The following is a 57,671-nucleotide window of genomic DNA, read 5'->3' as shown; positions in this document are numbered from 1 at the left end:
GTGGGAAGAAGGTGAAGTTTTGAAAAAAGAATTTTATCGAGGGGATAGTTTTTGGAGCGACGATAGTGAATATAAGCGTATAGATTATCCGATAAATGATGAAATCATAAAGCAGGCTGAAGCTATTTTAGATGTTAAGTTACCTAGTTCATTATTGGATTTATTGAAAATCAGAAATGGTGGAGGACTTAACTATCCATACTTTATGTTACCTGATGGAGATACTGACAGTATTCCTTACGGGCAAAGAGCAAGTGTTAGTGATATTAATCCTATACACTTTGAAAAGGAAGATATAAGCATCTTGTCTTCTAAAGAACTATTAAAAGAAGTTAGCCTCACTGGTGAATTTTTGGTGTTATGGACAGATTTTCACTATTGGGTCGTGTTGGATTATCGCAATAGATTGCAAAATCCTGCTGTTATGTATATCGCAGAAAACTTCTCAGCTTCCACATACGACACTACAGAATGGGAGTATATTAAAATAGCAGACACCTTCGATGATTTTTTAAAACAGCTATTTCGTATACCACCATCAGATCCAAAACAATTAAAAAATGGTTATAGCCTTGATACTGATTAAGCTAAATCAGTATCAAGGCTGTATATTTGATCATAAAAAAGGTTCCTATCTCTAAATGGATGGAACCTTTTTAAATACAATGAATTATTAAGGTGTATTCTTATAATAAAATGAATCCAGCTATTAATAAAACAGCACCAAGCATAATTCGGAATCCTGAAGATGACACTGGATCGGTTGCTATATCCGATGCTACTGCTAAAAAAACTAAAGCTTTTTTAGTTTTTTCTTTTGTATTTTTATCCCTTATAATTATAAAAATTCCGGAAACTAACAGATACAAACCAATTATTAAAGATAGTATAGGTATAAAAATCATTTTATTTTCACCTTCTTCTAAAGTGCTATAGCATGGTTTTTTTCTATGCTTTTTTGTTACGGTCTAAACTTCTGGACTGTAGCATTAGTACTTTGCACCACTAACTTATTCAACTATATTAAATCCACCTTTTTCGCCAGCCTCTTTGGTTCACCTTCATCATTATAGAATATACAACCAAAATTTCAATTAAAATCCAAAAATATTCTTATTTAATATTTAAATATTCCTGCTAGAAAACGTGTGCACTTTTGCATAATGCTTTGATTTATTTAGAGGCATCATATTAATCTAGCAATTTTATTTGCTTTACTAAACACTTCATATTGATTATCCTCTTTTTCTTAGTTATAATGTAATTGTTACATTTGTAATAATAATGTAATATATTTGTAACTTATATACATTTTTGCGATGTTAGATAGAATGGTAGCTAATTTTAAAAAATGAAAAGCTATTTATGGATAAGCCCTTAGCGATTGTGGAAGCAGCCGCGAGGGGAAAACTTTAGATAAAAAGGTGAGGACGATGTTGAAAAAAATATTTATTTTAGTTGTTCTAGGATATATATTCTTGAGTAGCAAGTATTTTCTTCAAAATTATGTGTATGCGGGCACGTATGAGCAGGATATAAAGGTTAACGATGACTTAGTGTCGAGTCTTCTTTTAGAAGAAGCTGTTTTTTGACGGCTTTTAAGGCGCTAAATTTTATATAAAGAGGTAATGGGTAGAGTTGTAATTTCTTAATGTTTTCAGTCTCTTCCCTTATCTTCAAAGGTAAAAAGCAGGCGGTAGTTAACATAATTGCAGGACTTCGGGTCCTAATAGATTTTTACATTGCCTAGACAACAACGAAGTAGAGAAGAACGATGTAGTTGAGAAGAGAAGGCTGAGGGAGTAAGAATAAAATGAAAAACTATTTAAATGTGGAAGAAGGAAAAAATAGCTGGAAGCGTTATGTAAGTACAACAATCCTTGCTTCTGTGTTTATGCTGTTAGGATCCATTATTTATATTATTGCTGAAATGATAATGGTTGCAGCTGATGAAAGTGGAAAATCATATGTTGATTTTGATAGCGGATTAGCTGTAGGAATCAATGCTAATCTTGATTTTCTGTTGTCTCATATTATGTACATATGCTGGATTTTTGGTTTATGGATCGGGATTCGTTTTATTCACAAACGAAAAATGAAATCATTAATCACTGCTAACAAACGTGTGAATTGGAAGAAAGTAATATGGTCTTTTGTAGCTTTTAGTCTGTTACTAATCGTTTCACAATTAATTGATGTCGTGTTTAACCACTCGGATTATTCATGGAATCATGTAAGTTTAAAAGAGTATGCCCTGTTAGTACTGATTACGCTTTTGTTAGTACCTATTCAAACAACAACGGAGGAGCTGTTTTTTAGAGGACTTCTTCTTCAATGGGTGGGTAAGAAAGTGAAGCGTCCAATTTTACTTGCTATTATTGTTGGGCTAATGTTTTCAATAGGTCATTTTGCTAATCCTGAAATGAATAAATCCATTATATTGGTGGGACTAGATTATATTGTAGCTGGTTTTGCTCTTACATATATCGCGATTAAAACAAAAAGCTTAGAAATTACCATTGGCGCACACGCAGCCAACAACATGTTTCTCGCTCTGTTCCTTACAACGAATGATTCTGTTTTCGGGTCTATACCGAGTTTGTTTAAGGTAGCTAACACTGAGCCAGGAGCTAACCTTATTTGGTCGATTGTTATGTTTAGTGTTTTCTATATCTTATGTAGAGGGAAGATAAAAAAGGAAGAAGCAGCTGACAAAGATCAGCTTATTGCTTAAATTGGCAGAACCAATACCTAAACAGGATAGGAGATGTAATAGAGTGAGTGGAAATCACGATGAAAATAAACCATTGACTCGTGCAGAAATGAAGCGAGGCCACTTAGCTACTCAACATCGTATTTTAAATGTGCTTATCGTTCTTGCATCGATTGCTGCAGTGTATCTAGTAATAAAAACCATACTTTAAAAGAGCAGCCTTTATGGCTGCTCTTTTTATTTTGTCCCAACACCTCGCAACTACCAATTGAAAAAAGCTTTTAACGAAATCATTGTAGCGGCGTAGACAAGAGATGAGATTAAAAAGGTAGGCAAATGCGCATGTTTTTCAAAAGGGAGCTCTTTACTGATGACGTTAAATAACATTGCACCTGAACTAAAAGCAATCATCGACTCAATAAGCAGTCCTGATGAGGGGCCAAAGACGCCCAAAATTGACCCAAGAAAAGTTGCTCCGGCCAGCATATAGCGACCTCTAGTTTTGTGTAAGCGCGGATGTTTTTTTCCTAGATGGTAAGACCATCCGATAAAATGAAGGCTGATAGCCAGTCCGTAGAATACTGATTCAACTCGCTTAACATCGGTTGAAAACACGACATAAGAAATGATAAAAGAATAAATCATAAAAAAACTAGCCTGTACCATATAAACGGTCAGTTCCGTTAGGTGTGTGGCTGCTTTTGTCTGAGCAAATGAATACACCGAAAAATAGACGAGTAAGCCGAGAAGACCAAGAAAATATAGTTCAGTATCAAGGGCTAGCGATCCTCCAAACTCTTCTTGTTTCTTATGAAGCGTCGGTAAGATATAAATAAATACATAAGCAATAGCTACACCGCCTGATAATGAGAGCAGCTTTTGCTCCCCGATTGGAGAACGTTCGACAATCGTTAATGCGTATAGTTGAATGAGGATAAAAACAATACCTATGATAATTGATTCAATTGTAACCATGATGGTCTCCTTTTAAGGTTCACTTTTAGGGTTTAATTCCCTTTAATAGAAGAAGAGAAACCATGATTTAGATGGAAACATTGCTGAATTATAGGTAGATGTTCGTAACCGTCAGACTTTTAAGAATGGTGTTAGTTTATAGTATATACATATTTTACTTACTTATTATTAGCTAGAGAAAGGGTATTTATTATAAAGGAAAGCTGTTGAGTTCGTGGGTGAAGGCATATTCATTCTGTATTTTGGTATAGCTAGAACGTTTAAATGGCCGCCCTGAAGGTTTCCTTTAAGAGAACACTTTCCTATTCCTTTTATTTATTATGTTAACTAAGAAACAACATTATGATATAAAATATAGAAAAAATGTTATTATATAGATATTGTTCTGAAAATAAAATGATGTATGGGGGATATCAGCTAATATGTTTTTTGTCATTATAGGATTTATAGCCGTCTTTATCACTTTATGTTCGTTAGAAGCTAAGCTAAGAACGATAGTGAAACAAAATGATAGATTAATTAAATTACTTGAAAAAAAGAACAGATACTAACAAAAAATCACCTAATAGTATATTGGGGTGATTTTTTACCGTGTAGGAGGATTTAAATTGAAAAGGAAGTTTTTGTTTTTAGGACTTATATCTATTTTTTTATTAGTATTGGGTAGCTGTGGTACCAAAGAAGAAAGTGTGCGTTTCGAAGGTGAAGGAGATCATTGGAAAGCTTTATATCTTTTAAATAAAGGAGAGAATACTGAAAATGGGCAAGGCAGTATCATCTATAAAGGAAAAGACAAGGAGAAAGTAGGAAAAGTTTCTTATGTTGTTGAAGGGGAAACAAGCAAATTATCAGGTACGGATGACGAGACAGAAGGGAAAATTAATTTAAATGGAAGCTGCAGCGGGTGTTCGACTCAAAGCAGCAACGCTCCTTATCACGTGACAATAAAATGGAATGGGAAAGAAGATAAATTTGATTTAAAATCAAAGTAGAACGATAAAACGTTGTATGTATATGAAACTAAAAATCCGGCCACGTTAATAACATATTTTCCCTATTTTAATCAAGTTAAAAATCCTTTGCCTACATCAGGGAAGGATTTTTTTAAAAAATTTTGAATTTATTGGTTGTTAATCTGAATAAAGGGGAATTACATCTATTAAGAGCATACAAAGGGGATAAATAGTAGTGACAAATTATAGGTACTATACGGGATCCCTGTTCGTCAGGGAATTAGAACGTTTAAAAGAAGAATATATTCAACTTGATCTCGATGATATGAAAAGAATGGTTGAAGAAGATATTTTACTGTTGGAAAAAGCGGTGAATATGTTGTCTGTGAATACCGTTCCTTAAGTTAAGCAACTTAATCAAGATGCAATAAAGCATTATTTAACGACTACTGTTCATTCAATTTTAAAAAATGCTACCTCTTGTAACTGGGAAGAGGTGGTCTTTTTCAATTTCTAGACTGGATAGGGCATACGAAACAAAAAAAGCGTTTGAAAGAAATTTTATAACATTTCCTAGTTTCTAACAAATGTTGCCCAAACAAAAAAAGGACATTTCTTCTATGCCCTGTTCCCTCATATCAGCCCCGCCTACGCTAAATACTATGACAGCCACTCATGCCATCCAACCTATACTTAGTATAAATGAAAACGTTTACAAAGTAAAGATATTAATGAAATATTCTGTCTATTTTTATATTAAACGTATCTATTTCGAATAATATCAAATATAATAGATGAAATTTTTAATGTCTAGAGATTAGCTCACTCATTAATCTGTTTAAAGCAATGTGTAATATATCATGTTCTGTATACTCTTGTTCAAAGGCTAGACTTCTTTTTTCTTTTTTCCTCAACAACTTTCGAATTTCCTCACATAAGTAAAGTTGAGAATCCAAAAGCTTTATTTCTTTTCTATCTTTTGTTTGTTTAGACATAAAATCAACTCCTTTATGACTCTTTAAGAAACTATTCTATCTTAAAAAGTAAAAATCCTTCTTCTATTACATCGGAATAATGCAATAGGGTTTATCAGAAGGAACAACCTTAGATTAGAGAAAAATTGATCCTGTTTTTTGAGAAACAATGTGTCAACAACGCTATAAAAGGATTCTTTTTCTATTTAAATATTTCTTAAGGTGCAAATCCTTAAAAAAATTTCCTTTAATTATAATTAATGGTAAAATAATCAATATAAAAGTAGGTTAAATCTAAGATAACAGGTGCCAACCTAATAATTATTTCGAACAGAAAGTTTAATGCTTTTACGAGTTATAAGATCTACCGCATTATAAAATGTCATTGAAAGAAGGGCGATAAGTTGAAAAAAACCGTGATGATCACTGTTACAGGAATTTTACTAATGGGAGCGGTAATTTTCTATTTTGTTACATTCTTTGCCTATATCCCATCTGATAAATTTTCCAGTTTCCCTGTCCCTAAAAATGCAAAGTTAGTAAAAGGAAAAGAACGTGTAAACATATATGATTGGTCTAAAGCTTCTGAAGAAAATGGCATCCCGTTAGGATATAAATTAGTGATTAAATCAAAAGGGTGGAAGGAAAGGGACCGAGAAGGGGCCTCGACTTATTATGAAAAAGGAAATCAGAGAATTGATTTAATATCTCAAACCGATGAATTAACCCTCATAAATGGTTAAATGATGAACGGGCAATACGAATGATAGGCAGAACACCTTTAACTTATGAAGAGGTGGTACAAGAAGTAGAAAACAAAAGAATGAACAACGATTTAATTTTAGGAATTGAAAGCGATGAAAAAGAATTAGTTGGGTGGATATTTCTGAAGGATATAGACCATGGACATGGAAGAGCTAGTATAGGAATTCTCCTATCTTCAGAATCTAGAGGTCACGGATATGGTCGAATGGCTATGGAGCAAATGATTGATTTAGGGTTTAAACAGCTCCGTCTAAATAAAATCTATTTAACCACAAGAGGAATAAACGAACAAGCAATTGCACTATATGAAAAGATTGGTTTTATTATCGAAGGGAAATTAAGAAACCATGCCTATGTGGATGGGAAGTACGTAGATACATATTTTATGGGTATATTAGCTTCAGAATGGAACAAGTAAGCTTACCGGCCATGATGAAATTTTTAAAAATAGTGCTTCTTAAGGTATGTATTTGATTTTAGACAACGGGAGGGGTATAAATGAAATCTTATAACTATTTTTGTTCTACTCGAATTGAGGTAGGAATGGGCAAAGCTAGAGAATTACCAGAAATGCTGACATCTTTAAATATTGGTTCATCAATTTTAGTCGTGAGTGACCCTGGTGTGGTTCGTGCAGGATTAGTTTCACCAATTGTAACTGCCTTGGAGGCTTCTGGTTACCGAGTGCTGGTATTTGATTCAATTGAACAAAACCCTCGAGATACGAACTGCTTGGAAGGTGCAAAATTATTTTGTGACTTTGGTGCAGATGCAGTTGTTGCCATTGGTGGCGGAAGTGCAATGGACACAGGAAAAGCTATTGCACTGTGCGGTCCAAACGGCGGAGAACCATCTGACTATGCAGACGGCCGACTCCTGTATTCAAACATTGCACCAGTTATTTGTATTCCAACTACTTCAGGCACAGGGTCAGAGGTTACTCGTTCTGCCGTAATTACGGAAGCATCTACACATCGAAAAATGACCCTCAAACATAGTTCATTAAGACCTGTCTTGGCGATTCTTGATGCTGAACTAACATTAAGTCTTCCTCCTTCTGTTACGGCTGCGACTGGCATTGATGCACTCGTTCATGCGATTGAAGGCTATACGTGTAAAGTAACAAATCCTATTTCACAAGCGCTTGGGGCTCAAGCAATGAGAACGATTGTTTCAGCACTGCCTATCGTTTTCCGCGATGGTAAAAATGAAGCGGCTCGTCAAGATATGCTGGAAGGAAGTCTCTTAGCTGGCCTTTGTTTTGGATCTGCAGATGTTGCCTCGGTACACTGCTTAGCAGAAGCGCTTGGAGGACTTTATGATACCCCGCATGGAGTTGCTAACGCAGTATTTTTACCATACGTATTACGATTTAATTCTATGGAGAATAAGCAGCTGCATGCTACATTAGCAAGGTATATGAGTTTTGCCAAAGATTCAGATTCAGATGAAATAGCTGTTGAAAAATTAATTCAAGGAATTATAGAATTAACAGAATCATTAAATATTCCTAAATTAAAAGAGCTAGAGGGTGTAAAGAAAGAAGACTTTCCGAGCATTGTAAAGTTGGCTATGCAAAACAACTCAACGCCAAGTAACGTCCGCTTAATTACCGAGGCTGATTATATGCAAATTCTTGAACAAGCTTACTTTGACCGTGTAGATAAAAAACGGCATTCTGAAGTAGAGAGCTTGAATTAAAGAATGAAAATTAAAAACCGGCCCCAATTGTCAGACAGTGCCTAACGATTTGGGGCCAGTTTTTAAGTAGTATCTATTTTTAATAAGAAGATACATAATACCAGTTCTTATGTACTTTTTCTATCTGTTTAAAATCTCCGTCAAAATCGCTTTTTGAAGGTTTATGATCGTTTGGGTCATATACAAATCCTGAGAAGTTGTCTAGCATCCCGCGGTACGTAAAGAAAAGAATTGATGTCGACTTTCCTTTTGTTTCTACTTCAATGTCGCCTCCGCCTTTAGACAATTGAGTATACTCTTTTGGCAATTGAATAAGTGATGGACTATCGGGTACGTTAGGTTTAATCACGCCATTTTCTATTTTAGCCGCAGCTTCTTCTCTCTTCTCTTGATGGATTTTAAAGTTCAAATCTAAGTTGACTTGAGTAAAGGGAAAGAAGAACCATAATATAATAGTAATGAGCTGAATAACAAGCGGCTGCCACTTTCTATTTTTAAAAAGATGAATCAATGCCCATACAGTTATGATGATAAAGAAGGCATATACAAATAACCAAACAGGCAACATTAAAAATTCCGTTATCATATCAACCAGATCCCACTGGAATAACGATACCAGAATAACTAACAAACTACTAACTAACGACAAAAGCAACAATCGACTACGTTTCACACATTTTCCTCTTTCTGAAATTATTCTTTTTTATAATATATATGAAAATCCTTCTGTATCATAATGTACGTTTGCGTTAGAAGCAAAAGCAAACCTTAATTAAATTTTCTTTCTGTTAAAAACCTTATTTATAAGTAGCAAAACATGATAAAAAGTATTAGATGCAAAAATACCCAGGGCAAAAAAATAAAATAACAATTGATAATCTAACTGAATTCCTTCAAACAGAAAGTAAAATGCTAAACCAGGAACTATTCCTGCTAACGAGTACATTAATAGCTTAGAAAAGTACATTTTTCTTGTCTGCATGTTATGTGCTAGCATATCAATTAGATAGGAACAAATAATTCCAACAACTATATAAACGGGTAAAGTATACATGAATGTAAATACGAATGTATCTGTAAAGCTGAAGTAATAAATATTAGGTTCTTTTTCACTTTCAGGTGTTAAGCTGATTATCCCATAGACAGCACCAAAAATAGCAGTAGATAAAAGGGATGTAACAACTAGTTTTATAAAGCGACTCAAGGCAGTTCTCCTTTAATTTTATACTTAGTTCAGCTTTTTATCTTTTCTAGTCTTCTTGTTTGCTTAAAATGAATTTTAGTAGAGGTAAATCACTAATGCTAAATAAATCTGTGGGCTAGCTTGACCCACCCCAAGTAGGAGATTCCTAAAATAAAAGCCCAAAGAAATGCTACACGAATATTTCTAGGTATAGAAATCCATAGCTTTAACATGTTCCAAAGTAAGTGATCTTTATTCGATTTTTTCATAGTTCGTAGATCCTTTCTTAACTAAGGCGTTCTTCCTTAAGAAGCTCATCTAATCTCTGACGGAATAATCTTATTTCATTAGTATCATTCAGCAGATACTCTACATCAAAGCTAGCTATAAATTCTTTAACCCGATTGTTATAGATAATTTCTGTTCCATAAGCAGCTCTAAACCATTTTTGCTTACGTAATAGACTAAGTTTCTTTTTAGCAGCCATTGTTTCCTTGGAAGGCAAAAACGGTAGTGTTCCTCCAAATAAATCTTCTATCAACAAAATCACCTCTTATACAGTTAAAGGTAATTATATCATTGATTACCATAAGTGGAGTTCTTTTTTAATTAACTATCATATGAATTCCTTAAAATGTAGTATGTACAGCAACGACATAATAAAATTCTTGTTTTTTCACACATTGTTTACGTATATACTTTACTAGAAGGGGATTCTTTCTATCTAAAATTGTATGACAACCTTTCAATTAATATGCTATAGTTATTTATAGACCTAATCTTTCTTAAACTTTTGCAATGCTTAAAATTCGAAAAAGCCATCTCACTTTTTAATATCAAAAGAATGAGGTGGCTTTTTATTTTATTTTATGATGTAGTTTATTCCTCTTCAGGAATCTTAATTAAAATAGTGATAGCAACTGTTGTCAGAAATATAACCCCTAAAATGATCAATAGATTTGTACTCATATGTCCCATCTGCCCTTCTGCTATAATCCCTATAATTTCATTGTAACAAAGGAAATGAGTTAATAGAATAAAAAAATGAAAGCGTTTTATTTTTTGTTTTTATCCATGAACTCTTTTGAAAAGATATATACTTTAGTTCCATATATTATTAATAGAAGAAACTCATCAAAAAGAAGCCCTTGCTACAATTAGCAAGGGCTTTCAAAATTACGAGAATCACATTTAATAAATATTTTTCCTTGTTCTAAGCAGTAAGCTTTGAATCATTATTATCTTTAGATGCTTGATTGTTGTTTCTTAAAAGAAATGCACCAAATAGAGTAAAGACAGTCACGATAACTCCCATGATTAAGTATGTGTGACGAAAGCCAATGGAATCGTATAGGTTTCCTACAATAGGGGAGAGTATAACCGCTCCTAGTTGCATTGCGAATTGGTATCCAACTAAATATAAGATGGAAGAGAATTTCGTATCAAAATATGTAGCCAGATATTTAAATACAGAAACGATGATAATGGCAAACTCTGGTGCGTTAAGAAGCTTGATAAAGGAAATGCTGTATGGATCGGATACTAGCCCTGAACCTACTACGCGTAAAATCATAATGATTCCCGCTAAAATTAAACCGCCTTTAGGACCTACTTTGCGCACAATGAATGGAGCAACTAATAACATCCCGGATTCTAAAAAGACTTGACCTGCATTCAAGTAACCAAAGATTTGATTTCCTAATTGTTCTGTTGGGAACAGGGAGGCATAATATACAGGAAATTGCTGGTCAAAAACATTATAAATGCAGCCAGTCCCGAGCATAAAAATCATAAAAATCCAGAAGTCTTTTCGTTTAAATAAGCTACCTAAATCTTGAATAGAAAGGGACTTTGCTTTCTTTTCTTCAATAGTAGATACTTCTACTTTTGTAAGGAAAATAACAAGTAATAAGATAACGCCTGATCCCGATGCAATCCAAAAGTTGATATCAGGGTTAATATTAAGCATTCGTCCTCCAATAGCAGCAGCAACGGCAGCTCCTATTGATCCCCAAAGTCTTGCACGACCGAATTCAAACGCATACTTTCTGCCAACTTTTTCGATATATGACTCGATGACTGAGATTCCAGCTAAAAAGGTGATGGCAAGATAAGCTCCGCCTGTCAGAGCTCCTACCCAAAAATTCCAGTTTAAAAGAGGTTGATAGATGAAAATTAGAAACGGTCCAGATAAAATAACTAAAATTGAAATGAAGTATAATAAATTCTTTCGTAACCCCAATTTATCAGAGATATATCCATAAAGAGGTTGAAAAAGCATAGTAAAGACAGCGTTTACAGAAAAAACAATACCTGTTTCTGCTCCGGAAAGGTTAAGGCTTTGTCCCAACCAGATAGCAAAAAAAGTAAAAATAGAGGCAATAGATAAGAAGAATAAGAAAAAGAAACTGCTTAGTTTCCAATAAAGTTTATTGTTTTCCATATTTAAATCCCCTTTGCTGTTTATGTATCTAAATATTATTTAGAAAGCGTTTTCGATTGATTGTATTATATATGGTACCGATTTCATATGTCAACAAGAAAATAATTAACAAAAATACCTTCAAAAAAAGGTTTGTTTAAGTGTAATGTGTTTTTTTAATATGGTATTGGTTTCTTACATATAAAATAAACAATTTGATATGTACTGATTTATTAATCATGAAACATTTTATATAAAAAGGGCTGTTTCAAAGACCTATAGGGATTCTACTGTATTCTTATTGAACAGATGGTATAGAGTTGCAAACGAATTCATTCATTGCATTTTGCCTCTTTTTTAACGTAAAATAAGTATGAAACTGATTTCAGTTAGTGATGGAGTGATAAACACATGCCTACAATATACGACGTAGCCAAATTATCGGGGTTATCAAAAACAACGGTTTCCCGTGTTATAAACAATCATTCGTATGTTTCAGAAGAGAAAAAAAATCGTGTGCTAAAAGCAATGAAAGAGCTTAATTATACGCCAAATCCTTCGGCAAGAAAGTTAAGAGGACAGGTAACGACTACAATTGGTGTTATTGTACCAAAGATTATAAATCCATTTTTCTCTTATTTAGTCGATTCAATTGAACAAGTTGCTTATAAAAAGGGCTATCATGTATTAATCTTTCAAAGTAATGAAGATAAAGAGAAAGAATTAGCATTTTTAAATTTACTGAAAACAAAGCAAGTTGACGGAATTATTATGACGTCCATTGAAAATGACTGGAGTCTCATAGAGCCGTTTACTGAGTATGGTCCTATTTTGTTGTGCAACGAATATGTAAACAACGCAAATGTTCCAATCGTTCGATTAAATCAATATAAGGGTGCGTATATAGGCGTAAAGCATTTACTTGAAAAGGGACACCGGAAAATCGGGTACTGTACAGGTGGATTGTTCGCTGAGGAAGGTAAGGACAAGGACCGTAACCAAGGTTATCAAAAAGCACTTCAAGAGGCAGGAATTCAGCCGGATCCAAAATGGATTTTTGTTAATCAACATAGTATTGAAGACGGAAAACAAGTAGTTAAAAAAATCCTGTCAATGGAGGATCGCCCAACGGCTATATTTACAGGAAGTGATGAAATTGCTGGAGGAATGATGATCGAAGCCAAAGAGTCTGGTCTAAGTATACCTAATGATTTGGCAATTATTGGCTTTGATGACCAACCTCTTGCACAAATGTTAGATCCAAAGCTAACAACTATACGACAACCGATTGATCAAATGGGGATTAAAGCAATGGAAATCCTGATCGATATGCTGAATGATTCTGAATCGACAGTAGAAACGTTTGAACTCCCAATCGAGCTAGTTGTTCGAAGCTCAACGTGATAGGAGATAACAGATGAAGGTGAGAGCTAAATCTATTAGTTCTCACCTTTTTTGAAAAATTTTCAGAAAAGTAATTGAAACCGTTCCCATAATATAATACAATAAATTTACCTTAAAGCAGAAGACAGTTCCTCTACATTCAGCTATTTATCGCATACTAGAACAAAGAGTTTGAGGTAAGTATAGAAGCGTGAGGTATAAAGGGTTATATCAGATTTTTTAATAACATAAATTTTTTTAATCACATATGGTATCGATACCATAAAAACAGAAGAATATATACATCATTTTAATATAAATACACAGGAGCTGATAAGAAATGGTTCAACTAAGCGAAAGAAAGAATCCAGAAAGCGCTGTAACGATGAATAAACAGTGGTGGAAAGAAGCAGTTGTATATCAAATTTATCCGAAAAGTTTTTACGATTCGAATGGTGACGGAATTGGCGACTTAAAAGGAGTTATTCAAAAATTAGATTACTTAAAAGAGTTAGGTATCGACGTTATTTGGCTAAGTCCAGTTTATCAATCTCCAATGGATGATAACGGATATGACATCTCTGATTATCAAGCCATTGCAGAAGAATTTGGCTCTATGGAAGATATGGATCTACTGATTGATGAAGCCAAAAAAAGAAATATAAAGATTATTATGGACCTAGTCGTTAACCATACTTCGGATGAACATGAGTGGTTCCTAGAATCAAAAAGTGATGTAAATCATCCGAAAAGAGATTGGTATATTTGGAAAGATGGAAAAGAAGACGGAAACCCTCCTAATAATTGGGAATCTATTTTTGGCGGTTCATGTTGGGAGTATGATGAACAAACAGAACAGTATTATCTTCATGCATTTTCTAAAAAGCAGCCTGATCTTAATTGGGAAAACCCTGATCTTCGAAATGCCGTCTATAAAATGGTCACATGGTGGTTAGAAAAAGGAATTAGCGGCTTTCGAGTAGATGCCATTACATTTATAAAAAAACGACAGGATTTTGCTAATTCGGATGGTGAAATGAATGTAATTGAAACAAATCAAGAAGGCATTCATGAATTTTTAAGTGAACTAAGTAAAGAAGCTTTTGCTTCACATGATATCTTAACTGTGGCGGAAGCTCCTGGAGTATCACACAAAGAACTGCCTATTTACGCGGGAGAAGAAGGACATTTTAGTATGCTTTTTGAATTCGATCATGTTGATTTAGACGTAGGAAAAAAAGGAAAATGGTATGAACCGCATAAGTGGAATCTGCTTGATTTCAAAAGAGCCATTTCTGATAGTCAAACATTCTATAACAATACGGGGTGGGGAGCACTTTATTTAGAAAACCATGACCAGCCTCGTTCTTTAAACAAATTTATTAAACCCGAAGATATAGGACCTACGTCAGCAAAAATGTTAGCTACGGTCTATTTTTTACTAAAAGGCACACCATTCATCTATCAAGGACAAGAAATCGGAATGACAAATGTAGAGTATCCGTCGATTGAGCATTACAATGACTTAGCTTCAATTGATCAATATCACTCTGCGCTGAAAGAAGGATTCTCAAAAGAAGAAGCATTAGCAGCAATTTGGAGACGCAGCCGTGATAATTCCCGAACACCTATGCAGTGGAATCATTCTCAATATGCAGGGTTTAGCCAAGGCACACCGTGGCTAGAGATAAATGCTAATTACTCTTCTATTAACGTTGAGAATGCTTTAAAAGATGATAATTCTTTATTTTATTTCTATAAAAATTTAATTAAATTAAGAAAAAGCAGTCCATATTCAGAGATTATTGCTTTTGGTAAATACGAAGATTTGTTTGAAGATAGTCTACAAATCATGGCTTACGCAAGGGAGTTTAATAATAAAAAAATAGCGGTAATCGCTAACTTTGGTCATAAAGAAGTAGCTTTAAACTTAGATTTTACTATGAAAGAAGTTATTTTATCGAACTACGATCATTTGGAATTACACCCAAATCAACTAAAATTGCGACCTTACGAATCCATTGTTTGTGAGATTGATTCATCGTTTTAATCTCTTTTTATCACACGTAACTCATTCACGTAGAGAAAGGCAGGGAGAAATCGGTTGAAAACATTAAAAAATCAACATCAAGAAAAAATCTCAAAGGCAATGAAGAGTGTGTTAAACGAGCAGGAGGCTGTTAATCAGAATTATTGGCGATTACAATACCATGTGTCTACACCGGCATATTGGATGAATGACCCAAACGGATTTTGCTTTTACAAAGGTGAGTATCATTTATTCTATCAGCATCATCCATACTCTCCCGAGTGGGGGCCAATGTTTTGGGGGCATATAAAAAGTAGAGATCTCACTCATTGGGAACATCTCCCTATTGCTCTTGCTCCGAGTGAAGAATATGACCAAGATGGATGCTTTTCAGGAAGTGCAGTTGAAAAAGATGGAAAGCTTTATGCCATGTATACAGGGAATGTGTGGACGGGAGCTAACTATGATACGGATTTACGACAAGTTCAGTGTCTTGCTGTAAGCGAAGACGGCGTTCATTTTAATAAAGCAGCTCAAAACCCAGTTATTGATTCAGTGCCTGAAGGGAATATTCACCCTGATCATTTTAGAGATCCAAAAGTATGGAAGAAAGATGACTATTATTATTGTGTTCTTGGGTCACGCACGAAGGATCATGAGGGCCAAGTTCTTTTGTATCGTTCAAGAGATCTAATGGATTGGGAGTTTATAAATATAATGGCCAAAAGCCAAGGGAATCTTGGTTTTATGTGGGAATGTCCAGATTTTTTTAGTCTCGGCGGACAGGACGTGCTTGTCATGTCGCCTCAAGGAGTAAAACCAGAAGGGGATCTCTATCATAACTTACATCAAGCTGGATATGTAAAAGGGAAATTAGACTATCAAACGGGGCTGCTTCAACATGAGGATTTTCAACTTTTAGACTACGGGTTTGACTTTTATGCTCCTCAAACAACAGAAGATGAACACGGCAGACGAATTATGATAGCGTGGATGGCTATGTGGGAAAGCTGCATGCCTGAACAAAAATACAATTGGACAGGAGCAATGACTATTCCGCGTGAGCTTTCTATTAAACAAGGGAACATAATTAGTAAACCAATTCCAGAGCTTAAGCAGCTTCGTCAACATCACGTGCAGTATAAAAATATTATCGTTAGTGGAGAACAAGAACTTGCAGGTATTTCAGGTGATTGTTACGAACTTGAAGTGAAAATTAACGCAAAAGCCGCTTCAAAGTTCGGAGTGAAATTGCGAACAGATAACGAAACTCACCAAGAAACGCTTTTAACCTATGATAGATTAGAAAGTTTGTTTATCTTTAATCGCAATAACTCAGGTGAAGGTGATGGAGGAGTAAGAAAAGCACCTGTTGGATTAAATGATAACCACCTGCATCTTCATCTCTTTGTCGATAAATCGTCCATTGAAGTTTTTATTAATGAAGGCGAGAAAGTGATGACGAGCAGAATCTACCCTGTAGAAAATGCAAAAGGTATTTGTTTCTTTGCTGATCAAGAAATTGAATTGATTACCTTAAGTAAATGGAACTTAAGTAAGGGTGTTTCCCCGCTGATGTTTAAAGGGTAATTAGATTCACTTGAAGAACAGGCTTCCTAGAGAGGTGCTGTTCTTTTTTATAGAGTCAAAACTCCAATTGGTTTTCAGAGTTTATTAAATGTTTATACTCATTAAGAACAGGTAAATCAGTAGTAAAAGACGTTTTCAAGGAGGAATACTATATGCCCTACAATTCATTAAAAGAATTGCCTGATGGAGTAAAAGATAACCTTCCTCATCATGCTCAGGAAATTTATAAAGAAGCATTTAACTCAGCGAGTGACGAATACAAAGAAGAAGCTACGGCGCATAAAGTCGCTTGGAATGCAGTGAAAACAAAGTACAAAAAGGATAGTAATGATAACTGGGTGAAAAAATAGCGAGAAAAGAGCTTAAAAGTAGTTTAGTGGAAGGAAGATCCGAACGATAAACTGTTCGGATCTTTTTGTTATGAGGGTGAATGTAGGTGCTTGTAGCCGTTAATTGGATAGCAAGGCGAAAGACTCCTGCAGACTCACTTGCCGCCTGCGAAAAGCGAAGCCTTGCATGGAAATTAACAGCGGTGGAACAAGCAATTTCTACCTTGTTTATATCATTACTTATTCTTTTTCAGCTACGGTAAAGTATTGAACGCTGCTTTTAACGAGTACTAAGTCATTTGCTAAGTCCAATACTTTACTTTTATCTTCAAATCTATATTGTATGTAGTTCTTTGCACGAATAAGTGATTTAGTTTCAACTATATGACTGATTTCACCATTGATTAAATGAAACGTTACTTCAAACTTTTTCATAAGAAAACACCTCCATAATATCAATTTTTACTATTCCTTCATTTCTAATACCATTTCTTTTGAACGTTTTTACAAAAGATTTCACGCAATCCGTCTCTAACAATGGAATGTTTTAACCCTACCCAATTTTTGATATTGACAGATTGGCAATACTTTGTGAGACTTAATATACATGATGTTCATTAGTTTACATTATGTATAAAATGTATGTTGACGATACAGGATAGTTTAAATAGTCCATCGTATGTCTTAATAAAAGTGATACAAGGAGATCAACTATGACTAAAAAAAAAGTAGATCCTAGGATAAAAAGAACAAATAAATACTTAAGAGACGCTTTAGTCGAACTTCTTAAGGAGAAAGATGTCACGTCCATTACGATTCAAGAAATTACGGAAAAAGCGGAATTAACGCGAGGAACATTTTATTTACATTATCAAGATAAGCAAGACTTTCTTGTTCAGATTATGAATGAAGTTCTAGAAGAGCTAATAGAGCAGGTAAAGCCTAAACAAAATAACGAGGCTTCCTCAGAAGTGGAAGAAAAAGATGAGTCTGTTTCTTTTTTAAAGCTTTTTGAATTCATCTACGAACACGCGGATTATTTTAAAGTCATGCTAAGCGACCGAGGATTGCCTCAATTCAGAAGTCATATGACGGAAATTGTAAAGAAAAGAGTGTACGGAGAGCTAATCTCTTCGATTGGAGAAGAAGAGGATGGACTGGATATTCCTAAAGATATCCTGATTAGCTATATTACATCAGCTCATATAGGTGTCATTTGTTCTTGGTTAGAAAGCGATATGAAATTTAGCCCTGCATTTATGGCTGATAAATTAACCCGTTTAACTCTTCTAGGGCCAATTCGAGTGGCAGGTTTAGAAAATAAAATAAAGCTTCCTTACTGAAGCTTTATTTTTTAGTTTGTTGAAATAAAGATATTTTACAATCATGAAAGGCAGAAAGGAATTGTGGTATGAAAATAGAAAAACACTGGGGGATTTCCTTACTGGCAGTTTTAGCTATTGGTCCTGGTTTAATGTTAAACACGTCATTAAATTCTATACGTGACATTCTCCAACAAACGTTTCACAATCAATCTTATATTTCGATAACACCGGTTTTAATAGGGGTTATAAGCTTTGCATTTTGTATTCCGTTTGGACCTATCCTTCGACACAAGTTAGGGGAGAGAAGGAATTATGTTCTTTCGATGTGTTTGTTTCTTATAGGAGCTATCGTAAGTATTGCTTCTAACAGCTTCTTAGGAATGGGAATTGGTCGTTTTTTACAAGGGACAGGAACGGGTTTAGCACTTATGATGATGATTCCAATGCTGGTTCTTTCTTTTCCGATTCAGAAACGGAACTTGGCATTACTGATTCTTATTGGCGGATTTTATGGCTCTAGCGTTGTGGGTATTTTTCTCGGAATGTTAGTGAAAAGCTACGGACACTGGAGATGGTTATTTTATATAGCGGCCGTACTTTCCTTACTGGGAATAGGTTTTAGCTACAAATTTTTAACAAATGATCATGCCAAGCAACAGCAAAAACATCATGAACCATTTGACATCATCGGTGCAGCGTTAATGTTTATGGTTACTGCATTTATTACGTTTACATTACTTAATCTCCAAAAATCAGGATGGGCATCTACTTATGTATGGATAGGCATAGTAGGAAGCATCATTTTTTTATGTTTTTTATTTATAGCAGAATGGCATATTAAAAATCCTTTAATTCCCTTTCGATTAGTGGCTTCTCGAAAACCAGCTCTCGCTATCTTAATCGCTGTTATAGGAAATATTAGTATGAGTCTCACTCTTTTATCCCTACAAGGATTGCTTAAAAGTGAATCTGGTTTTGATAAAGGAGAGATGTCACTGATCTATATCGGGCTTTTTGCCGGGATAGTAATTGCAGCCATATTAAGTGCCGTATTATATGATAAAGTCGGGCCGGGCGTATTAGGTATTATAGGAGCCGTCATTATTATGGGAGTAAACATACAGTGGATGTATGTGGACGGTCATGCTTCAGCTTTTCTCTTTATTATCAGCTTTGCCGCTTTAATCGCAGGAGTAGGATTCACAGTCGCTGCAGGTCTGATGGGTGCTGCTTTAGGCGGACCACTACCAAGCTTAGTCCCTCGGATGGTCACGGTTCAATTTATACGAGTGACAGTATCTGCGGTCATTCCTGTAATCAGCAGTATTGTTTTTGCAAAGGTGTATAAAGATCACCTGGCGACAGTAAGTGCAGAGAGCCAGGTGGCTAGTAAAGAAAATTTCACGCAATCTCTACATGTAAAATCTGAAATCATTACGTATCATACCTTTTCTACGTTTTCGTGTGTATTGAGCATTGTGGTATTCATTCTCTCGTTTTTGATGTTTTTAACAGGTAAGGGACACAAGCTGGCTCATAAGTCGCATGATAAAGAAAAAAATAAAGAAAAGCCGAGTACCGAAAAGGTTCACAGTAAAAAAGCTACTCCCGTTTTTGAGCGTTCGCCTAAAGAGATTGTTTCGAATGGAGTCATTGGTGAAAGCGAGTATAGAGAAGCTTTGAAAAAGTTTGGCCAGCCTAAACCTTCTCCTGATAAAATGCTGCATATGAGAGATCAAGAATATAGAAAAGCTCTTAGAAGGATGAAGGATATAGGACAATAAGTTAAACTGAAGAAGTTTGAATAAAGAAGAGAAAGAGCAAACTCACGTGCAAGGGAGTTTGCTCTTTTCATTTCTACATGTACGCTCTACAGGCATGTTTTATGTAAATTAATAACTAATACAAAAAATACAGTGCAAATATAGCTGGAAATATGTATAATTATTCATAAAATAGAGTAAAAATACAAAAGGAGAACCTAGATGAATTCCTTCATAAAAGAAAGTATTAAATCCCTTGATACACAATTGAATATAATTCAAACTTGTATTAGTAGAGTAGAAGATGATGACATTTGGAAAAAGCTCCGTCAAGAAACGAATAGTATTGGAAACTTATGTTTACATCTTGCCGGCAGCGAATATGCATTTATCGCCAGCATAATTGGTGGTAAGCCTTTTATTAGACAGCGATCTAAAGAGTTTACTGACAACAGAGTAATGAACGCTGATCAGCTGATAGAGAATTTAATCCTTACACGACAACAAAGTAAAGAAGTTATCGGGAATTTTGATTTTAACGATTTAGAAAAATCCATACAAATGCCCTCTACAACAAGTACCTTAATTCCAGAACCAAGTAAAATACAGTCTTGCTTAAGTGTTATCTTATATGCCGTTGAACATTATGCCTATCATACGGGACAAATCGTTTATATGACGAAGCTGCTTCAAACGGAAAATGAACATATCTTAAAATGGAGACACTGAATTCAATCATTCTGTTCAGAACTATTAGTTATTCATAGGTATATAGATATCATTATTTAGTATATTTTAGATAGAAACAGTGCTTATAGCTGTGTTACAATATTTCTGGATACAAAGTGGAAATTCATTTTTCCTTTGTGCAGGGGAATGGTATAAATATGTGCCTTTCCTCTTTTCATTTTTTAGTTCTATCTTGCTTATTGAAAAAGCATATACATAAATGGGAAACAGTTTACATACGTAATTTAGAAATGAAATGGAGAGAGAGGTATCTGTGGAAAGAAACGAATTTAGAAGACAAAAAGCAATCCGGTCAAAAGAGAAGAGAAGGAAAAAGCTTAATCAGCACAATGTCTTAAACTTATTACTAATCTTTATATCGGTATGTATCGTTTGTCTGCTAATCAACTTATCATTGAGATAGAAAAAATTCACCAAAAAGAGTACGTAAAAGAGAGGAAGACAATTTAATATGAGTAATCAACAAACAGCAGCCGAAAGCTCTAACATCAAAGCGCTGCCGATTATTACGTCGTTTCTTATTGCCGGGTTTATCGGTTTATTTAGTGAAACAGCGCTAAATATGGCGTTAAAAGAGCTAATTTCAGGCTTTGGTATTCACGAAACAACGGCACAATGGCTAACAACAGGGTATCTATTAACGTTAGGAATTCTGGTACCTATTTCAGGTTTTATTCTTCAACGGTTTACGACGAGACAGCTTTTTATAGCATCGCTAATCTGCTCGATTATCGGAACATTTATTGCCACTATCGCACCAACGTTTGGGGTGCTAATGATTGCCCGTGTCGTGCAAGCTGTGGGAACTGCCTTACTTTTACCGCTTATGTTCAACACGATTCTTGTTATTATTCCACCGCATAAGCGTGGAAAGTCAATGGGAATCATCGGCCTTGTTATTATGTTTGCTCCAGCTGTTGGACCAACTGTATCAGGCTTAATCTTAAAAACATTAACGTGGCACTGGATTTTCTGGATTTCACTTCCATTATTAGTGGTTGCCTTGGTGTTTGGAGCTTTCTTTATGCAGAACGTTACCACACCAACAAAGCCAAAAATCGATATGATTTCTGTTGTTCTTTCAACAATAGGTTTTGGAGGAATTGTATTTGGATTTAGCAGCGCTGGAGAAGGCGGGGGCTGGGGAAGTCTACAGGTTATTCTAACTCTTGTGATTGGAACTGTTGCACTAGTTGCCTTCTCTATTCGTCAAACGAAGATGAAAGAGCCAATGTTAGACCTTAAAGCCTTTAAGTATCCAATGTTTACAATTGGTCTTTTATTAATTCTAGTCTGCATGATGGTACTACTGTCTGCCATGATGATTTTACCTCTGTACTTACAAACATCATTAGCTTTATCAACCTTTGCCGCTGGCCTAATGCTTCTTCCAGGAGGAGTTATTAACGGAATTCTTTCACCGGTTATGGGCGGATTATTTGACCGTTTTGGTCCCAAATGGCTAGTTATTCCTGGTCTTTTGATTGTAGTCGGCACCATGTATGGTTTTTCAACCGTAACGCTGGAAACGTCAACAGGGTTTATCATTGGGTTGCACATTGCGCTTATGATCGCCATTTCGATGATTATGATGCCAGCTCAAACAAATGGTTTAAACCAGCTTCCACCGGAGCTGTACCCGCATGGAACAGCGATTATGAACACCTTGCAGCAGGTTTCTGGCGCAATTGGAACAGCTGTTGGAATCTCGATTCTGTCATCAGGTTCAAGGAGCTTCCTTGAGACGGTATCAGATAAAATGGATCCATTAAACCAAGTTCTTGCCTTTACCAACGGTGTTCAACATGCGTTCGTCTTTGCGATTATTGTTTCAATTGTTGGATTGGTTATCTCGTTCTTTATCAAGAGAGTCAATGTTGAACAGAAGGCGCATTAATAAAAAACACAGACCATTGTAGGGACTGACCCCATGGAGTGAGACAAATAAAAAACACCTTTAAGTTAAAAAACGGGTATGTAGTACCTAACAATAACTTGGAGGTGTTTTTTTAGGTTTGGGGAAGGGTTTAAGTTAGAAAGATAAAAACTATGGTAGAAACTCTTTTTTTCGAGCAGTATCTTAGTTGATTTTATCTTTTTCTTTTAGATCGAAAACTTATGATAGAGGCTATTACTAAGAAAATAACAGCAGCAACACTAATCTTTATATAAGAAATCTCTAAAGCCCAAGGACCATATTGATTCGCGTTCAAATGATACATGGACCACCATTGGCCATCTTGCCCGTTAGAAAAAGAGAAGATGATCCATAGAAGGAACAAGAAAAGGAACCACACAAAAAAGACGATAATATTAGCGATTTTCTTATTTATTGGTTAGCCCTCCAACTTATAATTTATAGGTAATGTGCTTCTTTCTTATTATAGTAACAGTAATCAGAAAAACGTAAGAATTTTTATTGAAAGAGGCTGAGTAATCCAATTGATGTCTGCTTTGTGTAATACTAAAATTAAACGTAGAAACTTAAAAACATATTTCTACATAATTAGTAAAAGCATGGAAGGGAGGAGGAATAAATGAGTGATTTTGAGTTCTGTGAACGGACCTATACAATCTCTAACTTCAAACAAAATGGGTATGAAAAACTTGTTCTATCTAAACCACTTGATGAAAATGAAGCTGAAGTCCCAGTTACAAGGCGATGGTTTTGGAGTACGGATATAGGAGAATGGGAAGAAGTTGAAATTACGATAGAGGGAAATAGTGAAAAGCCATATGAGGAATTTGTTGAAATGGCGGATTGTATATTGAAACAATTACATATCTATCTTAAAAGGTCATTCGAGTATTTAAAGCAGTTCATTTCTGCACAAAAATTTAGTGTCTATTATCTGTCCGCTGTAAGTTTTGGGCAGCTTTTAAATTTTGACGGACATATTCTTGCAGGATGTTATTTAGCTTTTGTTTACGGCGATTATCCCAATGTATTTCAATATAAAGTAAAGTTCAATAGAAGCGGATGGCCTATTGGTTTTGAAGGTGGACCGCTATAAAGAGATAAAAGCAGAGAATTAACATATCAGTTTGTGACTATATATTTAGGGCGAATTTTTCAACAGCAGTTAAAGAGGGGAATGTATATTAAATGAGTGAATTCAATGAAAAAAAGACATTTGAAAAAGAGTTCTCAGAAGACGTAATTGACATAGCAGCGGTTACAGGTTCAGTAGGGATTGGTGCTGGAATGTCCAGTGAAGAGACGTTATGGACAGCATCAATTGATTTAATCGCATGGAAAAGTTTAGATGAAAATGAAGCTGTCAAAAAAGAAGAGATACAGCTTAGATGGCTAGTGGACGAGGAAGAAGTGGAAAAAGCAATGAATCTACTGCAAAGTAATACCGTTGTAAAGCTACAAGTACGTACGGGAACGGATTCAATGATGCTCGTTAACATTCTGGAACCAGAGTATGAAGACGGAGAGTTAGAAACGATAGTAAAAGAATCAGTAAAGCCGGTTTATTATCATGATGAGATATTTGGCAAGTTTACACTTGAAAAGGGTATTAAAGTTTTTGAAAGAAACATTGCTTGGGAGAATGAACAGTGCGAGCTGTATTTCGACTGGCATGAAGATGAAAGTATGATGAAATCTGCGCTGAAGACAGCACACACACTTTTTGCGGAGAAGGATAAATGGAGCCGAAAAATTAGAATGTATGCCGCAGCGGAACTGGTCGATTTAGCAAACGATTGGCTACAGGAAGAGGATGAAATAGAGGAAATTACAGAAGAAATGTTTATGGATTTTATGAGTTTAGACACTATATCCGTTTATCCAGAAGGTGATTTTGATTTTTATTTTTCTGATGGAGATATGTTTGCAGGACATAGTATCGTTGTAGAAGGAAATATAAATGGGACTTTTACTAGGGCTCAAATTGCAGGATAAATAGAGTGGTTGAATGATAGTTTAAAAACAATTATGTAGTTTAAGAGAAGGCTTTTATCCTTCTCTTTTTTATTTAATTTTGTGGATGAGTTAAAATAGATTATTAATATTATTGAAATTTACATTTAAATTTTTAATTTATTAGTTAAAATTATTTAATTTTATTGTTTTTAATATTAAATAATTGTTGTATAATCAAATTAACTAAAAGAAGGAGATTTGATTATGGCTTATAAAGTACTTACAAATTGTCCTGTCTGCAGTGAAACGTTAAAAATTACCAAGCTGCAGTGCAGCCATTGTCACACGACGATTGAAAATGAGTTTGAATTATCTAAGCTGGCATCTTTATCGAGTGATCAGCTTCATTTTGTAGAAGTATTTTTAACGTGCAGAGGAAATATCAAAGAAGTTGAGAAAGAACTGGGCGTCTCGTACCCAACCGTCCGAGGCAAGCTGACTGACATCATTTCATCTCTTGGATATGTAGAAAAAAAGAAAAACGAAGTAGACGAGAAAAAAGTTGTGTCTATGTTAGAAAATGGTGAAATTACAGCAGAAGAAGCCATCAAGCTCTTAAAAGAAGAATAGGGGGGATTTTTGTGAAAGAGGAAATTACAAAAGTGTTAACAATGGTTCAAGAAGGAAAAATTGATGCAGAAAAGGGATCAGAACTGATTCAAGTATTAAAAGAAAAAGAAGAAACAGGCAATAAACTTTTGAAGAAACGGAATGCGTATTTAGATAAAACGTTGAAAATTCGAGTTGTTTCAACTGAAAATGATAATGTGAAGGTTAATTTGCCAATAAAGCTTGTCAAGCTGGTGTTAATGGCTGGACACAGCATCGCAGCAAGTATTCCTCAATCAGAAAAATATGTAAAAGATATAGACATAAATCTGATTGTTGAAGCAATTGAAAACGAGTTAGATGGCCAGATTGTTGATATTAAATCGGCGAACGGAGATACCGTTTCAGTCATCATTGAGTAACGGTGCGCTTATGATTCATGTAAAAGTGAAAACCAAAGAAGCTCGGTTTAGTATCCCAATTCCATATGCTCTTTTAAACGTTGCTATTAGCGTTGCTTTTTCGAAATTTATCCAGAAGCATATAGATAAATGGACAAAAGAACATTTTAAAAGAAAAGAGCTGAACTTTACTTTTCCGCTAATAGATAAAAGCGTGCTAAAGCCTATCGTCAAGGAACTAAAGAAACATAAGGGAATGGTGCTAGTAGATGTCAAAGCTGCTGACGGGACGGAGGTAAGAGTTAGATTATGATTTACAGAACTAAATTAAAAATGGCTCCAGACGTCTAAGTTCATCTAAAGTAGACTATCTAAATACGAAAAGGCTGAAAAAAGAGACCAGATAGCGTACTATCTTGCTGTAGGATCTCTTTTTTGTAATTCCTTTTTATGTAAGATCAATTTTTGGCGTTCTTAAAGTGAGAATTCTTTTTGTTATTAAACAACAGGTAGATTTATAAAAAACAGATATTTAATACTATTGTGACAATTATTTATAAGTTGTATAATACAACTTATAAACTTTTAATTCACTATATTTTGTTCGTTAAATAAAGTAGTAGTTTGGCGTACTAAAGGAGATGTATGTAATGGCTGTCAAAAAAGTGATTAACTTAGCCCCAATAACGCCCATGAAAGAATTAAATACAAAAGAGAAGTATTTTAACCCGTTTCCAATCTATGAAATGTTTCGAAAAGAAAATCCCGTACGCTATGATGAGGAAAGAAAGTGCTGGGATATCTTTTTATATGAAGATGTAGACTACGTTCTTAAACACCACGAGCTCTTTTCTTCTCAGCAGCAGCGAATGGTAGAAGGAGAAAACTTATTAAGGATGGATCCTCCGCGTCACAAACAAATGCGCGATCTTGTTAATAAAGCATTTACGCCTAGAGAAATTAATAATCTTGCTCCTCGTATTAAAGACATTACTAACCAGCTGCTGCAACATGTCATGGATAAAGGAGAAATGAAGATGATTCATGACTTTGCCATGCCGCTTCCCGTCATCGTCATTGCTGATTTGCTCGGCGTTCCGGCCGAGGACAGAGAGAAGTTTAAGGAATGGTCAGATATCCTTGTAAAAGGGGTAAGCGAAAATAAGCCTGAAGCGTATGAAGCAGTGAAGCATGAACAACAGAAAGCCCGCGATGAATTAAAGGAATACCTTCATAGAATTGTGCATATAAGACGTCTAGATCCTAAACAAGATATCATATCAGCTTTACTTTCATCAGAAGTTGACGGAGGTAAGCTTACAGATAGCGAAATATTAGAATTTAGTATACTGCTTTTAGCTGCTGGTAACGAAACGACGACAAACTTAATTACAAATGGAGTCCGGCTTCTTACTGAAATACCAAGTCTGCAAAAGCAAGTGACAAATGATCTTTCACTTGTGCCAACTATGGTGGAGGAGGTTCTGCGGTTTTATCCACCCGTACAGGCACCTTCCCGTATTGCTATAAAAGATGTTGAACTTAGAGGTAAGACAATTAGAAAAGGGGACGCGGTGACAGCTTGGGTAGCATCAGCTAACCGAGATGAAGCAAAATTTCCTCATGCGAATGTATTTCAAGCGGATCGTAAGCCAAATCAGCACCTTACTTTTGGGAAGGGAATTCACTTTTGTTTAGGTGCTCCTTTAGCCCGTTTAGAAGCAAAAATTGCGTTTGAAGAACTGCTAAGCAAATGTGCGGATCTTCAAGTGAAAAAAGGTTCAGTAATAGAACGAACTCCCGCACCGCAAATGTACGGTGTGGTAGAATATCCTGTTACCTTTTCAGTAAACCGTTAATTGTAGGGAATCGTTTATGCTAGCAGGAGCTCTAGATTACGTTCTTCTAGCGGAATAGAATGCATGTAGAAGGAGCATTTTCATGTTGAAAATGCTCCTTTTTTTAGTGGAAGCATAGATAAGATCTGGAGTCAGTCATCATATTCAGCCTGAAGACTTATCAGGTTTGAAGCTCTTTTTTATGTTTAAAAAAGGTAAAAGGTTCATATCCACATAAGATAATGAATATTCTTTTTATACGTTGTTAAGCAGCTTATAAAAAAATTATGTTGACAGTAAAAACGTATAGTTTTATAATTATCCTTAATTCAAGATATTTTAATTCGAGATTTTAAGATGATGAAAAAATAGGAGGAATAAAAAATTGTGAGTATTGGTTTGTTGTTAATACGTTTGGTCATTGGATTATCTTTTATGGCTCATGGAACTCAGAAGTTATTTGGATGGTTTGGCGGCCACGGCTTAAAAGGAACGGGCGGATGGTTTGAATCTATCGGAATGAAGCCAGGCGTTAGAATGGCGTTAATGGCTGGTTTATCTGAGCTAGTAGGTGGAGCTTTATTTGCTGCAGGACTTCTTACGCCGCTTGGAGCACTTTTGATTGCCGGAACAATGATTATGGCGATTGTGAAAGTACACGGTCCAAATGGATACTGGGCAACACAAAATGGGTATGAATATAACCTTACGCTTTTAGTTGTAGCGATCAGTGTAGCAATTGCTGGACCAGGTTATTATGCACTAGATACTTTTATTTTCTAAAAGAGAAAATGGGTTGGAATAAGCAAGGTGCTTTTATTTTTTGACTAATATCTCGAATTCGAGATATTTACGATAAATAGTTGTAATTTTAAGAGGGATAACGAAACATATGACGAAAAATGTATCGAAGGAGATGGTAGTAATGAGTAAAAAAACAGCGGGTATTCATCATATCACGGCGATTGTAGGTCATCCTCAGGAAAATGTTGATTTCTATGCGGGCGTGTTAGGGTTACGCTTGGTCAAACAAACGGTAAACTTTGATGATCCAGGAACGTATCACCTTTACTTTGGGAATGAAGGCGGAAAACCTGGAACGATTATCACATTCTTTCCGTGGGCAAATGCACGACAAGGAAAAATAGGCGACGGGCAAGTTGGCGTAACTTCCTATGTGGTTCCAAAAGGTGCGATGGGCTTTTGGGAACAGCGATTAGCTAAGTTTGGAGTTCCAGCTACAAAGATGGAGCGATTTGGAGAGCAGTATTTAGAGTTTGACGATCCTCATGGTTTGCATCTAGAGATTGTGGAAAGAGAAGAGGGTGAAAAGAATACGTGGCAAGCTGGTGAAATTAATTCGGATGTTGCTATTAAAGGATTCGGAGGCGCTACGTTATTATCGGTTCGACCTGATGAAACAGCTCAATTATTAGAAGACGTAATGGGGCTACAAAAAGTAGGGCAAGAAGGAGATTTTATACGTTTTCAATCATCAGCTGACATTGGAAATATCATCGATTTAAAATTAACAACCATTGGACGCGGGCAAATGGGCGTTGGAACGGTTCACCATATTGCATGGCGAGCAAAAGATGATGAAGATCAGTTGGAATGGCAGAAATACGTAGCCGATAGCGGATACGGAGTGACGGCTGTCCGAGATCGAAATTACTTTAATGCGATTTACTTTAAAGAACACGGAGACATTCTATTTGAAATTGCAACAGACCCTCCAGGCTTTGCACATGATGAGTCACTTGAAACAATGGGAGAAAAGCTCATGCTTCCTGAACAGTACGAAACCCATCGAGATCAAATTGAAAGAGCTTTGATTCCTTTTGAAGTGAGAGAATTAGACTGAATTTTACTAAAATAATTCCTTTAGTAATGGTAAAACGCTAGTTTAACCCTAAATTAGGTACAAAGAAGGAATTAATTTATCTATATATAAAACTAATATCTATATTTGAAACACCATGGTAATATGAAATTAATTCCAAGTGAGGAGGTGAATAGATGACAAAAACCATTGGTCTTATTTGTGGAAGTTTACGAAAGAATTCGTATAACCGAATGATTGCTGAGTTATTGACTACATTAGATGACTCAGCTCAATATCGCTGGATCGAAATAAGCAGCCTGCCTTTTTTTAATGAAGACTTAGAAGCTGACGGATCACCAGAATCTGTCGCATCCTTTAGAGCTGCGATTCAAGATGTTGACGGTGTTATCATTGTAAGTCCAGAGTACAATTCCGGAATTACAGGAGTATTAAAAAATGCTTTGGACTGGGCATCAAGACCTCGGACTTCTTCTGTTTTAAACAGAAAACCAGTTGGTCTCATTGGAGCAACTCCAGGAGGCTTCGGTACCGCTTTTGCTCAAAAACAAACGAGAGAAGTACTGGAAGCTATGCAAGTTCATGTTTTACCATTTCAAAAAATGCTGATTTCGCAAGTTCATGAAAAAGTTGATGCTCAACAAAAGGTACTAACTGATGAGTCAACGAAACGCTATCTTCAGCGCTACTTACAGCAGTTCATTCATTGGATTGATCAAGCGCCTGTTCCTGTTCTAGATTAAGAAAGAGAACACACCTCACGAACCTTCACCTCAGAAATAGCTTTTCTTTCTATAGATGTTTTACTCAACAGATCATAAATGAAATCCAAAAAACCGTTCAAATGATAGACCGCTTGTAAGGAACGGAAAAGGTACGTGTCCTTACTTGCCTTAATTTAAGGAGGATGATAAAATGTCTGATCTTTACTCTCGCCTTTCAAAAGATGATGCTGCCGTGCTTTTAGTTGACCACCAAACGGGCCTTATTTCCGGCCTTGTACGTGATTATGGTGTTGATGAATTTAAAAACAACGTATTGGCTCTTGGTGATACGGCTAAATTCTTTGATTTACCGGTTATTTTAACAACTAGCTTTGAAAATGGACCCAACGGCCCGCTAATGGGGGAACTCGTGGATTTGTTTCCTGACGCGCCAAAAATAGCTCGTCCTGGACAAATTAACGCGTGGGACAATGAAGACTTTGTTAAAGCCATTAAAGCGACTGGGAAAAAACAGCTGATTATCGCGGGTGTAGTGACAGACGTCTGCGTCGCTTTTCCTGCGCTTTCTGCCATTAAAGCAGGCTATGAAGTGTTTGTTGTGACAGATGCTTCAGGTACGTTTAATAAGCAAGTAGCCGATGCAGCATTAACGCGTGTGGCTCACGGGGGTGCACAGCTTATGAACTGGTTTAGCGTAGCGTGCGAGCTTCAGCGTGACTGGCGCAACGACGTTGAAGGTTTTGGCAATTTAATTTCTAGTCATCTTCCTGGTTATCAAAACTTAATGGGCAGCTATAGAGGAGCTCAGCGCGATTTCAGCAAGCAGGGCGTTTAACGTAGCGGAGCTTCATTTTGGCATCGGTCGTTCTCTTTACATATAAGACATGAAAGTAGAATGGCATCTATGGAGCATTTATGTGACGGAGAAAATGTAACGACATAAGAGCAATTGTTAGCTAGGCGAGCCGACTGATGAACAGTCGGCTCATCTAGCTTTTACTACGCTACCTGTCATGAAGTATGCATCTCTTGTATATAAAATAAAATACATTCGCTACAGCTTATAAATGATAGGAAGGGATGCGGAGTAGTGGAAGAAAAAAAAGTTACGTGGCTGGAGCTTTTTTATGATTTGTTGTTTGTGGCAGCGGTTGCTACTGCTACGCATGTTTTGCTTCACGTTGAACAAGGGTATATTCATGGGGAGTACTTGTTAAAGTTTGTACTAATTTTTATTCCTATATGGTGGGCGTGGACCGGACAAACGATGTTTATCAACCGGTTTGGACAGGATTTTTTGCATCAGCGCATCTTTATGATTCTTCAAATGCTGTTTGTTCTTATCATGATCTCAAGCCTGTCTGTAGATTTTGATCAATATTACGTCTCTTTTCTGATTGGCTATATTGGACTAAGAGCGTTAACCGCTCTTCAGTATCTTATTGTTCAAAAATTTGAACGAGATGAAAGAAAAAAAGTTGCTGTGTTTTTAGGCACGTGCTTTGGGATTGGGATCTTTATCTCGCTTCTTTCGCTTTTTTTTGATTCATGGATTCGCTACGCCGTGTTGTATACAGGAATTGCAGTGGATATGATTTTACCTATTTTAGGGCATAATAGACTGGCAAAATTACCGACCAATACCGCTCATTTATTAGAGCGTTTTGCTTTGTTAACATTAATCCTGTTTGGAGAATCCGTTGTCAGCATTCTTGCTGTGATACAGCCACAAAAAGGGGACTGGAATACCATTTTATTTTCGGTTATTTCATTTGTCCTGATTATTGCTATGTGGTGGCAGTACTTTGAGAATGTAGAAAAGAAAGTAAACAAGTCTATTCAAAGAGCCGGACAAACGATTATTTACGGACACTTACTTATCCTCATGTCTCTAAGCATGATTGCAGCATCGATTAAGCTCATGTTTTTACATGAAGTTCAGTACACATTCAGCTTATATTTTGTATTCGGATCCGTGCTGCTTTATTTCATGGCAACCACTCTTGTTTTTCACCAATATAGATTTGAACAACATCGTTTGAAAGTGTATCACTTGGGAATGTTTTTAGGAATTTTAGCACTGTTTTTTATTATTAACTTAATACTGATTGTTCCCAGCACTCTCATCATAGGAGAATTAGCGATCTTTTTTATGATCTACGCTAGGTTTACGACCACTTAACCAAATAAAGAATGACTATATAATGGAGGTAGCGAAATGGCAAAAATTACGGTAGGAACAGAAAATGAAGCACCTATTGAACTATACTATGAGGATCACGGGACAGGAAAGCCGGTTGTCTTAATTCACGGCTGGCCACTAAGCGGACGGTCTTGGGAATATCAAGTTCCGGCTCTTATTGAGGCTGGACACAGAGTCATCACGTATGACCGCCGAGGATTCGGCAAGTCTTCTCAGCCATGGAACGGCTACGATTATGATACATTCGCTGCTGATTTACATCAGCTGCTAGAACAGTTGGATTTAAAAAATGTGACACTAGTTGGGTTTTCGATGGGTGGCGGAGAAGTAGCCCGTTATGTAGGAACGTACGGCACAGATAGAGTAGAAAAAGCCGTATTTGCAGGAGCCGTACCACCATTTCTTTACAAGTCAGAGGATCATCCTGAAGGAGCATTAGGTGACGCAGGCATTCAAGAATTTGAAAACGGCGTAAAAAATGATCGTTTAGCTTTTCTTGATGATTTTACAAAAACATTTTTTGGAGCTAAAGACGGAAAGGGCTTAGTCAGCGAACCATTTCGACTGTACAACCGGGATATTGCAGCAGCTGCATCGCCCAAAGGAACATTAGACTGTATAGCTGCTTTCAGCAAAACGGATTTCAGAGACGATTTAGCTAAGTTTACAATACCGACTCTTATTATTCACGGTGATGCAGACGAGATCGTTCCATTTGAATATAGCGGAAAGCGAACGCATGAAGCCATTTCTGATTCGAAATTAGCTTTAATAAAAGGCGGTCCTCACGGCTTAAATGCAACGCATGCACATGAATTTAACGAAGCGCTGCTTTCGTTTTTAAGAGACTGAATGTAAGTGATGGTTTTGTAGGTGACAATAGTTCCAATCATGATGGTAAATAGTAAAAGAAGCTGCCGAAGGGTCGCTTCTTTTTTTGTTTTTACGCCGATAGAAAAGCTTACTATAGTAAGGGAGGTCATTTACATTGCTTTACTATAGATTTAAAAGATAAAAATCAAAAAATAAACGTTTGTCATTCTGTGGTGCGTTATATTAAACTTTTAAATGGAAAATATAACCTTCAGCCCAATGGCTATTCTAAAACGACAACAAAGATTGGATTGAACAGTTATGTAATCGCTAACACTTCTATTTTATAATAAACATGAGGAGGATAATAAGATGTTTGATCATAAATCATTGCAGCTGCTTGAGCAGATGATTAATTACCCGAAGTTATCAATTCCGGAGTTGAGACTTCAAATAAATTTATCACCTCGACAATTTGCTTATACGCTTGATAAGTTGAACAATGCATTAAGCAATTTAGATTTACCGGAAATTCAAGTGATTGATATAGAATTTAAGGTTGATGAAAGAATTAAAAATTATTGGAAACTAGAAGGCACATCGCTTAACCGTCAGCAGTCAGTTTTTCAAGAGACTGAGCGGATATACTTAATTTATTTATACACGTATATAAGAAAAGAGCCGATAGCAAATATACATTATCAGTCTTTTCTGCAGGTAAGCAGGAATACAGCACTAGCGGATATTAAAAAGCTTCGTTCGTATTGTGAGAAAGAAGGCATTCAGTTATCTTATAACCGGACAGATGGCTTTCATCTAGAGGGAGAAGAGAGACTTAAGCGTCGATTTGCAACTATTTGTATTGGAACACTTTTGCAATTGCCAATGGGCATTTCAGGGATGAAGCAGGTTCTTAATAGTTGGAATTATGAAAATACAGGTTCAGCAATTAGAGAGAACGTAAATGATTTAGCTGAAAAATATCGGATTGATTTTGTTAGTAACCGGCTAGATCAGCTAGTTTATGAACTCTTATTTCTACAGTGCAGGTCTGGGCATCATAAACTGATTCTACCAATCAAGCAAATTAAATTAATGAAAGAACAGCCCTTACTAAAAATGGGGGAAGAGCTATCAGCTTATTTATTTGATGAAGTGGCTGAAGCAGAGGTTATCTATCTAACGGTTCAATTGTTGTCTGCTATGCAGAATATAGACGAGCTCCATATTGATGAAAAGCTTGACCTTGTATCGAGTACTATTATTTCAGAAGTAGAGCGCTTAATATTAGTACCATTTAAGGAAAGGCATATTTTAAAATCGCTCTTATATAAACATTTGGTACCAGCCTATTTTAGAATCATCTGTGAAGTGCCATTATCAAATCCGTTGATTGACACAATTAAAACAGAGCACGGTGTACTCTTTGAATTTGTTAAACAGGCGTTGAAGCCACTTTCTGAATATACGGGAAAATGTATTTCAGATGAAGAGATAGGGTATTTTACGATTTTATTCGGTGGGCATGTTCGAAAACTGGAGGCTAAACCTAAAGTGTATAAAGCCACAATCGTTTGCCCAAACGGGATTAGTTCCTCTATGATGCTACGAACGCAATTACGACAACTGTTTCCAAAATTGCATTTTACAGAATCATATTCGGCTGCAGAAATCGAAAAACTGTCACCAGACAGTTACGATATGATTTTTTCAACTATTTATTTGGAATCATCCAAGCCTGTTTATTTAACACGTCCATTATTAACAGCGCTAGAGGAAAACTATTTGCAGCAGGCCGTGGCAGCCGATTTCAATTTGCCGGTTCAATCAACTATCCCAATGGATAAGTTAATGGCGACCATACGAAAATATGCAACTATTAAAAATGAAAAAGCGCTTTATGAAGATTTAACGAAACATTTAAGACAAAGCCATACACGTGAAAGGAGTTACGCCCCTATGCTTTCTGAACTTTTAACAGAGGATAAGATTCAATTCTCTGACGATTCTCTAGAGTGGGAAGAAGCAATCCAATTGGCAGCAAAACCTTTGGAGGAACAGCATTATATTACCTCAGCCTATACTCAAGCAATGATTGATAGAGTTTTAGAAATGGGAGCTTTTATTCATATAGGGAAAGGAATTGCTATTCCTCATGCCCGGCCAGAACAAGGTGTACAAGAGCTTGGTATGTCCCTTTTACGAATGAAGAAACCAGTTTTGTTACTGAACCAAGAAGAACATGCAATTGACTTGTTTATCTGTCTAGCAGCCATTGATAACAAATTACATTTAAAAGCACTGTCAGAATTGACCTCATTTCTAGTAAATGAAGACTCATTAAAACGTTTAAAAGAAGCTGAAACTTCAGCTGAAATTATAGCTATGATGCGAAAAAAAGGAGAAGATGAATAATGAAAATTTTAACAGTATGCGGATCAGGATTAGGAACAAGTTTTATGGTAGAAATGAATATTCAACAGTTGTTGAATGAGATGGGAGTAAGCGGGGTGGAAGTAAATCATTCTGATTTAGGTTCTGCAACACCAGAGGATGCAGACGTGTTCTTTCTTGCAAAAGATATTGCAGAGGGCGGGGCAAGCTTAGGAAACGTCGTAATTTTGGATAATATTATTGATTTAGAAGAATTACGTACCAAATTAACCGGGGTTCTGCAAGAAAAAAATCTACTGTAAAGAAATTGAGAGGTGATAGAGATGAATCAGGTGTTAAATGTATTAATTAACGTTCTGAGTGAACCCTCAGTTTTAGTAGCCATAATTGCTTTAGTAGGTCTACTGGCACAAAAGAAAAATCTTTCAGATACACTAAAAGGAACAACAAAAACGTTTGTTGGATTCCTGGTTATTACAGCAGGTGCAGGGATACTTCAGCAAGCACTCGCACCATTTGGAGAAATGTTCAAAGCAGCATTTAACGTAAACGGTGTCGTTCCAAATAATGAAGCCATCGTTGCGATTGCACTGAGTAAATATGGCTCTTCAACCGCATTAATTATGTTTTTTGGTATGATTGTAAACCTGCTGATTGCTCGTTTTACACGATTTAAATATATTTTTCTGACAGGACATATCACTTTGTACATGTCCTGTATGATTGCCATCATTTTATCCGTAAGTGGTTTTACATCGTTTTCATTAATTCTTTTTGGTGCTTTAACAGTGGGAATTTTTATGACTCTTTCTCCAGCCCTCGTTCAGCCTTTTATCCGTAAACTAACAGGTAATGATAATGTGGCACTAGGACATTCTGGAGCAGTTGGTTTTGCAGTTGGTGGTCTCGTGGGGATGGCTGTAAAGGGAAAGAAAGAGATTGTATCAACAGAAAAAATTAACTTTCCAAAAGGGCTGGGCTTCTTACGAGACAGTACGGTTAGTATTGCATTAACTATGGCGATTTTCTACGTTATTGTCGCTCTTTTTGCGGGGCCTGGTTATGTCGAAGGAAAATTAAGTGACGGAAAAAACTATATTTTATTTGCGGTACTTCAAGCAGGAATGTTTTCTGCCGGCGTTTTCGTCATTTTAGCTGGTGTACGATTGGTATTAGCTGAAATTGTACCAGCATTTAAAGGGATATCTTCTAAAATTGTGCCAAATTCAAAGCCAGCATTAGATGTTCCAATTATATATACTTATGCACCAAACGCTGTATTAATTGGTTTCTTTTCAAGTTTTTTAGGCGGCATTGTTAGTATGTTAATACTAGTTTTATCAGGAGGAATCATTATTTTGCCAGGTGTAGTACCTCACTTCTTTACCGGTGCAGCTGCAGGGGTGTTTGGAAATGCAATGGGTGGTGTACGCGGTGCGATTTTAGGATCATTTGTGAACGGCCTTTTAATCAGTTTCATGCCAATTCTATTAATACCCGTGTTGGGAGATTTGGGTCTATCAAATGCTACATTTTCAGATTCAGACTTCGGTATAGTGGGACTATTCTTGAGTGGGCTAGCTCATTTCAGTGGAAAAACTACCATTATGGTTGGTATTGGTTTAGTGTTACTGATAATGATCTTGGCCAGTATACGCAAGCAAGAAAGTCATGCAGTGCCTTACAAAAAAGTTGAGAAATAAAAAATGATAGACAAGAGCTTGAAGTAGTATCGTCAATCCATTCATTATCAGTTCATGCAATTAACAAAGGCATTCTGACCGCTTCAAGGATTCTTTAGGGTGACGCATCTGATTCGTAAGCATAAGGTTACAAATAAAATCCCTTAGAAGCTCATCAGTTTCTAAGGGATTTTAACTGCTCTTCTTTAGATATAATTGCTTCAAAAGAAAAGGTGGTACAACTGACTAATCTGTTAAAAAGAATGTAATAAAAAGTTCAATATAGTGTTTTGCAGGTCCTCATGAAACTCTTTGCGATTAAAGCCTTCCGGATCCTGAGAAGGGAGGAAGGTAGGAGATTTCATAAAGTCCGGAAATGGACTGAGAAATGAAAAATGTCCTCCATTTTCTACAACGATATACTGAACTTTTTCCGCATCAGGAACCCCATTTAACACAAATTCCCCGTGAAAAGAAGGAGTAATCGTATCCTTTTCTCCTGTAATCATTAAAATAGGTATATTCACGTCTTGAAGCGCTCCTCTTTCTCTGAACCATCCGGCGGCTGGCGCTAAAAGAATAAGTGATTGAACCCGCTTATCACGATCAACAGATAAACAATAAGGCTTTTGATCAGGAGATTCAGAAGGAAAAGAAGTGGGAACTCCACCTGCTACGGCAAGAGCCGTATATCCTCCCATTGAATGGCCAATAAGAGAAATATTATTTGAATGAATGGATGGAGAAAAGGAATTTTCTTTTAAAAACCAATCGATTACAGTACGTATATGAGTAGGGCGATTTTTTAGGTTATCTATTGTTCCAGATAGCGTATTATTCTCTCGATTATTAAATGGATGTTGAGGTATTCCTACAATAAAACCATTACGTGCTAAAAACTGGGCAATGGTTCGATAAGCAAGAGGCGTGCTTCCATCGCCATGAGAAATAATGACTAAAGGAAATAATCCGTCTGAAAGTGGAGCATCTTGCGCAGCGCTTATCGTGTAAGGTCCCATCTTTTCAACTTGTTCTTCTTTGTATGTAGGATACATAATAAGCAGAGGCAAGACGTTTTTATGTTCTTGATTTTCTATATCTACGAATTGACATCCGGCATAAAATAACTGTCTTTCATCTTTTTTTATTTGCACGTATATCCTCCTCCTTGTTTTTAAAAATCCCTATTAGAACAGGCTCATATATGAAATTTGATTCATTTAGCTCTCTTGAAAAATCAATTTGGATACTTTTAACTAACAAATATATAAATTGATTTTTTAAAGTTATTCACTGCTAGTATCTTGAGATAATTTGAATTACATATTCGTATGTGATGATAAAACGATGTTTGTTGAAGGTGTACCAAACTCCATAGCTTTATCAATAAATTCTTCTAAAGTATGTACGGACTCTGCACATATTTTTGCTATGTAACTTATTTTTCCTGCCACACGATAACATTCCATTACATCAGGATGAACGCTACAAAACGCGGCAAGATCCTTACATTTTGTCGTTTCAAATAAAACAAACGCAGTTATGTTTCTATTCAATTTTTCTGCATCAACAATTGTTTTATAGCCTTTTATAATCCCGTTTTCCTCTAACCTTCTCACTCGTTCAATGGTAGAAGGAGAAGATAAGTAAACTTTTTGAGCTAATTCTTTCATTGAAATCTTAGCATTTGCCTGCAGTTCATGAAGTATTTTTCTATCTATTACGTCCATTTTATCGTCAACCTTTTTTTATTAATTATTATCAAGTAATTACCTAATTTAGTAAAGCTATCTTTAGAAATAACCTAATTATTTGTATATAACATTGCATAAATATTTCATAAAATTTACTGAAAGGAGATGATTTTATGAAGAAAATATTATTACTTTTAGCAAATGGATTTGAAGCTGTAGAAGCAAGCGTTTTTACAGATGTGTTTGGATGGAATAAATTTGAGGGAGACGGCACGACTGAACTAATAACAGCGGGCTTACATCCAAAACTAACATGTACATGGAATTTTACTGTAATTCCAGAAATGCTAGTATCAGATATTAATGTAAAAGAATTTGATGCGCTTGCTATACCAGGTGGCTTTGAAGAAGCAAATTTTTACGAAGATGCTTACGATGAGAGATTCTTGCAGGTTATTCGAGAATTTCACTCAGCAGGGAAACCTATAGCCAGTGTCTGTGTTGCCGCTCTTTCACTTGGAAAAAGTGGAATTCTTGAAGGTAAAAAAGCTACTACCTATAATCACCCTAAAAGTATAAGAAGGGCACAGTTAAAAGAATTTGGTGTACTTGTTCAAGATGATTATATTGTCGTAGACCACAATATAATTACTTCCTCAAACCCCAGCACCGGGTTTGATGTGGCCTTTTTACTATTAGAAAAATTAACTTCTTTAGAGAATGTTCAACAGGTGAAAAACTTAATGGGATTTAACTAATCAACAAATATTGTTTTTAGCGAAGAAACGAAAATGAACCGTTTTTAAACAGTAAAAGGAAATGAGTACTTTATTTTTTGATGTTGAAATAGAAAAAGAGTTAGACTCCTCGCTAAGAGTCTAACTCTTTTTATTTCCCTAAATTGTATAATAATATTTATCTTTTGTATAAGTTTACTTTACCTTTATCAAAGTTTGTTGTATTATATAGTTGTGGTCAAAAAAGGAAGGTGATTACATTGAAAGAAAAAAATGGTGACTACGTTGAAAATAAAGTGTATGAGCACCGAGTTTTAAACAGGATGTCTCAAAAAGAATTGGCTGATGCAGTTGGAGTATCTAAACAAACTATATATGTGATGGAGAAGAATAATTATTCGCCTTCTCTTGTTTTAGCTTTTCGAATAGCTGATTTCTTTAACGTAGATGTGAACGATATTTTTAGTTATGTGAAAGGAAGGGATTAAAATGATAACTGACAAAATAGAAAATGCCATTTTTACTCCTTTGAGAACCTGGACAGAACAATCGAATAGTAACTGGAATATGTTGATTTGTATTGGATTTATATCTCTTATAGTAGGAGCGGTTTTAATATATGTTTTTCAAAAGAAAATGGGCATGAGTGTGTCTGACGAAAGAACAAGTCAAATCGGTTTAAAAAGTGCCCTCGTTGTACTGTGTGGAGTCATTTTGTGCGACTTGATTTTCCCAAAAGAATATATGTGGCAAATTTTCTTCTTATTTAAATATTCCATTGCATTCATTGCTTCAGGTATATATCTTGCTGTTCGATATAAAAGGGATTTTTTAAACTAGAGAATGACGCAGATTTACCAGCAGTAAAAAAGCCATAGAAGGCTATACATTTCTTTGGCTTTAGTGTTTTAACTATAATTTTCTTACAACAACCTTATTAACTTCATGACAATCCTACTCTTATTTTTATGGTCGTCTTTAAACGAATAAGATTGATACATTTCTATAGACCAACCATCATTCATTCTCTTTCTTTAGTGCTCAACATTTCAGACATTCAATTATAGTAGACCATCGGTTACGCTTTATAAAATGAAATAGATGATGATCAATAACTAAATCATATTTATCATTAAATTTATAGTTAACTATATTCTCTACCTAGACGAGTGTGTCTCTACAGGAAAATATAGTGTTTACCGGAAAAGTATACTATAATTCATAGTAAAACAGATTCTATATTAAATTTCTCGTGAAAGCTGCCTTATCTGACAAACCGAGGCGGCTTTTACGTTTTTTATTTAAAAGGAGTATGACTATGAACAAGTATGATGAAATAGATTTTGAAAAGATCGCGCTTCACATGCAGAAGCAAGTGGAAGCAGACCCAAACAACGTACAGCTAAGAAAGGATGGGGTGATGGAAATAAGAGCATAAAAAAAGCTATTTCAATCGTATTGGCATCGGAGTGAAATAGCTTTTTCTATTTTACATTCAAGAGTTTGTTAGTTCATATGAAGATCCTTATATGTGAAGTATATCACAAACTATTTTTGTTGTGAAGGTAGCAAACGAAATTTGTATGACAAATTTTAAGGTACAAGAAGCAATCTCATTATTTGCGAGAGGCTGCTTCTTTATTGCGTTGATGGGGTTTGAATATTCGGTTTAGCATAACTCGTACGCAGATAGAAAAGAGTGCTTGACTTAGAAGAGAAAGAGCAGCAAGAAATAGATCTTGATAAGGTATATGGATATGCTGAATACATTAGGAAAAACAAATATCTTATATAATATAATGTTTCTATAAGCTGAAGCGTATAGTTTTAGGAAAGAATAGGGGTACAAGGATAGTATGAAATGGACAAAAGTAAAGAAAGATATGGGGAATTTAATCTGTGGTAAATTGAAGCATAGATTGAGTATTCATCTAACTAAATATAACGTTTCTCGTGGAGAGCAGACGCGTATTTGGATTACTTTAGATAAAAAGGAAGTTTTTAATGCTTCTTCAGCAGAATATTTAATGGAACATGATAACCTCTGGGAGGAAGTGAAGAGAAAAACAAGCAAACCTTTTCCCGAGTGTTTATATGAATGTTTCCCAGAATTCATTGGCCAGGTAGATGATATGGACTACACTGCAAGGATTCTAGAATATAGAGGTATTTTTAACGTTGATCATGTTTATGACGCCTTCATCCAGTATCCTCAGCTATCTATTGCTCGAGCACTAAATTCTGAGAACGTTATTTCTCAAGCTCTTGCTTTAGTAGATAGAAGGTTAGGGAAAAGGAGGCTAGAAGATTTAAAATATGATTCTCATGTCCCCCCCTTAATCATGCAATTTTATGAACTAAGGTGCGAGGTTGATAACATCCCGCCGTTCAAACATACGCCCAGTTAATAAAAAAGGAGGCTAAACTGTGAAGCCCACAAATTTCTTCATTAAAGATATCCAAGAATTTCAATCCACTAATAAAAATTTAAAAAGTATCTTTAACACAAATAAGGAATTGCCTGACCAAGTATTTAACCAAAGGTGTGATTATTATTTATTTGAAGAGTTCTATTGGGTGATGTGTGATGATTTTTGGCCTACCGTACAATATTTAACAAAAATCTTTAGTGAAAAGGAAGTTACAGTTGCGGTTTTAGATCCACACCCCACAAACTATTTTTATAAAGAGTTTGGCTATTTTAATTACTTGAAGCTTCCTACTTCTTTATCAAGTGAAGAGTATAGGAATGCCTTAGAAATTGGACCGGAGGATTACCCTGCGGATGCCCCTTACTATAATTCAGAGAAGGTGGTATGGTTTTCTTCTTCTAAGCAGTGGGCGATATGGGGAGAAAGGAGCTTAGATATATGTGTCATAGGTTTTAATGAATCTGTTTTGTTAGACCATTTAATGACATCACCATCTAAATGGTCGTATTTAAATGAAGATGTTGAAGATTTAATTGGCTTAAATTTTAGAAATATGAAGCTTCCTCAAGACTTTAAAGACAGCTTATCAAAAAACTATGCTCATGATAGAGATAGTGGATGAGTATTATATTAATCTGTAAAAGGGACAAAGCTCTCTATAACTGCAAAAAAATTCTTTGCCCTGGAAGCAAAGGATTTTTTTATAGATAAATTCATTACGTTCAATAAGTTTCCTTCTATTACATGTGGGCAGGGGAGAACTATCGAGCAGAAAAAGAAGCTACATCAGTCCATTGCAGAGGGACTTCACACTGACTTAGACCTTTCTACAAACAATATCTTTATTACAGTAAACGAAACAACCCTTGAAAACTGGTCATTTGGGCAAGGAATCGCACAAATGGTTAATCAAAAGGAGGCACAATAAATATGAATAACGGTATTAATTCTAAGCTGCTGAACGACATGAGAGATCTTGCTCCTAACTTTGTGACTTTCTGCTTTAATCAGTATTGGCAACACTGAACAAATGTCTTTTCATCTGCAGCTGGCAAAAAAGAATGGAATGACTGAAAAAGAAATTATTGCACTAATAACTCATATGGCTTTTTACGTGGGGTGGCCAAAAGCAGCTGCAGTACTGAATATAGTAGCGGAGAAATAATAAAGGTAAAGCACATAAATATCGTTATTTTTTAGTTTGTATTTAATAGAAAAAGCTCCCTTTAATAAGGGAGCTTTTAAAGACTTTATTTAATCCATTGAAATTCTTTTAAAGGCCAATAAGCTAATTTTGCTTTTCCTACGATTTTGTCTACGGAGATTGTTCCTACTTGAGGTGATCTGCTATCTAAGCTATACATTCTATTATCTCCCATGACAAACAATTGACCTTCTGGAACTGTTTTGCTGCCTGTAAAATCCTCAAGTTTAAAATCCTCAGTTAACGGGCCTGTTACTATTTCTTTTTTGTATTGATCCAAATAAGGCTCTTCATATTTTTTTCCGTTTATATATAGCGTGTCATTGCGATATTCTATATGATCACCCGGTAAACCAATTACTCTTTTAATATAGTCTTTTTCCTTTGTAGCGTGAAAAACGATAATATCAAATCTTTTTATATTATCTGGGTTATTTTTACCCATTTCATTAAGAATAATATGTTCACTATCTTTTAAAGTAGGCATCATCGATTCGCCGTCTACTACTATAGGCGTAAATATGTACTCTCTCACCACAAAAGCCAGGATACAAGCAATAATGATGGATTTGATCCACGAAAAAATCTCTTTCTGTTTCAATTTAAAACTCCTCTACAACCGTAATACATGTTTAAGAGTATAACACAATATATAGAAATAAACCTTTAATTTAACAATTAAAGGTTTACTTAGATGATTTTTTAACAAGTTCAATAAACTTCATTGCATGATTTTGATCCTGCTTTATTATCTTTACTTTTTGGGGATCTAAAAGAATCTTTTTTATTTTATTATCTTTCCAAATGATAGTGTTATAAGATGGAACCTTATATAAATCTCTAAACCACTCCTCGAAGGAAGAAACACGTACAGCAAAGATGCTCGCAAAGGCTATTAAAGTTGTACTAGAGGAAACAGCTGATTAATACTTAATTAGATAAAAAGAAAGCCTTGTTTTATTTTGCAAAAGGCTTTCTTTTTGCAATACAAAGTCTTTTAATCTGCTAAATGCGTTTGCGCAGCAACAGATACAAAAGGGGACCGAACGAGCCAATTATTAGCGTGACTAGTGCCCATGGCCAAAAAGAACGGTTTGTCTTTTTGGCATCATGCCACATCCATACAAGCACTAGAATTAGTGCTATCAATAAATCAAAGAATATTTGCATAGAAGCATAGTTGTTAAATGCCTGAGAAAAAATACCAAGAAAGCCATAATGATATACGGCCAAACCTGTTAAAACAGAAAAAGATACTAATACTAAAATAAGTAATGCTTTTGGTATTCGATCATTTCTAGAAAGTGTGTTGCTGTCCATTGCTTTGTGGTTTTTACTTATCAATTCAATCATCCCCCTTTCTTAAAATGTAGCACTCATTACATTTTTTATCAACAAAAAAATGAATGGGAATAATGCAAAGCAACTAAGTTTCCTTCATAATTGTATCTATACGACAGAAAAAGACAGTAAGGAGCTTTATATGAAAAAAGGTGAAAAGAAAAAACAAGAAATTATAGAAAAAACGGCTGACTATATTTTATTAAATGGTCTGCAGGCCTCCAGTTTGCGAAATCTTGCGAAAGCAGCGGAAACCAGCGATAGAATGCTACTTCATTATTTTAATGACAAAGAGGAATTATTTACGGTTGTGCTATCCTTTATTTCTCAAAAGCTTATTTACATGCTTCACAATACAGAAATGGAGAAGCATTCATTTCAGACGCTAGTTCCCCATTTGTATAACATGATGAGAGATCCTGAAGTTCGTCCATACATTAAGCTGTGGCTTGAATTAGTTGCGGTTGCATCAAAAGAAGGGGACCCATTTCATTCTGTAGCAAAGGAAATCTGCGACAGCTTTTATCAGTTCTACCTAGATATCATTAAGGTAGACGAAGGAGAGGATAAAGAACAAGTAGCAGCACTAGCTCTTGTTACAATTGAAGGAATAGCTCTCTTAGATGCAGTAGGTGACGATGCTCGTATTACAAAAGCGATTGCGGCAATTAATAAGGGTTGATCTGCAATAAGCGGAAAATAGAACCCTCTCTATTTTTTGAGTGATAGGTTAGGAACATCAAACTCTAAAAGCAAGGGAGTAAGATAGATGTAACTACTTCTCCTAGAGAACTGTACAGAAGGCCATAGCAGTAGAAATGGTGGGGGTTCTCAAAATAAGAGCATAAAAAAAGCTATTTCAATCGTATTGGCATCGGAGTGAAATAGCTTTTTCTACTTTACATTCAAGAGTTTGTTAGTTCATGTGAACATCCTTACATGTGAAGTATATCACAAACTATTTTTGTTGTGAAGATGAAAAACGAAATTTGTATGACAAATTTTATTGCGTTGAGAGATTTTGAATGGGTTATTTAGCGTGGCCCTTACGCAGAGGCTATTTTAGAACAGCTGAGCATCTTAATAAAAATTGACGTCACCTCTCAATACCTCAAAAAAACCTGCTTCTTTTAAAGGAACCTTTCAACTTCTACAGATAAACAAACACTAGTTTATCAGGTATATTGTTAAGAGAAGTTTTAAGTGGTAAGTTTGTGTTCACTATATTTGGTATAATAAGCATTTTTGGATGGCTACTCATGTACAGGAAATATAGATAACAGTAGCTCTGCCGATAAACAACCTTTTTAAAGAAAGCCATCTTATCGATAAAAATGATAAAAAGGAGGGACTCCAATGAAATTTGACGTACCTGAATTAGTTGAAGCAAAACGTCAAATTGATTCAACTTTACATAAACTCAGACAGACAGTAAAAACGTTTGAAGCTAAAGAAAATGCCGATAGATATAAATCTCAAATAACCTTAGCTAAAAGAAGGATACAAGCATTCGAACTTTCAGTAGCTCTTATTGAAAGGGAGATAAACGAACTTTCTAAAAGCTAGATGCCAGCTTTTAGAATATGAATTACAAAACGTTGGAAAACGCTATATCGCAGTAAAAGCATTTTAATTTATCTTCAATTGTCGCTTAGAGTGGAATATCAGAAAGAAAGAAACCTTAAAAATACTAGGGTTTCTTTTTTTGTAATTAGTACTCTGCGTAAGCCAGTATATCTTTTGGATTTTGGCTAAACCTGTTTCCAAAGCAGGCAGCCTTCGCACTTCTCAAAACGTATCTACGCTCTCTTTATTGCACTAAAAATAATTCATTCATTCATTTAAAAATAAGGGTTGAAGGTGACGCGACGTAATCTAATATAGTTGAACTATGACATATCAAGAAGGAGAGTAACGAAAATAAACAATCCTTTTTAGAAATGTATTCGGAACGTTATTAGAATGAAAGTAAAGGATGGGGGCATGGGAAGTGGAGAATAAAAAACGAATTCGCTCTTTAGATATATTAAGAGGACTAGCGATTCTGGGAACATTAGGAACAAATATTTGGCTGTTTGCCTATCTGGGAGATATAAATTATATATTTACTTTTAACCATAATCAATGGTGGTTATCAGGAGATGACTTTTTAAGAATCCTTTTTCTGTCCTTAATTAACGGAAAATTACTTGGCCTCTTAGCTATTATGTTTGGTGTTGGTTTAGAACTGAAATATCAGCAATCAAAACGATTAAATCAGACTTGGCCGGGAAGGTACATATGGCTGTCTTTACTTTTATTAATGGAAGGGCTTTTGCACTTTATTTTTGTCTTAGAGTACGACATTTTAATGTCTTATGCAGTAACTGCCATTGTCGTATCGTTTATCGTAAAAATGCGAAAGAGAATGATACGAATAGCAATGATTAGTGCAGCAGCGATTCATCTTTTCTTTATAGTACTTGTGTTCTTAGGTGTGCTAACTAACTCAATAGGAGATGAGCTAGTTGCTGTTCCAAAAGAAGTGGTGCACCTTTATCAACATGGATCATGGATGAATCAAATTCAGTATCGACTTTTTCATTTTTGGGAGCTGCGCACAGAAGCAATTTTCGTCATTCCATTTAATATATGTATGTTTTTAATTGGTGTTTTACTAGTGAGAATAGGGGCTTTTGACAATAACTCCAATGGTATTAATATCAGAAAGAGGATGATGAAGACAGGACTTTTAGTTGGGCTACCTCTAAACCTATTATTATTTGTTCCTGGAGGATACTTTGATTTTCCAGTAAGGTATGTGTTTGCCCCTATTTTATCGATTGGATACATGGGAGCTATTAGTTTCCTAATTGAAAAATTTCAGGCCTTTTCATTATGGAGAGTTTTAGAAAAAGTAGGTAAGATGTCTTTAAGTTGCTACGTGTTACAGAATGTTTTAAGCTCAATTTTATTTTATGGATGGGGCCTTGGATTGGGTGGACACCCTCGTTCATTCTTCGTCATTTTTGTTTGGGTATTAATCTGTTTGTTTCAAATGTTATTTGCTACTTTGTGGCTTCGTTATTTTAAAATGGGTCCTATGGAATCAGCGCGTAAACGCTTAGCCAATTTAACTATAAGGAAAAATATAAAGAAAGATCTTAAAATGTAAGTCAGCTTCTTTTGGATGAATATCAAACATGTTATAAGAAGCAAAATTTTCACATAGAATGTTATGTTAAAGTGATATTAGATATTGGGTATTTTAACCAATTAATAGTCCGTAGAGGAGAATTAAAGAAAATGGCTAACTTCTTCTTAATACTTATCGGCTTCTTTATTATCATTGCAAATATCGTTGGATTTATCTCCTACCAAAAAAAGAAAAGTCTATACGCTGCTGCTTTCACAATATTGATACTGGCGGCTTTATTTGGGGCAATAGGCGGTATATTAGCACTGTTGATCATTAGAGACGCTTTTGCCATATTTTATGGTTTACAAGTTGGATACTATTTACTTATAAATAGCGCAATTGTTCTGTTAATGGCAGTTATAGTCACAGTTATAAAACAATATAACAATAAATAAAAAATTTGCTTAGTAAGACTTATACTTCATAAATTTGTAGTTACCATAATCACCCTATAAGTAGTTAAACAACAAAAAGCTCTTTCATAAGAGCTTTTTGTTGTTTAAGAGTAGAATTTAATTATCTACATCATTAGCATCAAACGTATCTTTTGTAACGTTCAATATATGACCACTAATGTTAACTGTTTTGTTATTTACCCATTTAACTTTGGCTGTTTCCTGAGGGTAATTCCAATAGATGTTTTTCTTTTTATTAAAAACTTTATTTGTATAAGTCACTTCTCCTCTAATAGCAAAAGGTGTAGTCGCTCCACCACTCGAACGATAAATCTTTACTATGTAATCACCGTTAGGAGATGTACTTTGAGAAATATATTCTCCCTTTGGAGCAAATCGTAGATAACTAGGCGCAAAAAGAAACCACCAAACAAATCCTATAACTAGAAGAGAGCTTAATGCAGTCAAACACACTATATATCGTTTTTTCAATTTCTAACCTCTATTCAGATGGACTCAATTATAATTTTGTTCCTATCTGATTATATATCAGAATTGAGTTAAAAAATCATGAGTATCATATACAAAATCAGTTTACATAATACCTGTTTCAATAATCAAAACAGCCTTTAGATTGGCAAATCTAAAGGCTATTAGTATATCTAGATATTTAATATTCCTTGTATGTAACAGTTACATTCTTATAATCATTAGGGCTTATTGGGTCGAATAGATAGTGGATTTTTAATTTGTTATGATTCATCCATTCTAATTTGTAGTTATCCTCGTAAAACATTCTGTAACCATCATCACCACGAATATCCACAAGTTTTTTTGATAATAATTTAAATTTCAACAGTTGATAGACCTCACTATGACGCGTTTCTTTAACCACAAAAGCTTCATTCCTGCTAGGAGAATAAAAAGTAGTGTATGCAGTATCACTATCTATAAGCAGCCACCAGCAAAAATTACTTACTATGAGAAAGGTCGAACATATAACAGTAAAGGTTTTTAAAGTTTTATCTTTTAGTTTATACATAATAATCGTGGTAACGGATAATAAGATTACGGTATTTATAATAAGGTCAATAGTGTCTTGAGAAAAGTTGGTGCCTTGCACGTAAATGCCATTCAAATTTAGAACAAGCATTATAATTTTCAGTAGAATACTTAATACACAAATGAATAACGTTATAACAAAATTTCTTCCCAAATTGATTTTACCTCTTTTAATTTTTAAATTCCTTTTCATCCCATTTTATCATAATTATTCTCTGGAAAGATCTTTATATCCTATATAAAACTAGTGCACATAACCATTCTTTCCGGCACACAACCCAAAGGGATAGCTATAGATTTATTATTATTATTCATCCTTTTGTAAATAAAATAAAAAAAACACTTGATAATTTGTATGCGTTTTCATATTATAAATAAAAAGGTAGTAACTTTTTTTAAAAACATTGTGATGTTATGAAAGAGGGGTGATTTTAGTATCAATTTAGAGGAGGTTATAAGTTTGGAAGTGTATCAAAATTGTAATCTCCTATGTGATGCATCTTTAATGTGAAGTCTTAAAAAGTGTTAATCAAAGGGGGAGAACTTATGGAACAGCCATTGGTTCAAAATGTAGAACATTCAATTAATACGCCTAAGAAACTAAGACTTAAAGAGAAGGTTGCTTATGGATTGGGAGATGTAGGAAATAACTTTATGTTAGACTTGGGTCAAATTTATTTGCTGAAGTTTTATACCGACGCGTTAGGCTTGCCTTCTGCAACAGCAGGTTTAGTATTTTTAATTACGAAAATATGGGATGCGTTCGCTGATATTACAGTAGGTACTTGGATTGATAACCGTAAGAAGATAGGCCCTAAAGGCAAATTTAGACCATTCTTTCTCTATGCTGCAATACCGCTTGCTTTGATAACGATAGTCAGCTTTACTAATCCTGATTTTTCAATAACCGGAAAGATTATATGGGCATATGTAACGTATATGGCATTTGGAACGATTTATAGCATTTCAAATATTCCTTATGGATCAATGGTACCTGCGATGACAAAAGATCCTGTTGAACGAGCAGAAATGGCATCATTTAGACAAGCAGGCTCAAATTTAGGTCTTCTTATTACAACTGTAGGGTTTATGCCGATTGTCTTAATGTTTAACAATCAATCTACTGGTTATTTAGTGGCTGTATCTATTTTTGCATTTTTGGGCGTTTTATTACAAGTCTATTGTTATGCCAATGTAAAAGAAAGATATGTGTATGAAAAACCCCAAAACACAAATGTAAAGCTGACTGACAGCTATAAAGGTCTTTTTAAGAATACGCCTTTACTCATTCTTTGTTTAGTTAATTTGTTTACCTTTTCAGCTTTTAACGTCAAGCTTGCTGTACAAGTCTATTTTTGTCAGTACGTTTTAAAAAATGTAGCAATCGTTCCTTATATGGGCTTTTTTAGTATCGGCTGTGTATTTATCGGCGTAGCAATGGTTCCTTTCATGGTTAAAAAAATTGGAAAGAAATCTACGTACATATTAGGGTGCGCGATTTGGGCTGTAGGAGATATTTTAGCTTATGTTTTTGCAGATAACGCAGTGATTTTTATTACATTAGCTTGCTTTGCTTTCTTCGGAAGCTCATTTGTAAACAGTTTGAACTGGGCATTAGTTTCTGATGCTGTAGAGTATGGCGAATGGAAGACTGGAAATCGATCTGAAGGTGTTGTGTATTCTTTCTTTACGTTCTTCCGTAAACTTTCTCAAGCGCTTGCAGGCTTTATTCCTGGCGTTGTGTTAGGAGTTGTGGGTTACGTTCCAAACGCGGTGCAAAGTGCAAATGTACTGGAGGGAATCAGAGGGTTAATGTTTATTTATCCAAGTGCATTAGCCATTGCAACGATTATTGTCATGTTTTTCTTTTATAAACTTTCAGATGAAAAATACAATAAAATCGTAGCCGATCTTGCTAAAAGTAAAAATAGAATACCAATGTAAGATGATAGGTAAAATGGACGAAATACAAAATTAATTTAATAATCTAGCAAAAAGTACTTGAAATATTGATGGCGTTTTCATATTATAAATACAAAGGTTATTACAAATTATACAAAGGTCATTATCTTTTAGGGGTAATAGTCACTTAACTGGAGGTATAAAGATGAAGTATTTTTTAGATAGTGCAATTTTAGAGGAAATTCGTTACGCGTATGAAAACTGGGCAATTGATGGAGTTACAACAAACCCTCGCCACATTATGAACAGCGGTAAACCATTTTTAACGGTTCTAGATGAATTTGCAAGTGAATTTAAAGGAGTCGAAAACTTCCCAATTTCAGTGGAAATCAATCCTCATTTAGATAATGCTAGAGATATGGTAGAAGAAGGGACAAAGATTGCTAAATTATCGTCAAACTTTGTTATTAAAATTCCATGCACAGAGCCTGGCTTAATTGCAGCAAAGGAATTTGAAAAAGAAGGTATTTCTACTAACGTCACTCTTGTCTTCTCGCCATCACAAGCACTTCAGCCTGCAAGAATTGGAGCTAAATTTGTATCTCCATTTGTCGGCTGGAAAGAAAATAGCGGGGACGATACAACTCAATACATTCAGGATATTGTGAATATCTATAAAAACTACGATTACAACACAGAAATCATTGTTGCTGCTTTACGTAATGGTAAACAAATTGTAGATGCGGCAAAAGCTGGTGCGCATATTGTGACTTGCGGATTTGATGTATATAAAGAAAGCTTCCAGCATGCGTTCACAGACTATGGTTTAAACAAATTCCGCAACGCTTGGGATAATACAGTCACAGAAGCTCCTGTCTTAAAATAAACATATGTATTTTATAAAAGGCGCCTCTTAGAATCTTATTATCTTCTTGGAGGGGCTTTTTATATAGCAAAAGGAGAGAAGAAAACGTTGAGCAGCTTTCAATACATGAAAGACTTAAATAAACATGTACCTTTTTATCATATAGAGGACAGCAAATTTAAGCCTTATGGAAAGGTAATTAATGAATACGATTTCAGTGAACTAGAAACATATATGGATAGTTTAACTATTCCTCAAGATCAGAATGTATACGTAGCATCCGTCACGGAGATGGAAAATACCATTATTAAAGATCAGCTTCAAGAAGCTTTTTATGGTGAGATGCCTATTCAAATTGGATATTGTAATGGTCCTAATTCAACTTTGAATGGTCTTGAGTATCATAAAAGCAGTGAAATTAACATCGCTATAACGGATATGGTTCTTTTATTAGGTAAGGTACAGGGAGTTGAAAATAACTTTTTTAATTCAAGTGATGTAATCGCTTTCTTCGTACCTAAGGGAGCAGCAATTGAATTGTATGGTACGACATTACATTTTGCTCCTTGTAAGGTCAATAACGAAGGGTTTAAAACAGTCGTCATTTTACCTAAAGGAACAAATGATCCGTTATCAACTAATATTCAAAAAAGAACAAAAGAAGATGAGTTATTGTTTATGAAAAATAAATGGTTAATTGCTCATCCTGAAAGAGAGCAATTAATCAATAAAGGCGCACACCCAGGTATAAAAGGAGAAAATATTAAAGTTTATCAATAGAGCGCATGAATGTTAGATAAAAGACTAAGCTCTATTAATTGATGGGAGAGATAAAAATGTCAGGTACCTTAAACGTAACTAAAGGAGTCAATGTGGAGATCTTACAAGATGGATTTGAAGTTGCTCTTAACGGTGTAGTTCTACTTCAGCATACAATACAAAAGCCAATGCTGTTTGTTGGTTATGGAGAAGAAACGATTGAAATGTATCGAGGGAACTTTGATATTAAAGATTATGTGACTGAACGTACAGCTCTTCGCTACGCGAATGTTGAAGAAGTAGAAGGGGCTTATAAAATTGATTTCTCCAGCTTTAACAATGGAGATACTATGCTGTCTCTTATAGTTAAGGAAGAAGAGAATCGTCTAAAAGTAGAATACCAAAAACACGATGCGAACATTAACCGCTTTTGGTTACGAGTAGCTGCAGATAAACAAGAGAAAGTATATGGATGCGGAGAACAACTTTCTCATTTTAATATGAGAGGAAAAAACTTTCCTTTATGGACATCTGAGCCGGGCGTAGGAAGAAACAAACAAACATATGTAACATGGCAAGCTGATGTAGTTGATAGAGCTGGAGGAGATTACTATAATACCAACTTTCCTCAGCCTACATATGTATCTAGTAAAAAGTACTATTGTCACGTAGAAACAACGGCATACGCGGACTTTGATTTTCGTAATGAGACGTTCCATGAACTGCAGGTTTGGGAAGTACCTGAATATATGCTGTTTGAAACGGCGGATACGTACCTTGAATTAGTTGAAAAAATTACGGGTTTATTCGGAAGACAGCCCGAGCTACCAGACTGGGTATATAACGGCGTGGTTTTAGGTATTCAAGGCGGTACAGATGTTGTTGAACAAAAATTAGAAAAAGTTTTAGCGAAAGGTATGAAGGTATCTGGAGTATGGTGCCAAGATTGGCAGGGCAAACGTATTACTTCTTTCGGCAAACGTTTAATGTGGAATTGGAAATGGAACGAGAGTGAATATCCGGAGTTAGATAAAAAAATTGCAGAGTGGAAAGAAAATGATATTCGTTTTCTAGGTTACATTAATCCATATGTAGCCATTGAAGGTGATTTATATAAGGAAGCTGAAGATAAAGGGTACTTAGCATTAAATACGGAAGGAAATACGTATTTAGTGGATTTCGGTGAATTTTATTGCGGAGTTGTTGATTTTACTAACGAAGAGGCTACCGAATGGTATAAACAAGTTATTAAAGAGAACATGATTGATTTTGGATTAGACGGATGGATGGCCGACTTTGGCGAATACTTACCAACTGACGTTGTGCTCAAAAATGGAGTCGACGCTAAGATTATGCATAATGCTTGGCCGACAATGTGGGCAAAAGCGAACTATGAAGCGGTATCAGAAGCAGGGAAACTTGGTGAAATTGTATACTTTATGCGCGCCGGATATACGGGCATACAAAAATACTGTACGCTTCTTTGGGGCGGAGATCAAAGCGTAGATTGGTCGCTGGATGATGGTTTAGCTTCCGTTATTCCTGCAGCTTTATCATCAGGAATGAGTGGCTGTGGCTTACACCATAGTGATATTGGCGGGTACACAAGTCTACATGGTAATAAACGTTCAAAAGAGCTGCTGATGAGATGGGCAGAAATGGGAGCCTTCACGCCTATGATGAGAACACATGAAGGAAATCGTCCGGATGATTGTTTCCAGTTTGACGGTGATGAGGAGACACTAGAGCATTTAGCAAGAATGTCTAATGTTTATGTAACGATGGCACCTTATATTAGATCACTTGTAGAAGAAAATGCGCGACGTGGAATTCCTGTTCAGCGACCTTTGTTTATGCACTATGAAGAAGACGAAAAAACATATGATATTCAATATCAATATTTATTTGGTGAAGATGTACTTGTTGCGCCGGTTCATCAAGAAAACCAAACAGAGTGGGAAGTATATTTACCAGAAGATCAGTGGGTCCATGTATGGAGCGGTGAAGAGCACACAGGAGGATCGGTTACTGTTCAAGCGCCATTAGGTTATCCACCTGTATTTTACCGTAAAAAATCTATATGGAGTGAGTTGTTTTCTAAACTACTTCACATTTAATTTAAGAGCTATTTATATAAGAAATGTAGTCAAACGGAAAATAGTGTTGATAAAGGTAATGATGTATTTTAAAATGGTTATAACAAATAGTTTTACGACAAGGGGAACTCTATATGCAAAATACAACAGTTTTATATGTGCCTATAGGTAGAAAAACATTTGATATTGAAGCGGCTGAAATGTATCGTCAAAAAAGTATGGAGTGGCTGAACGGCAACTGCAGTACTCTTATCGCGCCGGAGCAAATTATAACTTCAGTTGAAGAATTACAGGGATTTCTTGATTCAATTAAAGGGGATAAGATTGATACCGTTCTATATCAAAGCGTTACGTTTGCCGACGGTGAATTTATGGTTAAGATATTGGAGTATTTTAAACAGCCTGTAATTGTTTGGTCCGTACGTGAGCCAAGTGTAGGGGGACGTTTACGTTTAAACTCGTTAACAGGCGGAAATAGCACCAGTAATGTACTGCGTAATCATCAGCATCCGTTTGCGTTTGTATTTGGAAATCCAGATGAGAAAGCCTTGCAGGATCGTCTATTAAGACAAATTAACGTTATGCGCGTGCTAAAAGCATTAAATGAATTAAAAATTGGGGTAGTGGGAGATTATCCGCCGGGATTCTTCTTTTCACAAGCCAACGAAGAAGAATTAAAAAGCGCACTTGGCGTAACGCTTCATAAGATGGATTTACAAGAAGCGTTTAAAGAGTGCGTAAAGCTTCCAGAACACGAATGGATAGGTGAAGTTGAGCGGGCAGAAAAGCAGGTGATTGGTCTGAATCGAAACGATGAAACCGTTGCTAAATTTGCTCAATTTTCCACATATATTAAAAAGCACATTCAACGTGAAGAGCTAGATGCACTAGCTATGCGATGTTGGCCCGATTTCTTTAATGATTTAGGAGCTGCTCCGTGCTCAACTTTATCTCAGTTTACGGAAGACGGAATGGTGACATCCTGTGAGTCAGATATTCACGGATCAATCTCCATGTTTATCCTGCGTGAGTTAGCAGGTGGAAATGCGCCTTACCTGGGAGATTTAGTTCACATAGACGAAGAAAAAAACTCAGTTGTTTTTTGGCATTGCGGTGCAGGAGCATATTCGCTCGCGAATCCTTCTACTGGAGCAACAGCAGGGGTACATCCTAACAGAAAAATTGGTTTTGCGATGGATTTTGGATTAAAAGCAGGAGAAGTAACGATCTTCAGGGTAAGTCATACGCCTGACGGGTATCGCCTTCTAGTGATGAAAGGAGATGCCTTAGATGTAGAGCAGCCTTTTACAGGTACGTCTGTAGAAGTGGAACTGGCGACAAATGCATCAGACACACTTTATGAACTTATGCACGCGGGGTACGAACCTCATTTTGCACTAGTGTATGGTGATGTGACAGAACACCTAATTGAACTAGGACGTATGCTTAATCTAGAAACAAAGGTCTATATCTAAGAAAAACGTACTTCTCTGCTACAGTAAAAGTTAGCCAATACTATATAATAATACCAAACGCTAACTTAAAAGGAGTTGGAGAACATGAAAGATACAATCGGTTCTAATAAAAATATCGCGCTTTATCTTCAAGTAAAAGATGTCTTAATTAAACGTATACAAGAAAAAGTTTGGAAGCCGAATACGTTAATTCCAACAGAACAAGAATTAATGCAAGAATTTGATGTAAGCCGTACTACCTTAAGACAAGCTATTTCTATGTTAGTACAGGACGGGCTGCTGGAAAAAAAACAAGGCAGAGGAACAATTGTAAAACCTCAGCCTCTTATCGGCGGCAGCTTAGGCAAGCTTAAAGGACTAGCAGAAGAAGTAGCAGAAAAAGGATTAACACCAAATTCAAAACTCATTCGCACTGATTTTAAAAAAGATTTATATTATGAAACTTCCATGCTGGAATTGGACGCTGGAGAAGAGGTTTTAGTTATTGAACGAATTCGTTTTGCCGATGAAGTGCCTATTGCTATTGAACGTTCTTGCTGGCCTACGCATATTGGGAAAATACTAGTTGAACAAGATTTAAATCGTGCAAAATTTTACGAAGTGCTAGAAGAGAATGAAATCTTCTTGAAACGAGCTAAAGAGAAGATATCTGCGATTAATGCAACAATTTATGAAGCCGATCTGTTAGGCATACGAGGCGGAGAAGCTTTACTTGAAATGACACGAGTAAGTTACGGTTTTGATGATAAGCCACTCGAATTTACGGTAACAAAATATCGCAGTGATAAATATCATTACAATATTGAGCTTACAAGATAAAACGCTAATACAATTGGGGATGTGGAGATAATGACAAGTTTAACTCAAGTCAAACAATATGGTTTATATGTAAATGGGGAATGGGAAACAACAGCAGAAAAAATGGAAGTCTTAAATAAATATACGCAGCAGCCTGCAGCTGAAATCTCAGTAGCTACAAAAGACGATGTAAATAAAGCTGTGGCCAGCGCGAAAGAGGCGTTAAAAAACACTTTTTCACCATATGAACGCTACGAGGTATTAATGAAAGCAGCTGAGCTACTGCTAAGCCGCCAAGAAGAATTTGCTGAAATTTTGGCTACTGAAGTTGGAAAGTCTATTCGTGAATCTCGCGGAGAAGTTGAGCGTGCGGCTACAACTTTACAAATTTCAGCGGAAGAGGCAAAGCGTATTCATGGAGAAGGTGTACCTGTTGAATCGGCTCAAGGCTCGGAGAATCGTATGGCTTTTACAGTAAAAGTCCCGGTTGGCGTTG

60 protein-coding genes and 2 pseudogenes (1 of these 62 running past the window's edge) are annotated in these 57,671 nt (G+C 35.5%); 49 read left to right on the top strand and 13 right to left on the bottom strand.

Annotated features, from left to right (window positions below; genetic code table 11):
- The first annotated feature begins 19 nt into the window (after nt 1–19).
- Nucleotides 20–586: an SMI1/KNR4 family protein gene (locus tag AC1VNJ_RS09280; protein WP_482640682.1), complete on the top strand. Its 567-nt coding sequence runs from the start codon at nt 20–22 to the stop codon at nt 584–586.
- A gap of 100 nt (nt 587–686) precedes the next feature.
- On the opposite strand, the gene AC1VNJ_RS09275 is transcribed toward AC1VNJ_RS09280, so the two are convergent.
- Entirely contained in the window at nt 687–905 is a 219-nt protein-coding gene (locus AC1VNJ_RS09275; RefSeq protein ID WP_482640681.1) for a hypothetical protein, read from the bottom strand.
- 908 nt (nt 906–1,813) lie between these two features.
- On the opposite strand from AC1VNJ_RS09275, the gene AC1VNJ_RS09270 reads away from it, so the two are divergent.
- The gene (locus AC1VNJ_RS09270) at nt 1,814–2,734 is read left to right on the top strand and encodes a CPBP family intramembrane glutamic endopeptidase (RefSeq protein ID WP_482640680.1); all 921 of its coding nucleotides are present in this window, start codon (nt 1,814–1,816) and stop codon (nt 2,732–2,734) included.
- 43 nt (nt 2,735–2,777) lie between these two features.
- Entirely contained in the window at nt 2,778–2,924 is a 147-nt protein-coding gene (locus AC1VNJ_RS09265) for a hypothetical protein (RefSeq protein ID WP_014458831.1), read from the top strand.
- Nucleotides 2,925–2,974: 50 nt separating this feature from the next.
- Here AC1VNJ_RS09265 and AC1VNJ_RS09260 read toward each other — a convergent pair whose 3' ends face one another.
- Nucleotides 2,975–3,688 carry a hypothetical protein gene (locus AC1VNJ_RS09260; protein WP_014458832.1) on the bottom strand — a complete coding sequence of 238 codons (714 nt, stop codon included), beginning with the start codon at nt 3,686–3,688 and terminating at the stop codon, nt 2,975–2,977.
- Between the two features lie 608 nt (nt 3,689–4,296).
- Between AC1VNJ_RS09260 and AC1VNJ_RS09255 the strand changes: the two genes are divergently transcribed.
- Together AC1VNJ_RS09255 and AC1VNJ_RS09250 are read left to right on the top strand one after the other, a co-directional pair.
- Nucleotides 4,297–4,680, top strand: a complete 384-nt coding sequence (locus AC1VNJ_RS09255) for a hypothetical protein (RefSeq protein ID WP_034267427.1) — start codon at nt 4,297–4,299, stop codon at nt 4,678–4,680.
- A gap of 196 nt (nt 4,681–4,876) precedes the next feature.
- On the top strand, nt 4,877–5,044 hold the full coding sequence (locus tag AC1VNJ_RS09250) for a hypothetical protein (protein WP_176544752.1): 168 nt from the start codon (nt 4,877–4,879) through the stop codon (nt 5,042–5,044).
- Between the two features lie 400 nt (nt 5,045–5,444).
- Here the strand turns inward: AC1VNJ_RS09250 and AC1VNJ_RS09245 are convergent, their stop codons facing one another.
- Entirely contained in the window at nt 5,445–5,636 is a 192-nt protein-coding gene (locus tag AC1VNJ_RS09245; RefSeq protein WP_028414873.1) for a hypothetical protein, read from the bottom strand.
- Nucleotides 5,637–6,061: 425 nt separating this feature from the next.
- Here AC1VNJ_RS09245 and AC1VNJ_RS09240 point away from each other — a divergent pair, with 425 nt between their 5' ends.
- From AC1VNJ_RS09240 to AC1VNJ_RS09230, 3 genes are all read left to right on the top strand, one after another.
- Entirely contained in the window at nt 6,062–6,358 is a 297-nt protein-coding gene (locus tag AC1VNJ_RS09240) for a hypothetical protein (RefSeq protein WP_258873850.1), read from the top strand.
- Between the two features lie 20 nt (nt 6,359–6,378).
- Nucleotides 6,379–6,798 carry a GNAT family N-acetyltransferase gene (locus AC1VNJ_RS09235; RefSeq protein ID WP_482640679.1) on the top strand — a complete coding sequence of 140 codons (420 nt, stop codon included), beginning with the start codon at nt 6,379–6,381 and terminating at the stop codon, nt 6,796–6,798.
- An 80-nt stretch (nt 6,799–6,878) separates the two neighbouring features.
- Entirely contained in the window at nt 6,879–8,081 is a 1,203-nt protein-coding gene (locus AC1VNJ_RS09230; protein ID WP_482640678.1) for an iron-containing alcohol dehydrogenase, read from the top strand.
- Between the two features lie 79 nt (nt 8,082–8,160).
- Here the strand turns inward: AC1VNJ_RS09230 and AC1VNJ_RS09225 are convergent, their stop codons facing one another.
- The 4 genes from AC1VNJ_RS09225 to AC1VNJ_RS09210 form a co-directional block, all read right to left on the bottom strand.
- The gene (locus tag AC1VNJ_RS09225; protein ID WP_098626268.1) at nt 8,161–8,754 is read right to left on the bottom strand and encodes a hypothetical protein; all 594 of its coding nucleotides are present in this window, start codon (nt 8,752–8,754) and stop codon (nt 8,161–8,163) included.
- Between the two features lie 99 nt (nt 8,755–8,853).
- Entirely contained in the window at nt 8,854–9,285 is a 432-nt protein-coding gene (locus tag AC1VNJ_RS09220; RefSeq protein WP_482640677.1) for a hypothetical protein, read from the bottom strand.
- 265 nt (nt 9,286–9,550) lie between these two features.
- On the bottom strand, nt 9,551–9,805 hold the full coding sequence (locus AC1VNJ_RS09215; protein WP_098626278.1) for a hypothetical protein: 255 nt from the start codon (nt 9,803–9,805) through the stop codon (nt 9,551–9,553).
- A 672-nt stretch (nt 9,806–10,477) separates the two neighbouring features.
- The gene (locus AC1VNJ_RS09210) at nt 10,478–11,707 is read right to left on the bottom strand and encodes an oligosaccharide MFS transporter (RefSeq protein WP_482640676.1); all 1,230 of its coding nucleotides are present in this window, start codon (nt 11,705–11,707) and stop codon (nt 10,478–10,480) included.
- Between the two features lie 390 nt (nt 11,708–12,097).
- Here AC1VNJ_RS09210 and AC1VNJ_RS09205 point away from each other — a divergent pair, with 390 nt between their 5' ends.
- The 4 genes from AC1VNJ_RS09205 to AC1VNJ_RS09190 all read left to right on the top strand — a co-directional run bounded on the left by AC1VNJ_RS09205 (nt 12,098) and on the right by AC1VNJ_RS09190 (nt 17,038).
- On the top strand, nt 12,098–13,090 hold the full coding sequence (locus AC1VNJ_RS09205) for a LacI family DNA-binding transcriptional regulator (RefSeq protein WP_115654626.1): 993 nt from the start codon (nt 12,098–12,100) through the stop codon (nt 13,088–13,090).
- Between the two features lie 319 nt (nt 13,091–13,409).
- Nucleotides 13,410–15,119 (top strand): glycoside hydrolase family 13 protein, encoded by a 1,710-nt coding sequence (locus AC1VNJ_RS09200; protein WP_482640675.1) that lies wholly within the window; start codon nt 13,410–13,412, stop codon nt 15,117–15,119.
- Nucleotides 15,120–15,173: 54 nt separating this feature from the next.
- A complete protein-coding gene (locus AC1VNJ_RS09195) occupies nt 15,174–16,688 on the top strand; it encodes a glycoside hydrolase family 32 protein (RefSeq protein WP_328173252.1) in 1,515 nt (504 codons plus the stop codon).
- Between the two features lie 152 nt (nt 16,689–16,840).
- Nucleotides 16,841–17,038 carry a ChaB family protein gene (locus AC1VNJ_RS09190; protein ID WP_033580050.1) on the top strand — a complete coding sequence of 66 codons (198 nt, stop codon included), beginning with the start codon at nt 16,841–16,843 and terminating at the stop codon, nt 17,036–17,038.
- Between the two features lie 219 nt (nt 17,039–17,257).
- Here the strand turns inward: AC1VNJ_RS09190 and AC1VNJ_RS09185 are convergent, their stop codons facing one another.
- Nucleotides 17,258–17,452 carry a hypothetical protein gene (locus tag AC1VNJ_RS09185; RefSeq protein ID WP_028414863.1) on the bottom strand — a complete coding sequence of 65 codons (195 nt, stop codon included), beginning with the start codon at nt 17,450–17,452 and terminating at the stop codon, nt 17,258–17,260.
- A 278-nt stretch (nt 17,453–17,730) separates the two neighbouring features.
- Between AC1VNJ_RS09185 and AC1VNJ_RS09180 the strand changes: the two genes are divergently transcribed.
- The 19 genes from AC1VNJ_RS09180 to AC1VNJ_RS09090 all read left to right on the top strand — a co-directional run bounded on the left by AC1VNJ_RS09180 (nt 17,731) and on the right by AC1VNJ_RS09090 (nt 37,258).
- Entirely contained in the window at nt 17,731–18,360 is a 630-nt protein-coding gene (locus tag AC1VNJ_RS09180; RefSeq protein ID WP_482640674.1) for a TetR/AcrR family transcriptional regulator, read from the top strand.
- Between the two features lie 68 nt (nt 18,361–18,428).
- Complete coding sequence (locus AC1VNJ_RS09175; RefSeq protein WP_482640673.1) at nt 18,429–20,126, top strand: MFS transporter; 1,698 nt, start codon at nt 18,429–18,431, stop codon at nt 20,124–20,126.
- A 201-nt stretch (nt 20,127–20,327) separates the two neighbouring features.
- On the top strand, nt 20,328–20,834 hold the full coding sequence (locus AC1VNJ_RS09170) for a DinB family protein (RefSeq protein ID WP_482640672.1): 507 nt from the start codon (nt 20,328–20,330) through the stop codon (nt 20,832–20,834).
- Between the two features lie 472 nt (nt 20,835–21,306).
- On the top strand, nt 21,307–22,752 hold the full coding sequence (locus AC1VNJ_RS09165; RefSeq protein ID WP_482640671.1) for a DHA2 family efflux MFS transporter permease subunit: 1,446 nt from the start codon (nt 21,307–21,309) through the stop codon (nt 22,750–22,752).
- A 640-nt stretch (nt 22,753–23,392) separates the two neighbouring features.
- On the top strand, nt 23,393–23,869 hold the full coding sequence (locus AC1VNJ_RS09160; protein ID WP_033580055.1) for a hypothetical protein: 477 nt from the start codon (nt 23,393–23,395) through the stop codon (nt 23,867–23,869).
- Between the two features lie 92 nt (nt 23,870–23,961).
- Nucleotides 23,962–24,768 (top strand): DUF2262 domain-containing protein, encoded by an 807-nt coding sequence (locus AC1VNJ_RS09155; protein ID WP_482640670.1) that lies wholly within the window; start codon nt 23,962–23,964, stop codon nt 24,766–24,768.
- A 225-nt stretch (nt 24,769–24,993) separates the two neighbouring features.
- Nucleotides 24,994–25,359 carry a DUF2089 domain-containing protein gene (locus tag AC1VNJ_RS09150; RefSeq protein ID WP_028409887.1) on the top strand — a complete coding sequence of 122 codons (366 nt, stop codon included), beginning with the start codon at nt 24,994–24,996 and terminating at the stop codon, nt 25,357–25,359.
- An 11-nt stretch (nt 25,360–25,370) separates the two neighbouring features.
- Nucleotides 25,371–25,760: an SHOCT-like domain-containing protein gene (locus AC1VNJ_RS09145; RefSeq protein WP_482640669.1), complete on the top strand. Its 390-nt coding sequence runs from the start codon at nt 25,371–25,373 to the stop codon at nt 25,758–25,760.
- Between the two features lie 10 nt (nt 25,761–25,770).
- A complete protein-coding gene (locus tag AC1VNJ_RS09140) occupies nt 25,771–26,052 on the top strand; it encodes a hypothetical protein (RefSeq protein ID WP_482640668.1) in 282 nt (93 codons plus the stop codon).
- 337 nt (nt 26,053–26,389) lie between these two features.
- A complete protein-coding gene (locus AC1VNJ_RS09135) occupies nt 26,390–27,598 on the top strand; it encodes a cytochrome P450 (protein WP_482640667.1) in 1,209 nt (402 codons plus the stop codon).
- A gap of 363 nt (nt 27,599–27,961) precedes the next feature.
- A complete protein-coding gene (locus AC1VNJ_RS09130) occupies nt 27,962–28,360 on the top strand; it encodes a DoxX family protein (protein ID WP_034267364.1) in 399 nt (132 codons plus the stop codon).
- A 142-nt stretch (nt 28,361–28,502) separates the two neighbouring features.
- Nucleotides 28,503–29,441 (top strand): ring-cleaving dioxygenase, encoded by a 939-nt coding sequence (locus AC1VNJ_RS09125; protein ID WP_328153413.1) that lies wholly within the window; start codon nt 28,503–28,505, stop codon nt 29,439–29,441.
- A gap of 155 nt (nt 29,442–29,596) precedes the next feature.
- Nucleotides 29,597–30,163 carry an NADPH-dependent FMN reductase gene (locus AC1VNJ_RS09120; protein WP_482640666.1) on the top strand — a complete coding sequence of 189 codons (567 nt, stop codon included), beginning with the start codon at nt 29,597–29,599 and terminating at the stop codon, nt 30,161–30,163.
- Nucleotides 30,164–30,335: 172 nt separating this feature from the next.
- Nucleotides 30,336–30,980: an isochorismate family cysteine hydrolase YcaC gene (gene ycaC / locus AC1VNJ_RS09115; protein ID WP_482640665.1), complete on the top strand. Its 645-nt coding sequence runs from the start codon at nt 30,336–30,338 to the stop codon at nt 30,978–30,980.
- Nucleotides 30,981–31,235: 255 nt separating this feature from the next.
- Nucleotides 31,236–32,327: a low temperature requirement protein A gene (locus AC1VNJ_RS09110; RefSeq protein WP_028414847.1), complete on the top strand. Its 1,092-nt coding sequence runs from the start codon at nt 31,236–31,238 to the stop codon at nt 32,325–32,327.
- 36 nt (nt 32,328–32,363) lie between these two features.
- Nucleotides 32,364–33,200, top strand: coding sequence for an alpha/beta fold hydrolase (locus tag AC1VNJ_RS09105; protein ID WP_482640664.1), 837 nt, complete (start codon nt 32,364–32,366; stop codon nt 33,198–33,200).
- 333 nt (nt 33,201–33,533) lie between these two features.
- A complete protein-coding gene (locus AC1VNJ_RS09100; RefSeq protein ID WP_482640663.1) occupies nt 33,534–35,576 on the top strand; it encodes a BglG family transcription antiterminator in 2,043 nt (680 codons plus the stop codon).
- Entirely contained in the window at nt 35,576–35,857 is a 282-nt protein-coding gene (locus AC1VNJ_RS09095; RefSeq protein ID WP_025753109.1) for a PTS sugar transporter subunit IIB, read from the top strand. Before AC1VNJ_RS09100 ends, AC1VNJ_RS09095 begins: the two co-directional genes overlap by 1 nt.
- 21 nt (nt 35,858–35,878) lie before the next feature.
- The gene (locus AC1VNJ_RS09090; RefSeq protein WP_482640662.1) at nt 35,879–37,258 is read left to right on the top strand and encodes a PTS ascorbate transporter subunit IIC; all 1,380 of its coding nucleotides are present in this window, start codon (nt 35,879–35,881) and stop codon (nt 37,256–37,258) included.
- Between the two features lie 233 nt (nt 37,259–37,491).
- Here the strand turns inward: AC1VNJ_RS09090 and AC1VNJ_RS09085 are convergent, their stop codons facing one another.
- Together AC1VNJ_RS09085 and AC1VNJ_RS09080 are read right to left on the bottom strand one after the other, a co-directional pair.
- Nucleotides 37,492–38,391 carry an alpha/beta hydrolase family protein gene (locus tag AC1VNJ_RS09085; protein ID WP_482640661.1) on the bottom strand — a complete coding sequence of 300 codons (900 nt, stop codon included), beginning with the start codon at nt 38,389–38,391 and terminating at the stop codon, nt 37,492–37,494.
- Between the two features lie 165 nt (nt 38,392–38,556).
- Nucleotides 38,557–38,967, bottom strand: a complete 411-nt coding sequence (locus tag AC1VNJ_RS09080; RefSeq protein ID WP_482640660.1) for an Lrp/AsnC family transcriptional regulator — start codon at nt 38,965–38,967, stop codon at nt 38,557–38,559.
- A gap of 137 nt (nt 38,968–39,104) precedes the next feature.
- On the opposite strand from AC1VNJ_RS09080, the gene AC1VNJ_RS09075 reads away from it, so the two are divergent.
- The 7 genes and pseudogenes from AC1VNJ_RS09075 to AC1VNJ_RS09045 all read left to right on the top strand — a co-directional run.
- Nucleotides 39,105–39,689, top strand: a complete 585-nt coding sequence (locus AC1VNJ_RS09075; protein ID WP_033580067.1) for a DJ-1/PfpI family protein — start codon at nt 39,105–39,107, stop codon at nt 39,687–39,689.
- A 239-nt stretch (nt 39,690–39,928) separates the two neighbouring features.
- Nucleotides 39,929–40,156, top strand: a complete 228-nt coding sequence (locus AC1VNJ_RS09070; RefSeq protein WP_028414839.1) for a helix-turn-helix transcriptional regulator — start codon at nt 39,929–39,931, stop codon at nt 40,154–40,156.
- A gap of 1 nt (nt 40,157) precedes the next feature.
- Nucleotides 40,158–40,508, top strand: coding sequence for a DUF2178 domain-containing protein (locus AC1VNJ_RS09065; protein ID WP_154992211.1), 351 nt, complete (start codon nt 40,158–40,160; stop codon nt 40,506–40,508).
- A 1,016-nt stretch (nt 40,509–41,524) separates the two neighbouring features.
- On the top strand, nt 41,525–42,076 hold the full coding sequence (locus AC1VNJ_RS09060; protein WP_482640659.1) for an SF0329 family protein: 552 nt from the start codon (nt 41,525–41,527) through the stop codon (nt 42,074–42,076).
- Nucleotides 42,077–42,095: 19 nt separating this feature from the next.
- The gene (locus AC1VNJ_RS09055; RefSeq protein WP_028414836.1) at nt 42,096–42,722 is read left to right on the top strand and encodes a hypothetical protein; all 627 of its coding nucleotides are present in this window, start codon (nt 42,096–42,098) and stop codon (nt 42,720–42,722) included.
- Nucleotides 42,723–42,836: 114 nt separating this feature from the next.
- A pseudogene (locus tag AC1VNJ_RS09050) lies at nt 42,837–43,028 on the top strand (tautomerase family protein); the annotation flags it as partial.
- A gap of 66 nt (nt 43,029–43,094) precedes the next feature.
- Nucleotides 43,095–43,265 (top strand): annotated as a pseudogene (locus tag AC1VNJ_RS09045) (carboxymuconolactone decarboxylase family protein); the annotation flags it as partial.
- Nucleotides 43,266–43,350: 85 nt separating this feature from the next.
- On the opposite strand, the gene lepB reads toward AC1VNJ_RS09045, so the two are convergent.
- Both lepB and AC1VNJ_RS09035 read right to left on the bottom strand, forming a co-directional pair.
- The gene (lepB, locus tag AC1VNJ_RS09040; protein ID WP_028414835.1) at nt 43,351–43,905 is read right to left on the bottom strand and encodes a signal peptidase I; all 555 of its coding nucleotides are present in this window, start codon (nt 43,903–43,905) and stop codon (nt 43,351–43,353) included.
- Between the two features lie 404 nt (nt 43,906–44,309).
- A complete protein-coding gene (locus AC1VNJ_RS09035; RefSeq protein ID WP_051418592.1) occupies nt 44,310–44,648 on the bottom strand; it encodes a DUF2834 domain-containing protein in 339 nt (112 codons plus the stop codon).
- A gap of 139 nt (nt 44,649–44,787) precedes the next feature.
- Here AC1VNJ_RS09035 and AC1VNJ_RS09030 point away from each other — a divergent pair, with 139 nt between their 5' ends.
- The 4 genes from AC1VNJ_RS09030 (at nt 44,788) to AC1VNJ_RS09015 (ending at nt 48,218) form a co-directional block, all read left to right on the top strand.
- Nucleotides 44,788–45,327: a TetR/AcrR family transcriptional regulator gene (locus AC1VNJ_RS09030; protein WP_028414833.1), complete on the top strand. Its 540-nt coding sequence runs from the start codon at nt 44,788–44,790 to the stop codon at nt 45,325–45,327.
- 674 nt (nt 45,328–46,001) lie between these two features.
- Complete coding sequence (locus tag AC1VNJ_RS09025; protein WP_028414832.1) at nt 46,002–46,211, top strand: hypothetical protein; 210 nt, start codon at nt 46,002–46,004, stop codon at nt 46,209–46,211.
- Between the two features lie 409 nt (nt 46,212–46,620).
- Complete coding sequence (locus tag AC1VNJ_RS09020) at nt 46,621–47,799, top strand: DUF418 domain-containing protein (RefSeq protein WP_028414831.1); 1,179 nt, start codon at nt 46,621–46,623, stop codon at nt 47,797–47,799.
- 131 nt (nt 47,800–47,930) lie between these two features.
- The gene (locus tag AC1VNJ_RS09015) at nt 47,931–48,218 is read left to right on the top strand and encodes a hypothetical protein (protein ID WP_028414830.1); all 288 of its coding nucleotides are present in this window, start codon (nt 47,931–47,933) and stop codon (nt 48,216–48,218) included.
- Between the two features lie 117 nt (nt 48,219–48,335).
- Here AC1VNJ_RS09015 and AC1VNJ_RS09010 read toward each other — a convergent pair whose 3' ends face one another.
- A complete protein-coding gene (locus tag AC1VNJ_RS09010) occupies nt 48,336–48,710 on the bottom strand; it encodes a DUF5412 family protein (protein WP_047750155.1) in 375 nt (124 codons plus the stop codon).
- A 1,116-nt stretch (nt 48,711–49,826) separates the two neighbouring features.
- On the opposite strand from AC1VNJ_RS09010, the gene AC1VNJ_RS09005 reads away from it, so the two are divergent.
- The 7 genes from AC1VNJ_RS09005 to AC1VNJ_RS08975 form a co-directional block, all read left to right on the top strand.
- The gene (locus tag AC1VNJ_RS09005) at nt 49,827–51,224 is read left to right on the top strand and encodes a glycoside-pentoside-hexuronide (GPH):cation symporter (RefSeq protein WP_028414827.1); all 1,398 of its coding nucleotides are present in this window, start codon (nt 49,827–49,829) and stop codon (nt 51,222–51,224) included.
- 163 nt (nt 51,225–51,387) lie between these two features.
- Entirely contained in the window at nt 51,388–52,068 is a 681-nt protein-coding gene (locus AC1VNJ_RS09000; protein ID WP_028414826.1) for a transaldolase family protein, read from the top strand.
- Between the two features lie 87 nt (nt 52,069–52,155).
- The gene (locus AC1VNJ_RS08995; RefSeq protein WP_154989974.1) at nt 52,156–52,827 is read left to right on the top strand and encodes a DUF4867 family protein; all 672 of its coding nucleotides are present in this window, start codon (nt 52,156–52,158) and stop codon (nt 52,825–52,827) included.
- Between the two features lie 56 nt (nt 52,828–52,883).
- On the top strand, nt 52,884–54,923 hold the full coding sequence (locus AC1VNJ_RS08990) for an alpha-glucosidase (protein WP_482640658.1): 2,040 nt from the start codon (nt 52,884–52,886) through the stop codon (nt 54,921–54,923).
- Between the two features lie 113 nt (nt 54,924–55,036).
- The gene (sftI, locus tag AC1VNJ_RS08985) at nt 55,037–56,377 is read left to right on the top strand and encodes a sulfoquinovose isomerase (RefSeq protein WP_098626296.1); all 1,341 of its coding nucleotides are present in this window, start codon (nt 55,037–55,039) and stop codon (nt 56,375–56,377) included.
- 84 nt (nt 56,378–56,461) lie between these two features.
- Nucleotides 56,462–57,196 carry a GntR family transcriptional regulator gene (locus AC1VNJ_RS08980; RefSeq protein ID WP_014458890.1) on the top strand — a complete coding sequence of 245 codons (735 nt, stop codon included), beginning with the start codon at nt 56,462–56,464 and terminating at the stop codon, nt 57,194–57,196.
- A gap of 30 nt (nt 57,197–57,226) precedes the next feature.
- Nucleotides 57,227–57,671 carry the start of an aldehyde dehydrogenase family protein gene (locus AC1VNJ_RS08975; RefSeq protein WP_028414822.1) on the top strand. The gene runs 989 nt beyond the window's last position, so 445 of the gene's 1,434 nt are visible here — the first part of the coding sequence; the start codon lies at nt 57,227–57,229; its stop codon lies off the right edge, out of view.

Source organism: Priestia sp. 3CA3 (genome assembly GCF_056836725.1).
This window is presented reverse-complemented; position numbering and strand designations above follow the sequence as displayed.

What these genes read in the sequence shown, in the direction of transcription:
- AC1VNJ_RS09275 (WP_482640681.1), bottom strand. Translation starts at nt 905, where the DNA reads ATGATTTTTATACCTATACTATCTTTAATAATTGGTTTGTATCTGTTA.
- AC1VNJ_RS09270 (WP_482640680.1), top strand. Translation starts at nt 1,814, where the DNA reads ATGAAAAACTATTTAAATGTGGAAGAAGGAAAAAATAGCTGGAAGCGT.
- AC1VNJ_RS09260 (WP_014458832.1), bottom strand. Translation starts at nt 3,688, where the DNA reads ATGGTTACAATTGAATCAATTATCATAGGTATTGTTTTTATCCTCATT.
- AC1VNJ_RS09245 (WP_028414873.1), bottom strand. Translation starts at nt 5,636, where the DNA reads ATGTCTAAACAAACAAAAGATAGAAAAGAAATAAAGCTTTTGGATTCT.
- AC1VNJ_RS09240 (WP_258873850.1), top strand. Translation starts at nt 6,062, where the DNA reads ATGGGAGCGGTAATTTTCTATTTTGTTACATTCTTTGCCTATATCCCA.
- AC1VNJ_RS09235 (WP_482640679.1), top strand. Translation starts at nt 6,379, where the DNA reads ATGATAGGCAGAACACCTTTAACTTATGAAGAGGTGGTACAAGAAGTA.
- AC1VNJ_RS09230 (WP_482640678.1), top strand. Translation starts at nt 6,879, where the DNA reads ATGAAATCTTATAACTATTTTTGTTCTACTCGAATTGAGGTAGGAATG.
- AC1VNJ_RS09210 (WP_482640676.1), bottom strand. Translation starts at nt 11,707, where the DNA reads ATGGAAAACAATAAACTTTATTGGAAACTAAGCAGTTTCTTTTTCTTA.
- AC1VNJ_RS09205 (WP_115654626.1), top strand. Translation starts at nt 12,098, where the DNA reads ATGCCTACAATATACGACGTAGCCAAATTATCGGGGTTATCAAAAACA.
- AC1VNJ_RS09200 (WP_482640675.1), top strand. Translation starts at nt 13,410, where the DNA reads ATGGTTCAACTAAGCGAAAGAAAGAATCCAGAAAGCGCTGTAACGATG.
- AC1VNJ_RS09190 (WP_033580050.1), top strand. Translation starts at nt 16,841, where the DNA reads ATGCCCTACAATTCATTAAAAGAATTGCCTGATGGAGTAAAAGATAAC.
- AC1VNJ_RS09185 (WP_028414863.1), bottom strand. Translation starts at nt 17,452, where the DNA reads ATGAAAAAGTTTGAAGTAACGTTTCATTTAATCAATGGTGAAATCAGT.
- AC1VNJ_RS09180 (WP_482640674.1), top strand. Translation starts at nt 17,731, where the DNA reads ATGACTAAAAAAAAAGTAGATCCTAGGATAAAAAGAACAAATAAATAC.
- AC1VNJ_RS09175 (WP_482640673.1), top strand. Translation starts at nt 18,429, where the DNA reads ATGAAAATAGAAAAACACTGGGGGATTTCCTTACTGGCAGTTTTAGCT.
- AC1VNJ_RS09170 (WP_482640672.1), top strand. Translation starts at nt 20,328, where the DNA reads ATGAATTCCTTCATAAAAGAAAGTATTAAATCCCTTGATACACAATTG.
- AC1VNJ_RS09165 (WP_482640671.1), top strand. Translation starts at nt 21,307, where the DNA reads ATGAGTAATCAACAAACAGCAGCCGAAAGCTCTAACATCAAAGCGCTG.
- AC1VNJ_RS09160 (WP_033580055.1), top strand. Translation starts at nt 23,393, where the DNA reads ATGAGTGATTTTGAGTTCTGTGAACGGACCTATACAATCTCTAACTTC.
- AC1VNJ_RS09155 (WP_482640670.1), top strand. Translation starts at nt 23,962, where the DNA reads ATGAGTGAATTCAATGAAAAAAAGACATTTGAAAAAGAGTTCTCAGAA.
- AC1VNJ_RS09150 (WP_028409887.1), top strand. Translation starts at nt 24,994, where the DNA reads ATGGCTTATAAAGTACTTACAAATTGTCCTGTCTGCAGTGAAACGTTA.
- AC1VNJ_RS09140 (WP_482640668.1), top strand. Translation starts at nt 25,771, where the DNA reads ATGATTCATGTAAAAGTGAAAACCAAAGAAGCTCGGTTTAGTATCCCA.
- AC1VNJ_RS09135 (WP_482640667.1), top strand. Translation starts at nt 26,390, where the DNA reads ATGGCTGTCAAAAAAGTGATTAACTTAGCCCCAATAACGCCCATGAAA.
- AC1VNJ_RS09125 (WP_328153413.1), top strand. Translation starts at nt 28,503, where the DNA reads ATGAGTAAAAAAACAGCGGGTATTCATCATATCACGGCGATTGTAGGT.
- AC1VNJ_RS09120 (WP_482640666.1), top strand. Translation starts at nt 29,597, where the DNA reads ATGACAAAAACCATTGGTCTTATTTGTGGAAGTTTACGAAAGAATTCG.
- ycaC (WP_482640665.1), top strand. Translation starts at nt 30,336, where the DNA reads ATGTCTGATCTTTACTCTCGCCTTTCAAAAGATGATGCTGCCGTGCTT.
- AC1VNJ_RS09105 (WP_482640664.1), top strand. Translation starts at nt 32,364, where the DNA reads ATGGCAAAAATTACGGTAGGAACAGAAAATGAAGCACCTATTGAACTA.
- AC1VNJ_RS09100 (WP_482640663.1), top strand. Translation starts at nt 33,534, where the DNA reads ATGTTTGATCATAAATCATTGCAGCTGCTTGAGCAGATGATTAATTAC.
- AC1VNJ_RS09095 (WP_025753109.1), top strand. Translation starts at nt 35,576, where the DNA reads ATGAAAATTTTAACAGTATGCGGATCAGGATTAGGAACAAGTTTTATG.
- AC1VNJ_RS09090 (WP_482640662.1), top strand. Translation starts at nt 35,879, where the DNA reads ATGAATCAGGTGTTAAATGTATTAATTAACGTTCTGAGTGAACCCTCA.
- AC1VNJ_RS09080 (WP_482640660.1), bottom strand. Translation starts at nt 38,967, where the DNA reads ATGGACGTAATAGATAGAAAAATACTTCATGAACTGCAGGCAAATGCT.
- AC1VNJ_RS09075 (WP_033580067.1), top strand. Translation starts at nt 39,105, where the DNA reads ATGAAGAAAATATTATTACTTTTAGCAAATGGATTTGAAGCTGTAGAA.
- AC1VNJ_RS09065 (WP_154992211.1), top strand. Translation starts at nt 40,158, where the DNA reads ATGATAACTGACAAAATAGAAAATGCCATTTTTACTCCTTTGAGAACC.
- AC1VNJ_RS09060 (WP_482640659.1), top strand. Translation starts at nt 41,525, where the DNA reads ATGAAATGGACAAAAGTAAAGAAAGATATGGGGAATTTAATCTGTGGT.
- AC1VNJ_RS09030 (WP_028414833.1), top strand. Translation starts at nt 44,788, where the DNA reads ATGAAAAAAGGTGAAAAGAAAAAACAAGAAATTATAGAAAAAACGGCT.
- AC1VNJ_RS09025 (WP_028414832.1), top strand. Translation starts at nt 46,002, where the DNA reads ATGAAATTTGACGTACCTGAATTAGTTGAAGCAAAACGTCAAATTGAT.
- AC1VNJ_RS09020 (WP_028414831.1), top strand. Translation starts at nt 46,621, where the DNA reads ATGGGGGCATGGGAAGTGGAGAATAAAAAACGAATTCGCTCTTTAGAT.
- AC1VNJ_RS09015 (WP_028414830.1), top strand. Translation starts at nt 47,931, where the DNA reads ATGGCTAACTTCTTCTTAATACTTATCGGCTTCTTTATTATCATTGCA.
- AC1VNJ_RS09005 (WP_028414827.1), top strand. Translation starts at nt 49,827, where the DNA reads ATGGAACAGCCATTGGTTCAAAATGTAGAACATTCAATTAATACGCCT.
- AC1VNJ_RS09000 (WP_028414826.1), top strand. Translation starts at nt 51,388, where the DNA reads ATGAAGTATTTTTTAGATAGTGCAATTTTAGAGGAAATTCGTTACGCG.
- AC1VNJ_RS08990 (WP_482640658.1), top strand. Translation starts at nt 52,884, where the DNA reads ATGTCAGGTACCTTAAACGTAACTAAAGGAGTCAATGTGGAGATCTTA.
- sftI (WP_098626296.1), top strand. Translation starts at nt 55,037, where the DNA reads ATGCAAAATACAACAGTTTTATATGTGCCTATAGGTAGAAAAACATTT.
- AC1VNJ_RS08980 (WP_014458890.1), top strand. Translation starts at nt 56,462, where the DNA reads ATGAAAGATACAATCGGTTCTAATAAAAATATCGCGCTTTATCTTCAA.